Here is a 57,671-nt window from a genome sequence, read left to right as displayed (position 1 = left end):
CGTGGCCTAGAAGGGTGGCATTCCGTCATCGCCGGGCAGGGAAGTAGAACCGAACAACGGAACCGACTCACTGGAGTTGTTTCCGGCGCTGGCGCTAGGTGTCCCTTCCGCAGTGTCTCCTGCTTCGGACGCGCCATCCTCTTCCGGATTCAGCCCGAGTGCGGTGAAGAGCTCCTTCTCAGTCCAAATCTGGATTTCCTGGCCTTCGGCCTGCAGCTGTCGAGCCCTCTTCTCCTTCGACGTCACCGAATCCCACGGACCGGCGACCAAAATGGTCGTTTTCTTCGTGACACCCTTATTGATATTCGCACCTGCAAAGGCGATCTTATCCCACAGAAAGCCCTTGTCATACGGGGCAAAATCGCCGGTCAGCGTCACCCGCTGCTGGTACAGCAGGCCGCTTGGATCCGCGTCCGGATTCGGGTCTGGAATGGTGTCCGGTGTCTTGGCCGCATCCCACTTCGCATTGCGACGCGGCCGACGTGACGGCGCGGAACTGCCGGACTGCGCACCAGCACCAGTACCAGTTCCCGCGTTGGTCCCGGCGCCAGTGCTGGCGACACCAGCCGGGTCATAGCGCACCATCCGCACTCGTCCACTGCCAATCTGGCCCAAGCTCAGCGAGACCTTCTGGCTCAAATCAGCCACCGATGTTGCGCGCTGCTGCTCCATCAACCACAGCGCTACCTCAGCACATGCGACCGCATCTGCCGTCGCATCATGATGATTCTCCAGCGACGCCCCCGCGGCCTCCGCCAATGTCGGCAGCTTCAAATTGGGCAGCCCCAACTGCATCTGCCGAGCCCACATATAAGTACACGCAAAATTCAACTTCGGTGCTGGAATGCCTTCCGTCCGGCACGCCCGCGACAGGGCTGTGAAATCAAACCGCGCATTGTGAGCAACTACGTCCAAATCCCCAACGACGTCAACAAACTTCGCCAGCTGCTCCGGAAATGACGGCTCACCGGCCACATCCGCCGCCGTGATGCCATGAATCGCGACATTGGCTTCATCAAAATACTCCAGCCCCTTTGGCGGACGGCACATCCAGGAATAACGCTCCGTCACCTTCCCGCCACGCACGACCGCAACGCCAAGCTGAATAATCGAGCCGGTGTCTTCGTTCGCTGTCTCTACATCGAACGCCGCAAACGGTGCGATGTCCGACGCCGCAACCTCATCCCCCGTAGGAAGCGGTGCAAAAGGCACAGACTGCTTTACGACGTCGCCCGCGCCCTCAACCACACTCACGCCTTCGGTGACCGCCGCACGCTGTGCCACCCACGGCATCAACGTGGAAGTAAAAGCATCTGCTGAGTTGTAGAACTCCGGATTCTTGGCCATCTCCGCCACGAGGTCTGCCAGCAACTGCGCTGCTGCCTGACGATGAGGCATCACACGGGCCTTTGGCAAAGCTACTCCGAGGTCCACCGTGCCGGGGAAAAAGCGGTTGGCCGGAGTGTAGACACCGTTTTTACTTGCCGATGCGACCTCCGCAACGTCGGCAAGCGGGAGGGGCTTCGCGGGGTCGGTGCTAGCCGTGTTGATGGTGTGGGTAAGGCGGAGCCCATCTGCGGTAATAGTCACCGTGTCGCCTGTGAGCTCGAAGACGACGGCGGGCTCGGAGGATGGCGTGGTCGTAGTCATGCACTAGATGGTAGCGCCGATGGCGGATTGAGCCCCATAGAGGCTGCGGTACCTGCGGTTCTCGCCGAGTACACATGGCTTCCGACAATGTGGAAATGCCCACAAAAATAGGAATATTTATGGAGCGTTCGGACAGTGGGGGTGTCTGTACCCCTGAAAACCACATGTTTTGGGGGGTTAAATGTCCGGATGCATTTTGAGCGGGCGCTCCTTATACTTTTCGACGAACGGCGGTAACTGGTCGTTCGAGCTTTCGAGCTCAAGCGTAGGGCAAAGCGGAAACAACGTATGCCAGTGAAGCGATGAAATAAGGAGTAAACATTTTGAGCACGCATCCTGTGCACCCTGGTTCTATCTTGAACGATAATTTCCTCGAGCCGCGACACCTCTCTATCTACCGACTGGCTCTTGCCATCGGCGTGCCAAGCTCAACTCTGGAGCGCTTTCGCACCGGCCGCACTGCGGTCACTACTGACCTCGCAAATCGACTGTCCGACTACTTTGACACCGAGCCGGAGTACTGGTTGAACTCTCAGGCGGAGTTCAATATGCGCGCATCTGCGTAAGAAGACTTCACGCCAGCTCGGCTCCCGCAGTGCTGTGTTGACCCAAACCCTGTTTTGAGTTGAACTCAGAGCCGAAAAATCCCCTGTCAGTGGAAGAAAAGTCTTCCGCCGACAGGGGATTTTTGTGTAGGAACAAACCCAGGCCCAGGCCCCTACACCCAACGCGGACGCGGCTAGTGCCGCTCGATCAGCACGATGGTAGAACGGGCTGGCACGCGGAGCTCGCCTTCTGGCTCAACGATGCGCTCGCGGGTCGGGCGACCCGTGATCTCTGTGGTGTCGATGATGACTTCCCAGCTGTGTGCGTATTCGGTGCCCGGAATTTGGAACATGATGTCCTCGTGGTGAGCGTTGAAGCACAACAGGAAAGAGTCATCTTCAATCCTGTGACCTCGGCGGTCAGGCTCAGTGATGGCATCGCCGTTGAGCCAGACCATCAACGACTTGCCGAAGTCGAAGTTCCAGTCATCGGTCGTCATGACACGACCCTCATAGGTCAGCCAGGCAATGTCACGATCGTCGGTTTCCGCACCGAGCGGGCCACCGCGCAGGAAGCGGCGGCGTCGGAAGACTGGGTGTTCCGCACGCAGCTCAGTCAGGAACTGGGTGTATTCGACCAGTTCAGAGTTGGTACGAGTCTGATTCCAGTCGACCCAGGCCAAACGGTTGTCCTGGCAGTAGACGTTGTTGTTGCCCTTCTGGCCACGTCCCATTTCGTCACCGTGGCTAATCATCGGAGTGCCCTGGGACAGCAGGAGAGTGGTCAGGAAGTTACGATGCTGGCGAGCGCGCAGCGAAATGATGCGCTCGTCGTCGGTCGGGCCTTCCACACCGCAGTTCCACGAACGGTTGTGGGACTCGCCATCGCGGTTGTCCTCGCCGTTGGCCATATTGTGCTTCTCGTTGTAGCTGACCAAGTCATTGAGAGTAAAACCGTCATGCGCGGTCACGAAGTTAATCGACGCAGTTGGGCGGCGGTCATTGTTTGCATACAGGTCCGAGGAACCGGTGATACGTGAAGCGAACTCGCCGAGCGTGGATGGCTCACCGCGCCAGAAGTCGCGGATAGTGTCGCGGTACTTACCGTTCCATTCAGTCCACTGCGGTGGGAAGTTACCGACCTGGTAGCCACCTTCGCCGACATCCCACGGTTCTGCGATGAGCTTGACCTGGCTGACAATCGGATCCTGCTGCACCAAGTCAAAGAAGGCAGAGAGGCGATCCACATCGTGGAATTCTCGAGCCAGGGTGGATGCCAAATCGAAGCGGAAGCCGTCGACATGCATCTCGGAGACCCAGTAGCGCAGCGAATCCATGATGAGCTGCAGCGAGTGCGGGTGGCGCACATTCAGGGAGTTACCGGTGCCGGTGTAGTCCATGTAGTGCTGGCGATCGCCTTCGACCAGGCGGTAGTAGGCCTCGTTGTCGATGCCTCGGAAGCAGATGGTTGGGCCCATGTGGTTGCCCTCGGCGGTGTGGTTGTAGACCACGTCGAGGATAACCTCAATGCCGGCATCGTGAAATGCGCGCACCATGCCCTTGAACTCGCTGACTGCTCCGCCTGGCTTTTGGGAAGCCGAGTAGTCCTGATGTGGTGCTAGGAAACCGAAGGTGTTGTAGCCCCAGTAGTTGCGTAGCCCCTTTTCGCGCAGGTGGTCGTCCTGGAGGAACTGGTGGACCGGCATCAGTTCGATAGCCGTGACACCAAGGTCCTTGAGGTAGTCAATAATCGCCGGATGCGCGAGACCGGCATAGGTACCACGTAGCTCCTCCGGAATATCCGGGTGAGTCATGGTCATGCCCTTGACGTGGGCCTCGTAAATCACGGTCTCGTTGTACGGCGTGCGAGGTGCGCGGTCAGCGCCCCAGTCGAAGAATGGGTTGATGACCACGGAGGTCATGGTGTGTCCCAGGCTGTCCTCGGTGTTGCGCTTCGAGTGGTCATGAATGTCATAGTTGAACAGTGATGGGTGACCGTCGAATTCGCCGTCGAAAGCCTTGGCGTATGGGTCGACCAGCAGCTTGTTGGGGTCGCAACGCTTACCGTTGGCCGGATCGAATGGGCCGTGTACGCGGTAGGCGTAGCGCTGGCCCGGCATGATGGACGGGATGTAGCAGTGCCAGATATGCGCATCGACTTCTTCCAACTCAATGCGTGTTTCTTCGCCTTCGGCGCTAATCAGACAAAGCTCAACCTTTTCCGCAACGTCGGAAAAGAGTGCAAAGTTGGTGCCAGCGCCGTCGTAGGTAGATCCGAGCGGGTAAGGCTCACCCGGCCATACTTGATAATCGCCGACTGTATTTGCTTGGTTCATGTGACTACCTTAACCGTTTTGTAAAAAACATGAGCCTTTTTCGGTCCCGTGTGGGCGCGCCATCCGTCCCATCTGTCGAGCGCAATTCGCAAAAACGACCCCCAGGGAAAAATTCGAGTCGAACGATTAAGAGCATAAACTTCGCGTGAAAATAAGTATTTAACCCTGCAAGTGGGCAATTTGACACTCTAAACGCACCTTGGCGGGCGCCGAATCCCCAGTATTCGCGGTCACCAACGCGCGAAGATCCCCAAAGGCCTTTACTTTTGGAGTTATGAGTCCACGAACCATTGGTGTAACGGAAGTAGCGTTCCGAGACGCTCATCAGAGCCTCATGGCAACGCGAATGGCTATGGAAGACATGGTCGATGTCTGTGAAGAAATGGACAAGGCCGGTTTTTGGAGTGTGGAGTGCTGGGGCGGCGCAACCTTTGACGCCTGCATCCGCTTCCTTAATGAAGATCCCTGGGAGCGCCTGCGGACATTCCGCAAGCTGATGCCGAACAGTCGCCTGCAGATGCTGCTGCGCGGCCAGAATCTTCTCGGTTACCGCCACTACGAGGACATGGTGGTTGACAAGTTCGTCGAGAAGTCCGCTGAAAACGGTATGGACGTATTCCGTGTTTTCGACGCGCTCAACGACCCACGCAATCTCGAGCACGCCATGCGCGCGGTCAAGAACGTCGACAAGCATGCGCAGGGCACGATCTGCTATACGACGTCTCCGCTTCACGACGTCGACGGGTACGTTAAGCTCGCTGGTCGTCTACTGGATATGGGGGCGGACTCCATTGCGTTGAAGGACATGGCAGCGCTGCTGAAACCTCAGCCGGCTTACGACATCATCCGCGGCATCAAGGAAACTTACGGCGAGGACACCCAGATTAACGTCCACTGTCACTCGACCACCGGTGTCACGATGGTGACTTTGATGAAAGCCATCGAAGCTGGTGCGGATGTCGTGGACACGGCAATTTCGTCGATGTCGCTGGGCCCGGGGCACAACCCGACCGAGTCGCTGGTGGAAATGTTGGAGGGAACCGACTACACCACCGACCTGAACATGGATAACCTGATCACCATTCGTGACCACTTCCGCAAGGTGCGTCCGAAGTACGCAGAGTTCGAGTCGAAAACCCTGGTCAATACCGACATTTTCATGTCGCAGATTCCTGGTGGCATGTTGTCGAACATGGAAAACCAGCTCAAGGCCCAAGGCGCGGGTGACCGCGTCGAAGAGGTTATGCGTGAGGTACCGATTGTCCGAAAGGACGCCGGTTACCCGCCGCTGGTGACTCCGAGCTCGCAGATCGTCGGCACGCAAGCTGTGTTTAACGTGCTGATGGGACGCTACAAGGTTATGACGGCTGAGTTCGCTGACCTCATGCTCGGCTATTACGGGCAGTGCCCGGGTGAGCGCAACCCAGAGCTGATTAAGCAGGCAGCGGAACAGACTAAGAAGGAAGAAATCACTGTTCGTCCGGCTGATCTCCTCGAGCCAGAGTGGGACGACCTGGTCGAGCAGGCCAAGGAGCTCGACGGTTACAACGGCACCGCCGAGGACGTCCTGACCAACGCACTGTTCCCATCCGTCGCACCGGGATTCTTCACCACGCGCGGCGAAGGGCCGAAGAACGTCGGTAAGACTGCCGAACAGCTCAAGCGCGAGGCGGAGCAGGCCTCAGGTGCTGCCAATGCCATTCGCGAGCCAATTCGCTACAAGGTCACCGTTGGCGGTCGTTCGCAGACCGTCCAGGTGGAACCCGCCTAGGAACATCGGGAGAAGAGATAGCAATGTCGCAAAGTTCAGCAAACCAGCCGAATTCGGCGGATGCCGTCGCGCCGGGCGTCGATGCCTCGATGGCGGAGCGCCTGGATTATTTGGATGCTCAGCGTCGCCGTGTTGAGTCCGGTGGCGGTGAAGCCCGCCAGGCCAAGCAGCACGAACGTGGGAAGATGACTGCCCGCGAGCGTATCGACAACTTCGTCGACGAGGGCACTTTCCGTGAAACCGGGATGTTCATGACTCACCGCACCACCGACTTCGGCATGGATACTGCCGACGCGCCTGCCGACGGCGTGGTCACCGGCACTGCCGCGGTTCTCGGCCGGGCAGTACACGTGGCCTCCCAGGACTTCACGGTCATGGGTGGCTCCGCTGGTGAAACGCAGTCCCGCAAGGTTGCGGCCACCATGCGCTCTGCTGCCGACAACGGCACTCCGTTCGTTTTCATCAACGACTCCGGTGGCGCTCGCATTCAAGAGGGAATTGACTCTCTGTCGGGCTATGGCCAGGTCTTCTACAACAATGTCTGGCTATCCGGTCTGGTGCCGCAGATTTCCATCATTGCAGGTCCATGTGCTGGAGGCGCTGCCTACTCGCCAGCTCTGACCGACTTCATCATTCAGACGCGCAAGGCGCAGATGTTCATCACTGGTCCGGGTGTTATTAAGTCTGTGACCGGCGAAGAGGTCACCTCCGAGCAGCTCGGTGGCGCTGATGCGCACATGGCCAAGGCCGGCAATATCGACTTCGTTGCCGACGATGACGAGCAGGCCATCCTGATTGCGCAGAAGCTCCTAAGCTTCCTGCCACAGAACAACACGGAAGAGCCACCAATCGTGGATCCGGTATTCGACGCCGAGCCGGATCCAGAGCTACGCGACATCGTCCCCGTCGATGGCAAGAAGGGCTACGACGTCCGCGAGGTCATCATCCGTATTGCGGACAATGGCGATTTCCTCGAGTGCCAGGCGGGTTTTGCCACCAACCTGGTTGTCGGCTTTGGTCGAGTTTTGGGCCGTACCGTGGGCTTTGTCGCCAACCAACCGAACGTGATGTCCGGTGTGCTGGACATCAATTCCTCGGACAAGGGCGCAAAGTTCATCCGCTTCTGCAATGCCTTTAACATCCCGCTGGTCACCCTGGTTGACGTTCCTGGCTTCATGCCGGGCGTCACCCAGGAGCATGGCGGCATCATCCGCCACGGCGCAAAGATGCTCTACGCATACTCCGCAGCGTCTGTGCCCAAGGTGACCGTCGTCATGCGTAAGGCCTACGGCGGTGCGTACCTGGCGATGTGCTCGAAGGACCTCGGTGCGGACTACGTATTCGCATGGCCGACCGCGGAAATTGCGGTGATGGGCGCAGAGGGTGCGGTCAACGTGGTCTTCCGAAAGGAAATTGCCGCCGCGGGCGACGAGGAAGAGCAGGCGCGCGTGCGCGACGAGCGTATCGCCGAATACAAGACACGCTTCTCGACGCCGTATGTCGCCGCCTCGCGCGGACTGGTCGACGACGTGATTGACCCGGCGGAAACCCGCCTGCGTGTGGCTGACGCACTGTCGGTTCTGCGTAACAAGCGCGAGGTTCGCCCGGCCAAGAAGCACGGATTGGGGCCACAGTAGTGTCTGACGGCATCGGTGAGATTAAGGAGCTGCGAGCGCTCGTCGCTGAACTGACCGACCGGTTGGATGCGACCTCGACAAGCTTGCAGAAGGCCACGGCACGCCTGAATCAGGCAGAAAGCGAGTTGGCTGAACTGCGCAAACGCGTGGACGCAGATATCCCCGAGGATACTGTCATCGCCATTTCGGCAGCGGTGTCTGCGTACCTGGGCAATCGCGGCAAGGTGAAGGCAATTCGATACAACCGCCATAAGACGTGGGCTGCGCAGGGACGCCAGATCCAGCAGCAGCGCAACCTGCGTTAGTTGGAAATTTTCGATACCCGACTTAATTGAGTCTGACTCATTGACTTTTGCTACGTGAGGATTGTTGAGCCATGAAATTGAAAGTGACTGTCGGCGGCATTGCCTACGATGTCGACGTTGAAGTAGTTGAGGAGCCCAAGCGTCTTTCGCCCATCGTGTTGGGTGGATCGTCGAGCGCTTCCGTTGAGCCGGCCACCGCTAGTGTCTCGGGTGTCTCCGCCAATTCGGTGGTGGCGCCACTGGCAGGTTCGGTCAGCAAGATTTTGGTCGAGGAAGGCCAGAAGATTGAGGCTGGGGAGGTGCTGCTCATTCTCGAGGCAATGAAGATGGAAACCGAGATTACGGCCCCGGCTGCAGGCACCGTCGGCTCTATTCATGTCGAAGTCGGCGACGCAGTGCAGGGCGGCCAGGGACTCGTCTCGATTGATTAGCCGCATTAGCCGGGGTGTAAAGATTTTGGGGTGAAGTCTTTCTAGCCCCGGTTGCTGGAAATACTTAAGGTTGCCTTAATATTTTCCTTATGAATGCCGTTCTTCTCGCCGTTTTGGTGATGCTAATCCTGGCGGTCTGCCGGGTACACGTTGTGCTAGCGCTGTTTATTGGCGCCTTAGTCGGTGGTCTTTCCGCCGGTATGGGGCTCGATGCCACAATGGTTGCCTTCCAGGAAGGCCTCTCTGGTGGTGCGAAGATTGCCCTGAGCTATGCCATGCTGGGTGCCTTTGCCATGGCAGTGGCATCCTCTGGGTTGCCCAAATTGCTGGCCGATTGGCTGATTGCCAAGATCGGTACGGAGGATGAAGGCGCTAAATCTAAGGCAGAGGCATGGACCAAGTGGGGTATGGTCGCCGGCATTTTGGCCATGGCGATTATGTCGCAGAACCTCATCCCAGTTCACATTGCGTTTATCCCGCTGATTATTCCGCCGCTGTTGCCGGTATTTAACCGCCTCAACATCGACCGTCGAATGATTACCAGTGTGATGACCTTCGGTTTGGTCACCACCTACATGTGGGTTCCGGTCGGATTCGGTTCTATCTTCCTGAACGACATCCTGCTGGGGAACATCGAGAATGCTGGCCTTGATGTTTCCAATATCAACATCATGATGACGATGGGCATCCCGGCTCTCGGCATGCTGGCCGGTCTGGCCATTGCCGTATTTTTCTCCTACCGGAAGCCACGGCATTACGAAGATCGGCCGATTGCCCAGTCCTCACACGCAGAAACCCAGTCTGACGAACCGGTGTCGAAGTACCGAGTTATCGTCGCTCTCGTTGCAATCGTGGTGACTTTCGTCGTCCAGATTGTGATGAATTCTATGGAGACCGATGCCGATCCGTTGCTGATTGGTGCACTCACTGGTCTGGCAATCTTCATGTTCACCGGCGCCGTGCGCTGGCGTGAGGCGGACGACGTGTTCACCGCCGGTATGAAGATGATGGCCCTGATTGGTTTCATCATGATTTCTGCACAGGGCTTCGCCTCGGTGATGTCGGAGTCCGGCCAGATCGAGCCGCTGGTGACCGCTACTGCAGAGCTGTTTGCGGGCAACAAGCCTGCCGCTGCATTCGCCATGCTGGTCGTTGGTCTGGTGGTCACGATGGGTATTGGTTCGTCCTTCTCGACGTTGCCGATTATCGCCATCATCTATGTGCCGTTGTGTCTGTCGCTGGGCTTCTCGCCGATGGCTACCGTCGCCATCATTGGTACTGCAGGTGCTCTAGGTGATGCTGGTTCGCCGGCATCGGACTCGACGCTCGGCCCGACGATGGGTCTCAATGCCGACGGGCAGCACGACCACATTCGCGATTCGGTTATTCCGACCTTCCTGCACTTCAACCTGCCGCTGCTGGCAGCTGGTTGGGTAGCAGCTCTGGTGCTCTAGCGCCGGGGCTTGACCGTGAGCGTGATTGTTTCAGCGGGGCTTACTGACCTGCAATCCCCTTAGTCTCCGCAACCCCCGCAATTCCGGCGATAAAGAGCTCGGTTCCCAGTGCAATGCGCTGGCGGCCGAGCTCTTTTGTCTGTGTAGCCGTATCTTCAGAGGAAATCTCGACCTCAGCGTCCTTACCGGCGGTGTTCTCGCCACTGGCATCACCATTGTCGGAAACGCCCTTGGCGCCATTTAGATTAAGCGCGATGGCTGTCTGCTGGTCGACTGTCGCACCGAGAATGAAGTACACGAGGACAGACGCGGTATCAGCCGCTGATGGGGTGCTGATGGAGGTTTCGGATGCGTTCTCCAGGACGTCGGCAAGCAGTTGTTCGGGGCGAATCGTGGCGGTGCCCGTAGCGAGCGCGGCCGAGACGACCTCGGCGCCATCCCGATGAGCGGTGAGGCAGGAGTAGAGCAGCTCGGCGACGGCTTCGATGTCGGCACGCCAATCGCCTGTGGCGGAAAACTCTGTGCAGGGAGCCAAGATGCGGTCAGCGACGGCGCCCAGCAGTGCCTGCTTGGAAGGGTAGTGCCAGTACATTGCGCCAGCGGCGGTACCCAAGTGGCGAGTCAGGCGGCGGATCGTGAGATCGCCGAGTCCGTACTCGTTGAGAATGGTGAGAGCTGCGTCGACAATGATGTCCTTGGTCAATTGCACACTGCCTACCGTAGACGAAAGAAGAATCATCTGGAAGATGTCTCAAGGCTGAAATGGGGAGCGTAAATCCGCGACACGACGGGAATTGAACCCTGTTCGACATTCTGTAGCTGCGGTATTAAGTTTGATAACTGTACAACTTCTGAAACGGTGTTCAAGTTTTATCCCCAGCCTCAAGGAGCGTCACCCCCCATGACTCAACAGCAGCAGGACATTTTGGAACTCGCCCGCGAAAAGGTGCTCGCCCGCGGAGAGGGGCTGAACTACGAGGAGACCCTGGCGGTTCTGAACCTCGATGACGACAGCATCGAGAAACTGCTGGCGCTGGCTCATGAGGTGCGCTTGAAGTGGTGCGGCGAAGAGGTCGAGGTTGAAGGCATTATCTCGTTGAAGACTGGCGGCTGCCCAGAGGATTGCCACTTCTGTTCGCAGTCGGGTCTGTTCGAGTCTCCGGTACGTTCGGCATGGCTGGATATCCCGGCTCTGGTGGACGCCGCCAAGCAGACTGCAAAGTCTGGTGCGACTGAGTTCTGCATCGTTGCTGCAGTAAAGGGGCCGGATGAGCGACTGCTCAGCCAGATGGAACAGGCCGTCGCCGCCATTCAGGCAGAGGTTGACATTAATGTGGCCGCATCGATGGGCATTCTGACGCAGGAACAGGTGGATCGCCTGGCCAAGGCTGGTATTCACCGCTACAACCACAACCTTGAGACCGCCAAGAGCTACTTCCCGCAGGTCGTGACCACCCACACTTGGGAAGAGCGCCATGACACCCTGCGCATGGTCGGCGAAGCTGGCATGGAAGTCTGCTGTGGCGGCATCCTGGGTATGGGCGAGACCCTTGAGCAGCGTGCTGAGTTTGCTCAGGACCTGGCGGCGCTCAACCCGACCGAGGTGCCGATGAACTTCCTCGACCCGCGCCCGGGCACTCCGTTCGCCGGTCGCGAGCCGATGCCAGCTAAGGATGCACTGCGTGCCATCGGTGCCTTCCGTTTGGCACTGCCGAAGACTATCTTGCGTTTTGCTGGTGGTCGTGAGCTCACCCTGGGAGACCTGGGCGCAGAAAAGGGGCTGCTCGGCGGTATCAACGCTGTCATTGTCGGTAATTACCTGACCACTCTGGGCCGTCCGGCGGAGCAGGATCTAGACATGCTTGGCAAGGTACGACTCCCAATTAAGGCTCTCAATGCAACTGTCTAAGCCTCGGACATCTAGCCCGCGCTCGCCGCGGAGTAAGAAAGTCGACTCCACAGAGCTGCTCCAGGCCATGGTGCTGGGAGATGAGCCCAAGTTCGATCCTTTTACCGGCGCCGACCTCGAAGCTGGTGAAGTGCGCGAACGCTCCTATGGTGCAAAAGCTGGACTGGAGGCGCCTCGGTTCTGCCAGCTCTGTGGGCGCCGGATGGTGGTGCAGGTGCGTCCGGACGGCTGGACTGCAAAGTGCTCGCGCCACGGCGAAGTGGACTCCGTTATGTTGGAGCAGCGATAAAAGGCGCTGGTTGTGCTAGTGCGCCATTCGGGCACGCTAGTACTGGATGTGCGCCGTGAGGTAAGTTAGTCAACTATGACTATGAAAAATACCCGAGTCCCACACGTTGAAAAGCAGAGCGTGGCAATGGCCTCGGGTATTGTTCTCTTTTCCGTTGTAACGGGAACGATAGCCGGAGTGGCCTGGGCATTCTTACGCCCCAAGCAGCAAGTGCAAATGCTCCCGGATAACCAACTAGCGATTATTCAGGAAACCGTTGACGCTGGTTTTATTGGGCTGCTCTGGTTTGTTGCTGTCACTGCCATCAGCGGCCTGGTGCTGGGAATTACTACCTTCCGAAACCGTGCCATCACGACGCCTGTGCAGATGCTCACAGCAATTGGCTGGGCAGGTTTCTCCGCGTTGATGAGCGCAGCAGTGACGTACCTCGTCGGTCAGTCGGTTGCGGCATTGCTCCAGCCGGATCTGGCGGGCATGCAGCCGGGCGATAAGTTCTCGGTGATTCCAGACTTCAAAACCTATGTAGCACTGCTCGTCGCGCCACTGGTTGCCATGCTCGCACTGTGGTCCCGGGTGTTGTTCCAAACGGACTTCACGGAAGGTAACGAGAGCGCTGCGGACAATGTTGCGGACGCAGATTCGGTCACTAAGTGAGGCAGTGAGGTTCTGCGCGGGGGCCGTCGTAAAGCACTGTTTCCTACTGAACAGGGGTAGTTATTGGGAAATAGGCTTATACAAGCCTTACAATTTTGGGAAATAGGTTCGTCTTCGATGTCAGTATTCGCCCCGATTTAGGGGCTTTTTCGATATTGTGTGGCGAGCTTAGGTCTCTTGCACTTGCCCGTTTGAGTCCGCTGCGAATGCCTCCGGGGACCGTTGCCGGTAACGGTGACGGCGTTTTTCCGGTCGTAGCCACAGCCCATTGAAGTAAGGACGTAGTTTTCCGTGAATACCAGCCTTGCGGCCAATGCTTCCAGCCTGCCGCGCCTTGAATCGGATCTGTACGAATCGGTAGTCGATAAAGATGGCCGCTACGGTGGCGTAATTGCAGATGAGCGCTGGGCCCAGGAGATTAGGCGCCTCGCCCGCGAACGCAATGCCGTAATTCTTGCGCACAACTACCAGCTGCCGGAGATTCAGGATATTGCCGATTACACCGGCGACTCCCTCGGACTTTCCCGCATCGCTGCGGAAACCGATGCTGACGTCATCGTCTTCTGTGGTGTCCACTTCATGGCGGAAACCGCCAAAATTCTGAGCCCTGAGAAGACCGTCCTTATTCCGGACGAGCGCGCCGGCTGCTCCCTGGCGGACTCCATCACTGCAGATGAACTGGCCGAGTGGAAGGCAGAGAATCCCGGCGCACTGGTGGTCAGCTACGTCAACACCACGGCAGACGTAAAGGCTCTGACCGACATCTGCTGTACTTCCTCCAACGCCGTCGACGTGGTCAAGTCCATCCCGGAAGACCAGGAGATCCTGTTCAACCCGGATCAGTTCCTCGGCGCACACGTCCGCCGTGAGACCGGCCGCGACAACATCAAGGTATGGGCTGGTGAGTGCCACGTCCACGCCAACATCAACGGTGAGGAACTCGCGCACCGCGCGGAGGAGAACGCCGATTCGCAGCTGTTCATTCACCCGGAGTGCGGTTGCGCGAACTCTGCGATTTACCTCGCAGGTGAAGGCACCATCGAGCCCGAGCGCGTGCAGATGCTCTCCACTGGCGAGATGCTGACCGAGGCGCAGAAGCTGAAGGAGAACAAGCCCAACGGCAAGGTGCTCGTGGCCACTGAGGTGGGCATGCTCCACCAGCTGCGCAAGGCCGCACCGGATGTCGACTTTGAGCCGGTCAACGACCGCGCTTCCTGCTCGTACATGAAGCTCATCACTCCGGCGGCTCTGCTGCGCTGCCTCGTTGAGGGCACTGATGAAGTCGATGTCGAGCCGGATGTCGCCGACAAGGCGCGCGCTTCGGTCGAGCGCATGATCGCCATCGGTAACCCAGGCGGAGGCGAGTAACACGTTTGGTCTGCGCCCATCATTCGACAGTTGGACACTGACGTGTGACTTCCTCGTCATCGGCGGGGGAGTCGCAGGGCTCAGTGCTGCGCGTCGGGCTCTTGAGCTCGGCCTCGACGTGCTGGTTATCGACAGCGTCGAGTGGCGCGTCGGTGCCCGCAAACAGCTGCGTTTCGCCGATGCTGCCACGAATCTCGCCCAGGGCGGGCTCGCGGTCGTCGGGCTTGACGACGACCCCAGCGGCCATGTGGCCAACGGGTTCGACGACACCACTGATTCCCATATCGCGGATACTCTCGATGCCGGTGCCGGACACGGCGATGAAGAGGCTGTGGCTTCCATCATCCGCGCCGGCGCTGCGGCGACCGAGTGGCTAATCGGGCTAGGCGCTACATTCGACCCGGCACCGGATAACCCGGCCGTTTATTCCCGCACTAAAGAGGGCGGACACCACGCGCGGCGCATCATTCATGCCGGCGGTGACGCCACTGGTGCTGAAATCGAGCGCGCCCTAGAAGCCTCAGTTACCGGCGTGCGAGTACTGCAAAACGCCACAGCGCGCCAGCTCATCGTTGGCAAAGACGGCCGCGTGCTGGGGGCGCTGGTAGCGGATCCCCGTGGCGGTGGCGCTATTCGCGCAGGCGCCACTCTGCTGGCTACCGGTGGCGTGGGCCATATTTACCGTGCGACCACGGCCCCCTCGGGCGCCCGCGGCGAGGCTATCGGCATGGCCTCCGATGCTGGCGCGGAGATTCGGGACATGGAGTTTATCCAGTTCCACCCGACGGTGCTCTATGACGAGCGCTCGGCATCAGATGGCACCGGCCGACGCCATCTCATCAGCGAGGCGGTCCGTGGTGAAGGAGCCATTCTCGTCGACTCCCGGGGCAACAGTGTGACCGCCGGCGTTGACCCTCGCGGGGACCTGGCTCCGCGCGATATCGTCTCGCGCGCCATCGCGACTCGCATGCGCGAGCTCGGCGAGGACCACGTCTTCCTCGACGCACGTCACATCGACAACTTCGCCGCCCGCTTTCCGACGATCACAGCGGGCCTGACCGCAGCGGAGATTGATCCGACCAAGGACCTCATTCCCGTGGCCCCGGCGGTCCACTACACCTGTGGTGGTATTGCCGTCGACCCATTCGGTGCAACTAGTGTGCCGGGCCTCTATGCGGCCGGCGAATGCTCCGCAACAGGGCTCCACGGTGCCAACAGGTTGGCCTCCAATTCGTTGCTGGAGGGCCTGGTCGTCGGCAAGCGGGTGGCCGAAAGAGTCGCTGAAACACACGCTGTGCCGGTCGGGGACGAGGAATTCGCAGCGGCCGTTGAAAGCCTGCCTCAGCCACGGCCAGAACTGGAACCACGGCAGCTTTTCCGGTTGCAGACGGCGATGCAGGAAGGCGCTGGTGTAACGCGTAATGAGCAGAGCTTGCGGCAGGCGTTGGCGGTTATCGATCGGCTCCCGCAATCGGTTCAGGTCGTGGCCGCAAGGAAAGTCGTCGAAGCAGCATTGGCACGACCATATACTTTGGGGTGCCACACTTGGTTTGAAAAGGATGGGGATTAGCTAACCATGACTCTTGAGAAGGACACGCTGCGCGGGGTGCTGAACGAAAACATCACCCGCGGACTCATTCGGACGGCACTGCAGGAAGATATGAGCTTCGGGCCGGATGTGACCTCGCTGTCGACAGTCTCGGCAGCTGCGCAGGCACGCGCCCGGCTGGTGGCCCGGCAAGAGGGCGTTATCGCGGCTATCGATGCGGTGGAGTGGACGCTGCAGGAGGTCATCTCGGGTGAGTTCACCGTCGAAAAGCACGTTGAAGATGGCACCCTGGTGCGTCCTGGCACAGTGCTGGCAACGATTTCTGCGCCGACTCGGGGGTTGCTGACTGCTGAGCGGACAATGCTGAATATCCTCACGCACGCCAGTGGTGTAGCTACTGCGACGCGCCAGTGGGCTGACGCGATTGTCGGCACCGGTGCGCGGGTGCGCGATTCCCGAAAGACGCTGCCGGGGCTGCGCAACCTGGAAAAGTATGCTGTGACCTGCGGCGGCGGAATTAACCACCGCTACGCTTTGGGCGATGAAGCACTGATTAAGGACAATCACGTGGTGGCTGTCGGTTCCGTGTCCGGTGCGTTGAAGAGGGTGCGGGATCAGTACCCGGAGCTGCCGTGTGAGGTGGAAGTCGATACCCTCGCACAGCTCGATGAGATCCTGCCGATGAAGCCGGATATTGTCATGCTGGACAACTTTGAGGTCTGGGAGACCCAGATTGCGGTGCAGCGCCGCTCGCAGATTTCTCCGGCCACGCAGCTTGAGTCCTCTGGTGGACTGACCATCGATGTGGCTCGTGAGTACGCGTCCTGTGGTGTCGATTACCTGGCTGTGGGCGCGCTAACCCATTCGGCCAAGGTGTTCGATGTCGGACTCGACTTCGACGAGCAGTAGCTGAATCAGCCCCCGGTATCGCTTCGCAGCTTCGCCTACAGGCGACGGGCGATTTCTGCGCCAATCTCGCTTAGTGCCGACCCCCAGCGCTCCCGCGATTGCTCATCACAGGTTTCCTGTGCGCGGTAAAGCGCCTTCTCCGCAGCAGCGACATCGCCCAAATGCAGGTGGCACTGTGCAATTTGTGCAAGCAGAGGCACGGCCTGGATATTGAGCTTGTCGGACTGGAAAAGTCCCGCCGCCAACTCCAGGTGATCAATGGCGCGCCCCTGATGTCCTCGACGAATCTCTGCCTGGCCGTTCAAGGTGTGCCACATCGCCCAGCGCAAGTGGCGCGGAGGGGTGTCCGCGGTCGGCTCGAAGCCGTCTTTCTCCAGGTTATCCAGCAGATCCAACCAATCCGCGGCCTTGTCCATCAGCTTTGGTGCAGAGCCACGGATGGGGCGCCCCAGACTGTCGGTCTGCGGGGCATCAGCCTTGTCGCCGAGTTCCTCGAACCCCTGCATCAGAGTTAGGGCTGCTTCCCAGAGGTTGTTTTCCTCAGCCAATGCCGTGGCGGCGTCGAAAAGCTGCTGCGGGCTAGAAGTCGCGGAATCACCAGAAGTAGTCATGACCTAACACTCTACTTTGTGTCACCGCCAGTACCGAAGTGGGCGGGGCGCTAGTATTCGTCGTCAAGCGACTGAATGATGATGACGTCAAGGGCATCGAGAACAGGATGGCCTTCCCACACGTCGCGGGGCAGAAGCTCTTCGACGCGCCGAGCATAGGCGGCGGCTCCGTCGGAATCACCCGCGTCGAGACGGTAGCGAACCCCCGCCAGCAGCGCGCGGGCGGCTTCCTCGCCATCGCCGGACTGCAGGTAGCCCTTCGCGGCGGCTTCCACATGGTTGATAGCCAACGTGTCGCGGCCAGCGGAGTAGAAGACGTAGGCGGCATCGTCGTGCCAGTCGGCGAGTGACCAGTCGTCGGAGATGAGCTTCTGAGAACGCAGCAGAAGGTCCTCAGCCTCGTTGAGCGTGTGGTCAATGGCGGCGGAAGCGTCCTCAGAGACGATCTCGGCGGTGAATTCGGAGCCCTCTTCGGAAATGACCAGGTCAATGACATGAATGATGGAACGCGCAGCCTGGCGGTAGGCCTTGGCCGCGCCCTTGGTATCGCCGTTGCGTTCAAGGTGCTCGCCGTGTTCGATGAGCAGCTTTGCCGCCTGGCGGGGATTATTGCCGAGACCCGCGGCTGTGGAGGCAATAGAAAATGCCGCGTCGGTGCGTTCTTCATCGGCGGTAAATGCTGACCAGTGCGCAACTGGTTCGGCAAAGCGCAGCGCCTCGTCAACCTCATCGGCATCGAGGAGACTGCGGGCCAAAACGAGCTGGATATCCATGGTGATGGGGTTGACCGGCATGCCCTCGGCGCTGGCGAGCGCGTGGCGGGCAATGTCGGCGGATTCCGCGAAATCGCCGTGGGCGTTGAGAAGCGCACAGAGCAGACGCACGCTGCGAAGCACCGCGACCGTGAGTCCCGCATCGAGACCAGCCTGCACGATTGGGCGTAGCTGGCGGATTGCCTCCGCTTCCTCACCAGCTTCCAGAGAGAGGAAAGCCAGGAATTGGCGTGCTTCAATCGTCGTGGTGACGGGTTCCGACTGAGGGGCTGCCGCGACGCTGGCTGCGATGCGGGCGGCCCTGCGCAGCTCACCACGGCTGTGTGCGAGCTGCGCCTCCAACAGCTTGCGGTCGTCGAAACTGCTTCGCTTTGGTGCCCAGCGTGCGGACCATTCAGAGAGTTGACCGGCGATTTCCGCCCGGCGCGCCAGCGATGCTGCGGCACCAGCAACAGCCGCGCTGACCAGGTAGTAATAGGCCTCCCCGGGCTGTGGAGTGGTGGCGACGATGTCCTTAGTAAGCCTGATCAGCTCGGGGATTTCGGAGTCCTCGGGGCGCCGGCCGGTGATGGCATCACCTGGGTTGGCGTCGATGAAGGCCTCTGCCTCGGCGAATGCTCCGTAGGAGCGTGCGTGCAAGATCGCGGGGCGGATGTTGGCCTCAGTTGCCCAGCGCAGCCACTCGGCGCGTGCAGCAGCGGCTTCTTCTACTAATTCCAGTTGGTCGGCGACTGCGTGCCTGAGTGCGTGGAATTCGCCAACGACATCGGGGGAGTTGGTAGGCGCGTCGGCTAACCAGTGCGTGTGGGCGAACTTGGTGACAGCGCGCCAACTGGTGACGTGGTCGAGCGTGGCACCGGCCCTGCGGGAAATAACCAGCAGCTCCGGAAGTGAGTCCGGTAATGCCTTTAGCGGATTGGGCAGGGGAGGAAAGTCCAGGGGTTCGGACGAGTTCTCCGTTGCTGATGCGTTTTCTGAATTCCCTGACGCGTAGTCGGCCGCGATGCCGGTATCCCAATCGCCAACTTGAATTCCAGACTCAGAGTTTTCTTCTTCCCACCAGACCATTGGACTATCTTCGCCCGTGGCATCGGGAAGATGCAAAAACTGCTTTGTTTTTCAGACCTGTGCAGTCGGGTGCGCTGTTAAGCCGGGTTTGAAAAGCTACGCATTAGTCCACGAACTTCATCGCGCACCGGGTGATCCGGGCCGACTAGGTCGCCGATGCGAACCGCGAACCGGCGGGCGCGTTCCTCATTGTTATCACTAGCAGCAGCACGCACCGCGATGGTCAGTGTGCGGGCGGCGTCGGCAGGGGCGTGGGCTTCTAAGAAAAGCTCGGCAGCTTCGTCGGCGTACTTGTACACGCCGTCGTTGTCCCACACAGACCAGCACAACAGCGCCTGTGCTTCATGCCACTTGGCCGATTCCCAGGACCCAACCACGTAGCCACGTGAGCGTTCCATCAGGTGGTCAGTCAGTTCACTTGTAGCGCCCACGTTACTGAGTGATAGTGCGGCATCCATCAGAGTTTCCGCAGGCGAAATCGGGGACGAGTATCCGGCACGAATATCGGCCAGTGCGTCGAAGAGTACTGCGGCATGCTCAGTATTGCCCTCTTGGACTGCCGATTCCGCCGCAATGGCACAGGAAAAATCAGTACGTGCGGAATCCTGGGTAGGCTCAGACCACTTTGCAACCGACTCCGCTTCCTGGCCGGCATGGTGGAAATCTCCGAGCTCGTACAGTGCCGTTGCCTTCAGCAGCGCGATTTCCATGGTGACTTCACAGTTGGGGTAGTCTGCCGACACATCCTGGGCGCGCTGAGTTAGCTTCAGCATCTCCCCGGCATCGGGCTTGTTGTGTGCCACCTCGAAGTTGATGTCTGCCATCTCACGAACCGCGAGAATATAGTCAGTGTCCAGTCTGTGCTGGTCCGCGACTGCCACGTTGTTTGACAGCATTCGGAACGCGGTATCGCTATTACCTGTCTCTATCGAGTACCGTGCCAAATTCTGCCTCAGCTCAAGGCCCGCGATTACGGAGCGGTTACCGATTGCATTGAGCTGTGAGGCGCAAAGTCGCGCTGCGTCGACGACTTTCCCGGCTCGGTGCAGCAGTGATGCCTCCGTCAGAGTCTTCGCCAGCGCAATCGACTCAAACTTATCCTCATTTGGCAGTGCACGAATCATCTCGTGCAGCTCCCGTGCCAAGTCCTCGCGGTTGACCTTTCGCAGGGCGCTTGCAATCCGAATCAGCGCGTCAGTCAGTGCCGCCCGCTTCTTCCACTGGCGTGGGCTAAACGGCTCCTCCGCTTCTTCGCTTGCCGACGATTCCTGCGGCCGCGGCCCATCCGCATCCGTGGTCACCGCGCTGTGACTGCTGGTTGGGGCATCCAGATCGTCGGCAAGCACGAGTGCCCGGTACGAGGTGATTTCCCTGCTCATGCGTGCGATGAGTGGGATTTCGGTCTCTGCGGCAGCAGAGGTGGGGCCATCGGCGATAAAGGTGGTGTAGCGGCGGGCTTCGTCCGCGGCCAGCCGTGCCCGGGCGCGCCAGTACTCCGGGACATTGTCGTTATCGGATGCCCATACCATCCAGTTCAGGGCGGCATCGTGCGCAGCCGTCATCATGCCGAGAGATTCGGTGACCTCGCGGACTATGCGGTAAAACGCGCCGACGTGTTCGGTAACGCCGTGGGCCTCCGGATCGGAAAAGAGTTGTGGGTTGTAGAAATGATGCGCGAAAACTGATTCCAGTTGGCGCGTGGCCAGGGAATTATCGGCTGCGGTCGCTTCTGCGTAGTCTGCGACGAGCTTCCGCAAATCCGGGCTGTTTCCGTCCTGGTTCAACAGCTGGCCTTTCTACGACTGGTTACTACTTTCCCTAACACTGTAATGGGTCACTGTGGCGGAACTAACTTGCGCCACAGTATGAGGGGTTAAATGGGGCAATCGGTATGAACCGGGCGTGAGAAAGATATGCTTAGTTCATACTCAAGGGTGCCTTTAAGGGCGAATAGTAGCGAAAACCGTGGATAAAGTCTTTGGCTTGACCCAGATTTTCAATACTTTGTTGTCATTTCTTTGTCACTCTGAAGTGCTCACGTATGAATCCATCGTGCGAATAGGCGGTTACTAATTAATTATGTTGTCCACTATTGATCTTCGCGGTCAGACTCCCACCACCGCCACTCTGCGTCGAGTGTTGCCGCGCGGTGCGGCAGACGTTGATTCCATGATTCCCACGGTCAAACCCGTTGTCGATGACGTGGCAGCCCGTGGTGTGGAAGCGGCGATGGAGTACTCCGAGAAGTTCGACCGTATTCGTCCGGCATCCATGCGCGTTCCAGCGGAGGTTATCGATGCCGCGGAAGCCGCGCTGGAAGACGACGTCCGCTCTGCTCTGCAGGAGTCCATTGGGCGCGTGCGCGCGTTCCACGCTGCTCAGAAGCCGAATGACAAGACTGTTGAAATTCTTCCCGGCGGCATTGTCCGTGAGAAGTGGATTCCGATTTCGCGCGTCGGTCTTTACGTCCCCGGGGGCAACGCCGTCTACCCGTCGTCTGTATTGATGAACGTCATCCCAGCTCAGGAAGCTGGTGTGGAGTCCCTCGTCGTCGCCTCTCCGCCGCAGGCCGACAACGACGGCTGGCCGCACCCGACCATCCTGGCTGCCTGCAAGCTGCTTGGCGTGACCGAGGTGTGGGCCGTCGGCGGTGCACAGGCCGTCGCACTGCTCGCATACGGCGATGAAAATGAGAGCCTCGAGCCGGTCGACATGGTCACCGGTCCGGGCAACATCTTCGTTACCGCCGCTAAACGCCTGTGCCGCTCGGTCGTCGGTATCGACGCCGAAGCTGGTCCGACCGAAATCGCCATTCTTGCAGATAACGCCGCTGATCCTGTCTCCGTCGCCTACGACCTGATTTCCCAGGCAGAGCACGACATCATGGCCGCCAGCGTACTTATTACCGACGACGCCGATTTCGCCGCCGCTGTCGACCGCGAGGTCGAAAACCGCTACGAGGTCACCATGAACGCCGACCGCGTTCGTGAGGCGCTCACCGGCAAGCAGTCTGGCATCGTGCTTGTCGACGACATGAATATCGGCATCCAGGTTGCAGATGCCTACGCCGCTGAGCACCTGGAGATCCACACCGAAAACGCACAGGCCGTTGCCGAACGCATTACCAACGCTGGCGCAATCTTCATCGGTCGCTTTTCGCCGGTGCCGCTGGGCGATTACTCGGCTGGCTCCAACCACGTGTTGCCGACCTCCGGTACCGCCCGCCACGCCTCGGGGCTGTCAACGCACACCTTCCTCAAGTCGGTCCACATGATTGACTACAACGAGGCCGCGTTGAAGGAAGTTGCCGACAGCGTAGTAGTCCTGGCCAACGAAGAACGACTGCCAGCGCACGGCGAGGCCATCCGCGCCCGCTTTGAGACGCTTCTCGGCTCTGAGAGCAATGGCGCAGAAAAGGGGAACGACAACTAATGAGCAACCAGCCTGAGAACCAGTCACAGCAGTCGGTAGCCAAGTTGGTGCTGGCAGATTTGCCACTGCGCGACGAACTGCGCGGCGAGGAAGCCTACGGTGCTCCGCAGCTCGACGTCGATGTTCGCCTGAACACCAACGAAAACCCGTACCCGCCATCCGATGACCTCATCGCCGACCTGGTGGCGCAAGTGGAGAAGGTCGCCTCTGACCTCAACCGCTACCCGGACCGTGACGCAGTAGTACTGCGCAGCGCACTCGCCGACTATGTCACCCGCCAGACCGGCGTGGACATCACCGTTGACCAGGTATGGGCTGCCAACGGCTCCAACGAGATTCTCCAGCAGCTGCTGCAGGCATTCGGCGGGCCAGGGCGCAGCGCAATGGGGTTTGTGCCCAGTTACTCAATGCACCCAATCCTCTCGTCCGGCACGCAGACGGAGTTTATCGGCATCGACCGCGACCCGGAGACCTTCGACATCGACATGGATAGTGCGCTCGCGGCAATTGCCGAGCACCGTCCTGACGTCATCTTCATCACGACGCCGAACAACCCGACTGGCAACCTGACTACGCTCGCTGACTTGCGCCGCATTATTGAAGCCGCGCCGGGCATCGTCATTGTCGATGAGGCCTACGCCGAGTTCACTGAGGAGCCGTCGGCGACAACGCTGCTGGTTGAGTTCCCGTCGAAGCTGGTTGTCTCCCGCACGATGAGCAAGGCTTTCGACTTCGCAGGAGGCCGCCTCGGCTACTTCGTTGCTAACCCGGCATTTATTGATGCTGTGATGCTCGTACGTCTGCCATACCACCTGTCGACGTTGACACAGGCCGCAGCCACAGTTGCACTTCGCCACTCGGATGCGACGCTGTCGACCGTCGCAAAGCTTGCCGACGAGCGTGACCGCGTCGTAGCCGCCCTGAACAGCTATGGCTACGACGTGATTGACTCGTACTCGAACTTTGTCTTCTTCGGTCGTTTCGCCGATGCCTCGACGGCATGGCAGAGCTTCTTGGACGAGGGAGTACTCATCCGCGATGTTGGCGTGCCCGGTCGTTTGCGTGCCACTATTGGTCTGCCCAGTGAAAATGATGCACTGCTGGCGGCGGCCAAGAAATTGGCAGCGACCGCGCTGGCTTAAGCGAAATGCTGCTGGTACATCCCACTATAAGGAGAAATCTGACTTATGCACGCCAGTGATAAGGACCATCTGAAGGCAGAGCGCACTGAGCGCGTTGGCCGTATCGAGCGCGCCACCCGCGAATCGAGCATCGTCTGCTCGGTGAATCTCGATGGCACCGGCAAGGCCGATATTTCGACCGGTCTGCCGTTCTTCGACCACATGTTGACCGCTTTCGGCTCCCACGGCAGCTTCGACCTGACTGTGCACGCCAACGGCGACACCGAGGTCGATGCGCACCACACGGTGGAGGACACCGGCATTGTGATGGGGCAGGCCTTCGCCCAGGCGTTGGGGGACAAGTCTGGTATTCGTCGCTTTGGTGACTGCTATATCCCGATGGATGAAACGCTGGCACACGCAGTGGTTGATGTGTCTGGTCGCCCGTACTTCGTTGGCACTGGCGAACCAGAGCAGATGTTGACTGCCGTCATTGGTGGTCACTACGCAACGGTTATCAATGAGCATTTCTTTGAGTCCTTCGCCCTAAATGCCCGTATTGCGCTGCATGTTCGCTGTCTCTACGGGCGCGATCCGCACCACATCACCGAGGCTGAGTACAAGGCTGTGGCCCGTGCCCTGCGTGCTGCCGTCGAGGACGACCCGCGCGTCCACGGTGTGCCGTCGACCAAGGGCACTCTGTAGGTCGCAGCTGAAGTAGACGGCCGCTGTAGGAAACCGGAAAATCCGCCTTAGCTGGCATTTTAGGGGAATCGATGGTAACAACGTCTGTAGACGTGCTTTTAGCGCAGGTGTCTACCGCATCGACGCTGAGCACTTATTTTTTGTTCATTGTCGCTGGTCTGCTGGTGGGCGGAACATGGTCACTCTATAAATCCGGATCGAGGGTCGGAACAATTGTCCTTGGTCTCTTATCTGTGATCGCGCTCGCCGGCGCAATTTTGTGGTTGATAGGAGTGATGGAGTAAATGGCGTCCCGGGTGATGGACCGCAGGCAGTTGGACGAACTGGACAGCATGTGGAAAGCGCCCGGACTAGTACCTACGCTAGTCGCCGTGATGGCCGCCTTCGGTGGCTGGTCACTCCTCATGCCTGTCATTCCGCAGGCAATTCTTGACGATGGCGGTGGAACCTCGCTCGCCGGTGCCTACACCGGTGTTTTTATGGCCGCTACCGTTCTCACACAGACGCAGACTCCACGTATGTGTCGCCGTCTTGGCTACGGCATGACCATGCTGATTTCAGGTCTGTTTCTGGGCTTGCCGACGATTCTGCACATCTTTGGCACCGATGCTGCTTTGGTGCTCATCATTGCGGTTCTCCGCGGTATGGGCTTCGGTGCGTTGACTGTCGCCGAGTCCGCATTGATTGCCGAGCTAGTGCCAATGAAATTTCTGGGTAAGGCCTCTGGCGTTCTCGGTGTGGCAGTTGGTTTATCTGAGCTCATTTTCTTGCCACTAGGACTAATCATTGCGGACAAGACGGGTTCTTACACCCCTGTTTATGTCCTGGGCGCCGTCATCTCGCTTGTCGGTTCGTTGATGGCACTCTTTATCCCGAAGATTAAGCCAGCGCCGAAGGAGGGCAAGGGCGGCAAGGAAGACGTCGGCGATCCTGTGCCCGGATCTGCAGCAACTCAGCCGAGCCCCGTTGAGCACGTTGCCACATGGAAGCTGGTGGCCATTCCCGCGCTCGCAATTTGCACGATTGCGATGGGCTTTGGTGGTATTTCCGCATTCCTTGCCCCGGCAGCTCGCGAAATTGATCTGGTCTCCGGTGCGGTTGTGGCTGGCCTGTCGCTGTCTGTTCTCGGTGGCGCGCAGATGGTGTTCCGTTATTTCGCAGGAATCTACGCCGACCGGAAGTCGGAGGCTGGAATTCTGCTGATTCCGGCATTGATCAGTGGTTTTGTTGGCCTGCTGATGATGTCCGGCGTGGTTCTCTTTGATCTGTCGGCCTGGCTGCTGCTGGTTGCGGCCATTTTCTACGGCGCGGGCTTCGGCATAGTGCAAAATGAGGCTCTGCTGCTGATGTTTGCCCGCCTGCCGCGTGACCGTACTGCTGAGGCCAGTGCCTTCTGGAACATGTCCTTTGACTCGGGCACTGGTATCGGCTCGTTCGTTCTGGGAGCCGTAGCCGCGGCTGCACTCCGTCCGTACCCGGCTGTCTTTGCCTTTGCGGCAGCTCTGCTGGCAGTTGGCCTCATTGGTGCGGTGCTCGACCGAATCATCGGAAAGCACCGCGTGGCGGAATACCAGAACACCCGCGCTACGCTGCGTCGTCTGGGAGATGCCGTGAAGCGTCGTACGCCGGAGGCCGCTGTGCGTGTTGCCCGCCCGGCAAAGAATGCAGTGACGCGTTTGACGGTTCGGGACCGCAAGAAGAAGTAACTACACACAAAGAGACATTTGAAAAAGAGTGGCTGCGCAAGTTCTTGCGCAGCCACTCTTTTTGGTTATTAGATTCAACCCCCGGCGTGGGGCAGCCGTGCCTGTTTACGCGACGGCGACGTCCATCTCGGTGAAGAGAGCCCGCAGGCGGGTTTCGATATCGTCGATAAGCGACTGGAGCTCATCGTCTGCGAGATTGTCCGGATCTGCGACATCCCATTCCACGTAGCGGTCGCCGGGGACTGCTGGTGTCTCGTCGATGCCCATGAGTACGACAACGTCGGCGCGGTGGGAAACGCGGGGAGTAATCACCTTTTGGGTGAGGCGTGAGGTGTCCACGCCACGGTCGTGAAGAGCCGCGACGACGCGAGGGTTCAGGCCATCCTCTGGATTGAGGCCGATAGTGCGGATAAAGACTTCGTCGCCAACCAGGTGGTAGGCCAGGGCAGTGGCAATCTGACTGCGGCCGGAACCGCGGCTATCGGCAAAGAGAATCTCTTGGCGCGGGGCGCAGTCCTTGCATCCGCTCGCGGCCTTGATGCGTTCGGTGGCCTCGCGTTCGGCGAGGACGGGGAGGAAGTTAGTCACCTTCGCAGAGTTGGACAGCTCTGCAATGACATCGTCGAGGATGGAATCGATGGTCGCAGCATCGCAGGCTGCACCGTAGAGCCGGTGAAGGTCCTCGCGGACAATGGCAAATGATTTACTAAGAACGGATGCGGTAGTCATGGCGTCGGAGCCTCTCTGTGAAAAGTAATCAGGGGTATTAGGGATAAATCAATAACTTAGTTAACCTGTTGTTAACCTTGAGTTTACCAAAGTATTCGGTAGTTGTATACCAGTGCTTTTGCCTATCCAGGCAGTTTTCTTGGGGTAAGTGGCAAACATCGATTCCCAGCGCCTTAAAATGTCCAACTATGGAACAAGTCTCACCTTCGACGAAGACCCCGACCGTTGCCATCCTTGATTACGGCTCCGGTAATTTGCGTTCAGCTGAGCGCGCTGTGGCCACCACGGGTGCCGAGGTTATTGTGACCGCCGATCCGAAGACCGTGATGGAGGCCGATGGTCTGCTCGTTCCCGGCGTCGGCGCCTATGCCGCATGCATGGAGGGTTTGCATCGAGTACAAGGGCCGCGCCTAATCGGCTCACGACTCGCAGGTGGTCGACCAGTGATGGGAATCTGCGTCGGTATGCAGGTGCTCTTTGACCGCGGCGTCGAGTACGCCGACGGCATCCACGCAGCGGAGACCGACGCATCCGCAGCTGTCACCGGCACCCCGGGTTGTGGTGAATGGCCCGGTACTGTCGAGCGTCTCGAGGCGTCGATTCTGCCGCACATGGGCTGGAACACGGTTGAAGTACCGGAAGGCTCAAAGATGTTTAAGGGACTGGAAGATCAGCGTTTTTACTTCGTCCACTCCTACGGTGTGCGCAAGTGGGACCTTAATACGGATTCTCGCATCGCTCCGCCGCTGGTGACGTGGTCTGCCCACGAATCCGATCGGTTTATCGCAGCCGTGGAAAACGGTCCGCTGTGGGCCACGCAGTTCCACCCTGAGAAGTCTGGTGAAGCAGGGTTGAAGCTGCTGCAGAACTGGGTGGACACGCTGTAGTTGCCCAATCGGTAGTATCTGCCCTAACCGCACTACCTGGTAGGTGACGGAGTTTCGCCACCTAGACCACCTATACTGAGATAACTAGCAACAAGCATCGTTGTGACAATCGCCACAACGCCCAAAAGTCGAAGAGAGTAGAGCCCCCATGAGTTTGACCCTGCTGCCCGCTGTAGACGTAGCCGATGGCCAGGCTGTGCGCCTTGTTCAGGGTGCTGCTGGAACCGAGACTTCCTATGGTGCACCGCTGGAAGCTGCCATGAATTGGCAGAACGCAGGCGCTGAGTGGATCCACCTGGTCGACCTCGATGCCGCGTTCGGTCGCGGTTCGAACTACGACCTGCTTGCCGACGTGGTGGGCAAGCTCGACGTGAAGGTGGAGCTCTCCGGCGGTATCCGTGACAACGCTTCGCTCGAGGCTGCGCTGGCCACCGGCTGTGCCCGCGTCAATATTGGCACCGCCGCACTGGAGAATCCGGAGTGGTGCCGCGAGGTTATCGCCAACTACGGCGACCGTGTAGCCATTGGTCTGGATGTTCTTAACGAAGAGGGGCAGTGGCGCCTGCGCGGCCGCGGCTGGGTCTCCGACGGCGGTGACCTCTGGGAGGTGCTGGAGCGCCTGGATGCTCAGGGTGCATCCCGTTTCGTGGTGACTGACGTCTCCAAGGACGGCACCCTGCAGGGGCCGAATGTGGAACTGCTGCGCGAGGTCGCCGCTGCTACCGATGCTCCAATCGTCGCTTCTGGCGGTGTCAGCAGCCTGGACGACATTGCAGCTATTGCCACACTGGTCGATGAGGGCGTTGACTCCGCAATTGTGGGTAAGGCGCTCTACGCAGGGCGTTTCACCCTGGAAGAGGCCCTGGTAGTAGCTCGCGGCTAAAGAGAACACTTTCGTGGCCGGGCCGGGGAGACGTCGTCAAGCGAAAGCGTTAACGAGCAAACGGCACCCCGGCTGAGACGGCGGATGAAGGATTTAGAAAGTATGGATGCCCTGGAACCGCGGGCGATGCTCGCTATTGCTGAAGCGGCGCTCGATGAGGTCGAAGGCCTGTTCACGCAGCAGGTGGGCGCGGACCCGGTTGTCATGAAGCCGCGCGGAGATTTCGCGACGGAGACTGACCTGGAAATTGAGCGTCGTCTGCGCAAGCTCCTCACGCAGTATTCTGGGCTGCCCGTCTACGGCGAGGAATTCGGTGGCAAAGTCCCCGAGGAACATACCGCCTGGGTCATCGATCCGATTGACGGCACCACGAACTATTCCAACGGTTTTCCGCTGTGTGCCATGCTGCTCACACTCATGCATGAGGGGGAGCCGGTGGTTGGTATTACCTCCATGCCTCTGCTACGCCGGCGTATTACCGCAGCTAAAGGTAGCGGCACGTTCGTCAACGGCCGTCGCGTCAACATCGACGCCGAGGCCGGCCGCCCGGTTTCGATTGCCTTCGGGTCCGTCATCGCGAGTACCGACGGCACACTCCCGCGCAAGTGGCGTCAACTGCTGCTGTCAAAGGTGGGCGAACGCTATCCGACGATCCGAATTACTGGCTCTGTCGGAGTGGACTTGGGTTCCACCGCGATGGGGGCATTCGGCGGCACCGTGACTTTCTCACCGCATGTGTGGGATAACGCAGCTGGTGTACTTCAGATTTCCGAAGCCGGTGGCGTGGTCACAGACTTGGCGGGCAATCCTTGGCGGCATGATTCCGTAGGCGTGCTGGCGGGAACTCGCGATGTTCATGCCACGCTGCGGTCGATTATTGACCAACTGGGTCGTCCGGAGACTTTCCGGAGCTAAACCGTGGGCGACGTCCCGAGCTGGGTGGTTGCGCAAACCGTCGATCCACAACTTTGAGCTAACACGAGGAGAACTTAAAAACTATGTCTCTGGCAGTACGCGTGATTCCTTGCCTGGATGTCAACAATGGGCGGGTCGTCAAGGGGGTTAACTTTGAGAATCTCCGTGATGCCGGCGATCCGGTGGAGCTGGCTCGCCGCTATGGCGAGGAGGGCGCTGATGAGCTGACCTTCCTGGATGTCACGGCTTCCAAGGATGGCCGTGGCACCATGCTCGACGTGGTGCGTCGCACCGCAAGTGAGGTCTTCATTCCGCTGACGGTCGGCGGTGGCGTGCGCAGCGTCGAGGATGTCGATCAGCTGCTCCGCGCCGGAGCTGACAAGGTCAGTGTCAATACCGCTGCGATCGCACGTCCAGAACTGCTCAGCGAGCTGTCGCGCCGCTTCGGTGCGCAGTGTGTCGTCCTGTCGGTGGATGCCCGCCGCGTTCCCGAGGGAGGCACGCCGCAGCCGTCGGGCTTCGAGGTGACGACGCACGGTGGTTCACGCTCGGCCGGGATTGACGCCGTCGAGTGGGCACGCCGTGGCGAGGAGCTCGGGGTCGGCGAGATTCTGCTGAACTCCATGGATGGCGACGGCACCAAGGATGGCTTCGACCTGGAGCTGCTGGAGAGAGTCCGCGCTGCCGTCGACGTCCCGGTGATCGCCTCTGGCGGTGCGGGCAAGGCAGAGCACTTCCCCCCGGCAGTGCGCGCCGGTGCCAACGCGGTTTTGGCCGCATCCATTTTCCACTTCGGCGAGGTCAGCATTGCTGAGGTTAAGGAAGAGATGGCCCGCGAGGGGATCGAGGTGCGCCAGTGACTGGTCTAGCCCCGGGCGCTGCAGCTCACGGCGCCGGAGACGATCCGCGTGAGTACACGCTCCCAGCAGATATCGCGAACATCGCCAAGTTCAACGCTGACGGCTTGATTCCGGCCATTGTGCAGGAAGAATCCACTGGTCGCGTGCTCATGATGGCATGGATGGATTCCCACGCGCTGGCGTACACCATCGCTACCAAGCGCGGCACTTACTGGTCGCGCTCCCGGTCCGAGTACTGGATTAAGGGGCTTACTAGTGGCCATTTCCAGACCGTGACATCGCTGGCGTTGGACTGTGATGGCGATACCGTGCTGATGCAGGTAGTGCAGGACGGCGCGGCATGCCACACTGGCTCGCATAGCTGCTTTGACGTGCATCCCGTGTTCGAGGGCTAATCAGTCGATCCGGGTTGCCGAGGTGGGGATTTCGTCGTCAAGCGCGCCCACCTCCGGTGAAGTCCGGGGTTAAGTGATGTGCAATCCGGGGTGCGTGGCACAATAGCGGCTATGACTCGTATCACCATGACCACGCGTGAGCGCTTTCGTGAACTGGCTGCACACCATCGGGTCGTGCCCGTGGTTCGCAAGGTTTTGGCGGACGGCGAAACGGCGCTGTCGGCCTACCGCAAGCTCGCGGCCGATCGTCCCGGCACTTTCTTGCTGGAGTCCTCCGATGTGGGGCAGTCGTGGTCGCGCTGGTCATTTATCGGTTGCGGCAGTCGTGCTGCGCTGACGGTGGATGATGCGGGGGAGGCAACCTGGATTGGTAATGCGCCGTCGGGTGCGCCAGAGGGCGGAAATCCGTTGGATGCTCTGCGTCGCACGCTGGAGCTGCTGCACACGGAGCTTCCGCTTGCCGACGATGCCTCGGTACCCAAGCTCACCTCTGGTCTCGTTGGCTACTTCGGGCATGACATTGTCCGCTACATCGAGCCACAGCTGCCGGATACCACTGACAATGATTTGCAGATTCCGGAGCTCATGCAGCTGCTGGTGGAGGATCTGGCTGCTTTTGACCACCACGAGGGCGTGCTGTGGCTGATTTCCAATGCTGTCAACTGGGACGGCTCGGATGAGCGGATTGACCAGGCGTATGACACCGCCTGTGACCGTGTCAATGCGATGGTGGAGCGGTTGTCAGAGCCTTCTGATCTGCGTCCGGCGGAAATTAGCTTCCCAGAGCCGGTGATTCGTCGCCAGCGCGCCGCCGACGACCACATGGATCGTATTGAGCGTTGTAAGGACCACATCCGAGCTGGTGATGCGTTCCAGATTGTGCTCTCGCAGCGGTTCGAGATGGACACGCAGGCGTCAGCTTTTGATATCTACCGCATCCTGCGGGTTTCCAATCCGTCGCCCTACATGTTCCTGGTCAACGTTCCAACCAAGGACTTCTCCGCTACCGCTTTTCAAATTGTCGGTTCCTCCCCGGAATCACTCGTGGCAGTTCAGGGCAGTGAGGTCATCACCAATCCCATCGCGGGCACACGTCCGCGCGGTGCCACGGTGGAGCAGGACAATGCGCTGGAAGCTGATTTGCTGGCAGACGAGAAGGAAAATAGTGAGCATCTGATGCTCGTTGATCTTGGCCGCAATGACCTCGGACGTGTCTGCCGCCCGGGCAGTGTAGTTGTGCACGACTTCCGTCATATTGAGCGCTACAGTCACGTTATGCATCTGGTCTCTACGGTCACCGGCGAGCTTTCCAGCGACGCCACTGCCGTCGACGCGTTCGCGGCCACCTTCCCAGCGGGAACGCTGTCGGGTGCGCCGAAGCCTTCCGCGCTGAGCATTATCGACAAGTTCGAAGACACGCGTCGGGGTGTTTACGGCGGCACTGTTGGATACTTTGACTTCCGGGGCAATACCGATCAGGCAATTGCCATCCGCACAGGTGTGAAGAAGGGCGATACGGTCTATGTTCAGGCTGGCGGCGGAATTGTCAGTGACTCTGACCCGGTGGCAGAGGATGAGGAGACCCGCAACAAGGCCGCGGCCGTGCTGCGAGCTGTCGCGGCAGCTGAGACACTAGTCCCAGCGGAAAGGAGCTAGGTTTTCGATGAAGTCGACAACGATGCTCTCCGGTGGCCTCATTGGTGTGGCCGCAGCGGGAATGTGGTTGTGCAGCCGTAGTGCGTGGCTGACGGTCGATACTGTTGATGACAAGTCCGGTCCAGCGACCACAGATTTGGTGGGCGCAGTCTGGGCTCCAGAGTTGACGTCGATTGCGCTGGCAATGGTGGCTGCACTGTTTGCCACCACCATTTTGGGCTCACTGGGGCGCCGTATTGTCGGTGGCCTCGCGGCGCTGCTCGCAGTTGCGGCGTCGTGGACTCCGATGACTCTGCTTGCCAGCGGAGAAGACGGGGTGGATTCCCAGCGGGCACTGGATTTGTTGACGTCGGGAAGCGCCTCACAGCGCGCCAGTGATGCGGTGACTGTGGCAGACTGGGCGCAGATCTCAGCGATTGAAGTGCATGCGATGGGGCCATCCCTGGCCTTGCTGTGCTGCGCATTGGCGCTGGTCGGGGCGGTATTGTTGGTGCGTCGACCGGGTACTGTGAAGAAGCAGAAGTCCAGCGCGTATGAGACCCCGGAGGTACGCCGTCAGCGTATCGCCGAGGACCTGGAGGAAGACCCACAGTCGGGTCGAGTTCTGTGGGATGCTTTGGATGCCGGTGTAGATCCTACGGATCTGGATAAGGAGTAAGGCCGTGGCTAACGTTCTGGACAAGATTATTGAGGGCGTGCGGGAAGATCTCGCTGCTCGGGAAGCCAAGATTTCCTACGGTGAAATCAAGGAGCTCTCGCTGAAGGCGCCGTCGCCAATTGATGCCGTGGCGGCACTGGCTAAGCCCGGGGTGCAGGTGATTGCAGAGGTCAAGCGTGCCTCTCCGTCGAAGGGAGAGCTGGCTGACATCCCTTCGCCGGAAGTTTTGGCCGCAGAGTACGAGCAGGGTGGCGCGGCTGTCATTTCCTGTCTGACTGAGGAGCGACGCTTCCGCGGTTCGCTCGCCGACCTCGATGCCGTGCGCCGCGCGGTGAACATTCCGGTGCTCCGCAAGGACTTCATCGTCACTCCGTACCAGGTCCATGAGGCCCGCGCACACGGTGCCGACCTGGTGCTGCTGATGTGCTCCGCTTTGGATCAGCCGACGCTGGAGTCCCTGCTGGATCGCACCGAGTCGCTTGGCATGAACGCTCTGGTTGAGGCGCACACCGCAGAAGAGGTCGAGCGTGCCGAGGCCGCTGGTGCCAAGATCCTCGGCATCAACGCTCGCAATCTAAAGACGCTCGACGTGGACCTCTCCGTGTACGAACGTCTTGCGCCGATGCTGCCGGATCATGTTGTGAAGGTGGCGGAGTCCGGTGTTAAGGGGCCGGAGGAACTGCGCTACTACGCCTCTCACGGTGCCGACGCGGTGCTGGTGGGCGAGGGCCTGGTTACTGCGGGCAAGCCGGGTGAGGCTTGCCGACGTCTCGTTGCCGCCGGTGTCCACCCGACTCTCCGCAGCGAGTAGTGGTGGTCCGCGGTTGCGATAAGCAGCTGCATCGCACCGCGAACTCCGCCTCTTTGGTTGCCAGCCACACCTGTTGTGTTGGCACGCCACAGTTTCTTAGGCCTTATGTCCCCGCAACGGGTGGGGATAGTCCACAATAGATAACTGTGAGTGACCAAGATTTCAAGAATCATGATGCCCGCGGTGACCGCCTGCCCACGATGGGTGAGGTAATCGCGGAGACAACGAACCACGAGTCAGATGCCATTGGGCACTGGGGTAAGTGGGGCGGCCAGTTTGTGCCGGAGGCGCTGATGGCCGTTATCGGTGAGGTCACCGATGGCTACGCGAAGGCCCGCGTTGATCAGGATTTTCTCGATGAGCTTGACCGGCTGCAGCGTACTTATGTCGGACGTCCCTCGCCGCTGTACTATGCGGAGAAGTTCTCCGCTGATATCGGCGCTGACGTCTGGCTTAAGCGCGAGGATTTGAACCACACCGGTAGCCACAAGATTAATAACGTCTTGGGTCAGGTTCTGCTTGCTAAGCGCATGGGTAAGAAGAACATTATTGCCGAGACCGGTGCCGGCCAGCACGGTGTCGCAACCGCGACTGCCTGTGCGCTGCTCGGCCTTAACTGCCGTATCTACATGGGCAAGGTCGACGCAATCCGCCAGCGCCTTAATATCGCTCGCATGCGTTTGCTTGGTGCCGAGGTTATCGAGGTCGAGATTGGCTCGAAGACTCTCAAAGACGCAATCAATGAGGCCATGCGTTTTTGGGTTTCACACGCCGATGACACCTACTACTGCTTCGGCACTGCAGCCGGTCCGCACCCGTTCCCAACAATGGTGCGCGACTTCCAGCGCATCATCAGCGCCGAGGCACGCCAGCAGATCCTCGCGGAAACCGGCTCGCTTCCCGACGCTGTCGTGGCCTGTGTCGGCGGCGGTTCTAATGCAATCGGCGCGTTCCACCACTTCATCGATGATGAATCGGTTCGCCTGATTGGCGCTGAAGCTGGCGGTGACGGTGTTGAGACCGGTCGCCATGCAGCACCGATTTCGGCCGCCGGTAATCCGGGTGTGTTCCAGGGCTCCTTCGCCGCCCTGATGCAGAACGAGGATGGCCAGATTACGGAGTCCCACTCGATTTCCGCCGGTCTGGATTACCCGGGCGTGGGGCCAGAGCACTCGTACCTGGCTGATATTGATCGCGCGTCCTACCTGCCGGTGACCGATACCCAGGCGATGCAGGCATTCCAGGATCTGACTCGGATGGAGGGCATCCTGCCCGCTATCGAGTCCGCACACGCGGTGGCTGCCGCCCGACTCATCAGCGGTGATCTAAATGAAGAGCTGGGCCGTAAGCCGCTGATTATCGTCAATGTTTCCGGTCGCGGTGACAAGGATGTCGACACCGCTGCTAAGTGGTTTGATCTGATGGAGGAGTCCTAAATGAGTCTGAGTGACGTCTTTGACAAGGTCCGTGAGGACAACCGCGCAGCATTTATCGGCTATTACCCAGCGGGTTTCCCGACCACCGATAAGTCGATTGAGAACATCAAGGCGATTGTCGACGCTGGCGCCGACATCATCGAGGTTGGCCTGCCTTTCTCCGACCCGATGATGGATGGCCCAACCATTCAGGATGCCGCCAACGTGGCTCTGGATGCGGGCTTCCGCACCCGTGAGATTATGCGCGTGGTCCGCGAAGTCACCGAGCACGGCGGTACCTGTGTGGTTATGAGCTACTGGAACCCGATTCTCCAGTATGGTCCGGAGCGTTTCGCCGAGGACTTGGCCGCCGCTGGTGGTCGTGGCACCATTATCCCGGATCTCATCCCGGAGGAGGCCGGCCAATGGCAGCGTGCAGCTGAGGCCAATGGTCTGTCCAACATCATGTTGGTGGCCCCGTCATCGACCAACGAGCGTCTGCAGCTAACTGCCACTGCGTCGACCGGCTTCGTCTACGCCACCAGCCACATGGGTGTCACAGGTGCCCAGGCCAGCGTCGACTCGGCCGCAGGCAAGTTGGTTGCCCGCACGCGCGAGGTCACCGATACACCGGTGTGCGTCGGTTTGGGGGTCTCCAATGGAGAACAGGCCGCGGAGATTGCCGAGTTTGCAGATGGCGTAATCGTTGGCTCGGCACTGATCAAGGCCGCGATGAAGAGCACCGATGACCTGGTAACGCTCGCCCGTGAACTCGCCGCGGGCGTACGAGGAGAGAGCTAGCGCATTTATGAGTTCCACCCTTGTTCTCGCCGAGACTGCAACCACGTATCTGGCCAACATTCCCTCTCCGCCGCAGGGGGTGTGGCAGTTAGGGCCGCTACCACTGCGCGGTTACGCGATTTCCATCTTGATTGGCGTACTCGTCGGCATTTACTGGATGCAGCGCCGCTACGCGGCCAGGGGTGGAGACCCGGAGTTGGTCCTCGACATTGCCATTGCGGTCATTCCTGCGGGCATTATCGGCGGCCGTCTCTACCACGTCGCCACCGACTGGGAGAAGTACTTCGGCCCCGGCGCCAATCCCGCCGATGCACTGAAAATCACCAATGGTGGCCTCGGCATCTGGGGAGCGGTGGCGCTGGGGGTGCTGGCCGCGTGGGCGGTCGCCAAGTGGCGGAAGGTACCGTTTGTGCCAGTTCTTGACGCGGCCGCACCCGCAATCATCCTTGGACAGGCGATTGGGCGTCTGGGCAATTGGTTCAACCAGGAACTCTACGGTGGCCCAACGTCACTTCCGTGGGGCCTGGAAATCTACCAACGAGTTGATGAGTTTGGACGGGTTGCCCCTGTCACCGGAACGTCGACAGGCGAAGTGCTGGCCGTGGTGCATCCAACGTTTCTCTACGAGATGGTGTGGAACGTCCTCGCCTGTCTGGTCATTGTGTGGGCGGACCGAAAGTTCAAGATGGGCGGAGGACGCGTCTTTGCGCTCTATGTCGCGGCCTACACTTTGGGGCGTTTCTTCATTGAACTCATGCGCGTCGATGACGCAACGCTGATATTCGGTGTGCGTATTAATAACATCACGTCGCTCGTGGTCTTTTTCTGCGCTGTCATTGCTTTGTGGATTCTGCGGTCCAAGAGCCGCGAAACCGCAGCTGAAGTCAGGGGAGAGCGCGAGGCTGCTGAAGCTCACAGTGCTTCCAACTGACGCATAGCCCGTTAAGGGACTAGGCTGGAGGCCGTGCTTAGACGAACGAAGATTGTATGTACCCTCGGTCCAGCAGTTGCTTCGCTGGAGGGGATTACCGGGCTGGTCAACGCCGGCATGGATGTTGCCCGCCTGAATTTCTCTCACGGTGAGCATGAGGACCACGCTCAGAACTACCACTGGGTGCGTGAAGCATCCGACGCTACGGGACATGCCGTCGGTATTCTCGCCGACTTGCAGGGACCAAAGATTCGCCTCGGTCGTTTTAAGGAAGGCTCGACGTATTGGGCTGACGGCGAGATTGTCCGCATCACCGTCGACGATGTCGAAGGCACGCACGACCGCGTCTCCACCACGTACAAGAATCTCGCTGACGATGCCCGTCCGGGCGATCGCCTGCTTGTCGACGATGGCAAGGTGGGCCTGGAGTGCATCGAGGTAGATGGCAACGATGTGGTGTGCCGTGTCATCGAGGGCGGTCCGGTCTCGAACAACAAGGGTGTTTCCCTGCCGGGGATGAACATCTCGGTGCCGGCTCTGTCAGAGAAGGATATCGCCGACCTGCGCTTCGCTCTGAAGCTGGGAGTCGACTTCATCGCGCTGTCCTTCGTCCGTTCGCCTTCCGACGTCGAACTGGTCCATGCGGTCATGGATGAGGTTGGCCGTCGTGTCCCGATTATCGCCAAGCTGGAGAAGCCAGAGGCAGTCGAGTCTCTCGAGGCCATCATCCTGGCTTTCGATGCCGTGATGGTCGCCCGTGGTGACCTTGGTGTTGAGGTGCCGTTGGAAGATGTTCCGCTGGTTCAGAAGCGCGCTATTCAGATTGCCCGCGAGAACGCCAAGCCGGTCATCGTCGCCACCCAGATGCTCGACTCCATGATTTCGAACTCGCGCCCGACTCGTGCGGAGGCCTCCGACGTGGCCAACGCTGTGCTCGATGGCGCAGATGCCGTGATGCTCTCGGGTGAGACCTCGGTTGGTAAGTACCCGCAGTCCACGGTTAAGACCATGGCTCGCATCGTCACCGCCGCTGAGCGCGAGGGGGAAGTTCCTGCGCTGACCCACATGCCTCGCACGAAGCGTGGTGTGATTTCCTACGCAGCTCGCGATATCGGTGAGCGCTTGAATGCCCGCGCTATGGTTGCTTTCACCACCTCGGGTGATACCGCTCGCCGTGTGGCACGCTTGCACTCTCGCCTGCCGCTGCTGGTATTCACTCCGAATCAGCAGGTTCGTTCGCAGCTTGCGCTGACGTGGGGTGCGGAGACCTTCTTGGTGCGCGAGGTTAACAGCACGGATGAGATCATGCAGGTCATCGATGAGCAGCTCTTGACCATGGAAAACTACAACGCTGGCGACACGCTGGTCGTTGTTGCTGGTACCCCTCCAGGAAATGAGGGCAATACCAACATGATTCACGTCCACGTTATTGGCGAGGACGCTCGCTAGCTCTCTGGCGCGTTAGGAAAAGCCGGTAAGCCCTTTTGGGGCTTACCGGCTTTTTGCTTGGAGCCTTTCGACCTGGGCTGTCGGGCTGTTCGGAGGGATCATTGCGCTGTGCGCGGTGGCAAGCGGCCGGCACGCAGCCCTTACTTTGCCAAGTAGGACAGTACGGCGGCAGCGGCGGCAGAAGTCGCGGAGGTAGCCGTCGGCTCGAAGTCCGGCAGGAATGTCGGCATGTGATTCGACGGTACGTCTTCGACCACGCGGTCGGCAGCAACGGCGGCTTCCCACGTATCCCGAGGTGTGGCGCCAACAGTCCAGTAGACATATGGGCAGTTCAGCCCACGCGGCAGGTCTGAGAAGTCCTCCGACGCGGTCCACGGCACAGCATCGGTGGAATCGTCGCCGAGCACAGCGTCCATGACCGGGCGAATCGTGGCAAACGCCTCCGGATCATTGTCAGTGACTTCGCCGTGATCGGAGTACTCAATCACAGGCTCAACCTCAGTGCCGGAAGCCAGGCACTCGCCACGAACAACGCGCTCAATGCCCGCAACGAGCTTCGCGCGCACATCGTTGGAGTAGTAGCGAATATTCAGCACAATCTTGGCCTGGCCGGGGATTGTGTTATTCGAATTGCCGGACTGCAGCGTGCCGACGGACAAAACACCAAACTCGTGGGGAGGAATCTCGCGCCCCACAATTCCTTGCAAGCGCAGAACGATTGCGGCAGCCAAGTACGTCGGGTCAATGGCGTTGTGCGGCATAGATCCATGTGCGGAGCGACCTGTCAGCGTGATGCTAATGGTGTCACAGCCAGCAAGTGCCGGGCCGGGCATGGTCATTACCTGACCTGCGGGGCCGGGAACAATGTGCTGGCCGAAGCACACATCTGGGGTGGGGATGAGGTCTGCCAGGCCGTCGTCAATCATAGCCTGTGCACCACAGGCTAGTTCCTCGGCGGGCTGGAACAGGGCAATGAAAGTACCCGACCACTCAGACTTAGTTGCTGCCATCAGGCTAGCCAGACCAAGACCGGCCGTCATGTGCATGTCATGGCCACAGGCGTGCATGACGGCGGTGGCAGAACCATCGCGGGCGGTACCGGTGGCAGAGGAAGCGAAATCCACACCTGTTTCCTCGAACACCGGAAGCGCATCGATATCAGCGCGGAACAGCACGGTAGGGCCGGGGCCATTTTCCATGACACCAACGAGGCCGTGACCACCGATTCCCTCATACACCGTGTAAGTGCCCATGTCGCGAAGAGCACCGGCCAGATACGCGGCAGTTTTCTCCTCCGCCTGAGATAGCTCCGGGTGCTGGTGCAGGTAACGGTAGATTTCCCACTGCCTGTCCAATGGCACTCGATGAGTGGCGATGAGGTCGCGAATGCGGCTCAGTCGTGCTTCATTGTTGCTCACCTGGATTAAGACTCCTAACTTCTCTCTACTCTGTGCCAGAGAACTACAGTCGCGACCCGTCTTCGACGAGCGGGTTGTACTTCAGCGAGTTTGGCTGGCACTGGCACTCGGTCGCAATGTGAATGCTGTCCGAAATCTTTCCGGTCTCCCGTAAACGGTACATCTCCGGGACAACGCGGTCGCGCAGATCCCATGGGGAGATGGTGTTCAGATAAATCTTGGTGCCACCTTCAAAACCGGCCAAATTTGAGGTGCGCCACTTAATCATTACGCGCCACGGCATGCGGGCATCCAAATCGACAGGGCGGTGGTGCCATTCCTCGTTACACGGAATGGTGGGCCCGGCAGCGGCATGACATGCGTGAATCAGATCCGACATTGCGTCTATCTCAGCCCGGGTTTGCAGCCACGGTTCGCAGACATCCGACTTCGAGAAGATCTCCAGCGTCGGGTAGCGGTGTCCGAATCCTGCGAAAGCCACCGCGTGCTCGTTTTCCGCAATAACCAGGTTGTGGCGGGCCGCATAGTCCACTGCGTATTCGTTGTAGATATTCGGGTTCTTGCGCACCGCCTGCACTTCGCGCTTGAGCTGCTCGCCGTGCTCATCGATGGCCACAAGCTGCTTGTGCAAGTGATCGAAGCTTGCGCCTGCCGGTTTCAGCCAGTTTTGGAAAGCGGCCACATAACGCACGTAGCGGTTCCGTCGGTACAGGTCAGCAATCGACTCGACGGTAAACGCAATGAGTGCGCGGTGCTCGGCAACGCTCAATGTGCCAGAAGAAGCCAGCTGGTTATCGTGGGTAGCGGCGTCGACAAAGTGGCGACGGGCAACAATCACATCGTGGCCGCCGGCGAAATAGCTTGGGGCGCGGCGCAGCAATTCCTCGTCGGAAAGCGCGTTGATTTCCTCTTCACTGCGTCCAGCGGCGCGGTATCGCGTGCGAATGATGTTGAGCACGTGCTCGCGGCCCTTCGGGTCATCGAGGTAGGCCTCCATACGTTGCTGAGTTTCGCGGTCGGGCTCGAAGCCATAGTTTTCCGACCAATAGTCATAGGAGACGATCTCGAACAGGTTGGGCACGCGGCGGAACTCCGCAGTGGTGTCGAAAAGCTGGTCGGGCAGCACTCCCGTCACCGTGCTGTAGCCGCCGAATACCGATTCGTCGAGGACAACGCGGGCCTTCTCCGGCGGGGTTTGCAGCAGGTTGTTCCAGCCAAAGGAGTCGCGGGATCCAAAATCCTCCTCGCTCAATGGCTGCGGATCCGTGTGCTTAATTCCCAACGGCCGATTGCCACGACCTGGGACTGTCCACACCTGGGTACCGGAAAAAGGATTGACTTGCTTCACCGTGCCGTCGGCAAGCGTGATGAGGGGATTGCTGAAAGCCTGCATAAGTCCAACACTACGTCTTTGCTGCCGGTCGGCGCGCCAACGTAGGGGGACAGGGCTTGACGACGGTTAGCTATTGTCTGGCCGTCTCGCGTGGCTTAGCCTGTGAAGTTATGTCGAAGATTGTTTTTCACTGCCTGGTGAAGCCGACCGAATCGGAGGCGCTGGCCGAGGCATTTCGTACCAAGTTGAGTGAGTTTGACCGCGCCGGGCGAATTAGTGACGTGGATGTTTCGGTGGCGTCGGCGGACACGGACGCGCAGTTGGTGGAGCAGTGGGAGCGTGAGAACCCGAAGGAGCCGTTGGGGGATAGGAAGGTATTCCGTTATCTCTTGAGCTTCGATCAGCACGGCGGTTCTCTCAATGAACTCGCTATGGACCTCTCTGAGCTACTGACTCCGCGTGCAGAATTGCCCCCGGACCCAGTGCTGCGTGAGTTCGACGAAATGCTCGAATCTGTTGCGACGTATCCCTGGAATGTTGCCGTATTTAGGTAATATCCTACCTAATTCGTGAAAAGTGTAAGCCTCCACAGAGTCAGTGATTGGCTTGGCCAACGGGTGTAGCGCGAATCGCTACGAGTTTTCCCAGCAATATGCCGTTGTATAATTATGTCCGCTTCAATATCTACAGTTGCCCAGTCCTTGTGCACACAACCTGTGCCACCGAGTTACGGCAACCGGAAAGTGGTTTACAACCGCTGACGGTTTGTTCTTCGTGGGCGCCATAATGGTTTCGCAGAGAGGTTTATTTTGAATATCGAGCAGAAGGTTTCGGGACTCTATGACCAGATTCTCACCCGAAACGCCGGTGAGCCGGAGTTCCACCAGGCAGTGGCAGAAGTTCTGGAGTCGCTGAAGGTCGTCCTGGAAAAGGACCCACACTACGGTGACTACGGCTTGGTTCAGCGTCTGTGTGAGCCGGAGCGTCAGATCATTTTCCGCGTGCCGTGGGTCGATGACCAGGGGAAGGTCCAGGTCAACCGTGGCTTCCGTGTTCAATTCAACTCTGTGCTGGGCCCGTACAAGGGTGGTCTGCGCTTCCACCCGAGCGTGAACCTCGGCATCATTAAGTTCCTGGGCTTCGAGCAGATCTTCAAGAACTCCCTGACCGGCCTGCCGATCGGTGGCGGCAAGGGTGGCTCCGACTTTGATCCGAAGGGCAAGTCCGAGCTAGAAATCATGCGCTTCTGCCAGTCGTTCATGACTGAGCTGCACCGCCACATCGGTGAGTACCGTGACGTCCCGGCCGGTGACATCGGCGTCGGCGGCCGCGAGATTGGCTACCTGTTCGGTCAGTACCGCCGTATGGCCAACCAGCACGAGTCCGGCGTTCTCACCGGTAAGGGCCTGACCTGGGGCGGTTCCCTGGTTCGTACCGAGGCCACCGGTTACGGCTGTGTCTACTTCACTGAAGAGATGATGAAGGCCAACGGTGCTGACATCAACGGTGCCAAGGTCATCGTTTCCGGTTCCGGTAACGTCGCCATCTACGCCATTAAGAAGGCTCAGGAGCTCGGCGCTACCGTCGTCGGTTTCTCTGACTCTTCCGGTTACGTCTCCACCCCGAACGGTGTCGACGTCGAGCTGCTGAAGGAAATCAAGGAAGTTCGTCGTGCTCGCGTCTCCGAGTACGTCGCTGAGGCTGAGGGCGCTGAGTTCCACGAGGGTGGCAACATCTGGGAGCTCAAGGCTGATGTCGCACTGCCGTGTGCAACTCAGAATGAGCTCAATGGCGAGTCCGCCAAGCTGCTGGTCGACAACGGCTGCCGCTTCGTTGCTGAGGGCGCAAACATGCCGTCCACCCCGGAGGCTATCGAGGTCTTCAAGGCCAACGGTGTCCACTTTGCGCCGGGCAAGGCTGCCAATGCCGGTGGTGTTGCTACCTCCGCTCTGGAGATGCAGCAGAACGCTACCCGCGATTCCTGGTCCTTCTCCTACACCGATGAGCGCCTGAAGCGCATCATGACCAACATCTTCAAGAACTGCGAAACCACCGCCGCTGAGTACGATCACGAGGGTAACTACGTGCTCGGTGCCAACATCGCAGGCTTCAAGAAGGTCGCTAACGCAATGCTGGCTCAGGGCGTCATCTAGTCTGCTAACGTTTCCGCTTTACGACGGATCCTCGGCGACCCCGCCCGTCGAAAAGCCAAAAAGCCCACGCTGTAAACTCCCTCCTATGGAGTTATCAGTGTGGGCTTTTGTCTTTATCGTGGCAACGATTTTCATCGGGGCTCTGATGCAGCGAATAGCCGGTATGGGACTCGGACTGTTGGGAGGTCCGGTCCTCTCACTGGTTGCAGGTCCCGTAGCAGGAATTTTGATTATTAACGTGCTCGCATCGGTCAATGCGATCATGCAGACCATCTCGGTGCGAGAGAACGTCGATTGGAAGAAGTTCTGGCTGATTGGCCCGGTGATGGCCTTAGGTGCGCTGCCAGGCGCCTGGGTGGTTCACAACACGCCCAGCGGGCCACTCCAGGTTCTGGTCGGCGGGCTCGTGCTACTCGCGCTGCTAGTGACATCCTTTATGCCTCAGCGCATGCGTGTCGACGGCCCACAATACGCCGTTGCCTCAGGCGTGGCCGGCGGTTTTATGAATACCCTGGCCGGCATTGCGGGCCCAGCCATTACCGTTTACGCACAGGCTTCCCGTTGGCCAGCGCAGACATTTGCAGCCACCCTGCAACCGCTCTTCTTTGTTTCCGGCGCGTTGTCCTTGCTGTTCAAGGAAATCAGCGGTGACGTATCTGTCTTCGCCACCACACCGGTTATCCTCTGGCCGCTGTGTTTGGTTGCCATGATTGTGGGTATATTTTTGGGCACTCGCGTTTCCCGACGAGTGCCCATTGTGCAAGCCCGAAAGCTCGCGGTCATTCTGGCGACTACCGGCGCGGCAGTCACTATGTTTCGCGGAATCTCCGCAACTTTTGGCGCTTAGGCTTGCTGTTACTTCAACAGCGAAGACAGGAAGTTGCGGGTGCGCTCGTGCTGCGGATTACCCAGCACCTCATCCGGGGTGCCTTTCTCCACGACCACGCCGTCAGCCATAAACACGACCTGGTCGGCGACTTCGCGGGCAAAGCCCATCTCGTGCGTCACGACGACCATGGTCATGCCCTTATCGGCCAGACCACGCATGACGTTGAGAACCTCACCGACGAGCTCGGGGTCAAGAGCGGAAGTCGGCTCATCGAAGAGCATTAGCTTCGGCTCCATGGCCAGGGCTCGAGCAATGGCAACACGCTGCTGCTGACCGCCCGAGAGCTGAACAGGGTAGGCATCGGCCTTGTGAGCCAGACCAACAGTCTCCAGCAGCTCCATGGCACGCTTTTCAGCCTGCTCCTGAGAGACGCCCTTTACCAGCACTGGTGCCTCGGTGATATTTCCCAGCACCGTGCGGTGCGGGAACAGGTTGAAGTTCTGGAACACCATGCCGATATCGCGACGCTGACGGGCAGCTTCTGCGGCGGAAATTTCGTAGAGGCTGCCGTTCTTTTCGCGGTAGCCAATCAGGGAACCGTCGACGTAGAGACGGCCGGCATTGACCTTCTCCAGGTGGTTGATGCAGCGCAGCAGTGTGGACTTACCGGAGCCCGAAGGCCCAATGAGGCAGGTAACCGTACCGCGTGGAACTTCCAGGTCGATGCCCTTGAGGACCTCGAGACGGCCGAAGTTCTTCCGAACCTTTTGCGCCTCAACCATCAAATCTTTGGTAGTCATTTACTGCGGATCCTCTCGGTAGAAGTGCTCTTCGTCCTTATCGACAACGCGAGCATTTGCAAGCGGCACACCTTCGGCGTCGGCAAGCGCGGCCAGCTGGCGGGCGGTGAGCTGACGGGTAGCGCCGCGGGCGAAGTAGCGCTCAAGGTAGAACTGTCCGACCATCAGAATTGATGTGATGACCAAGTACCAGGTGGCGGCGACAAGCAGCATCGGCACCGGCAGGAACAGCGCATTGGCGATGTCCGTGGAGCGGCCGTAGAGTTCCAGCGAGAACGGCACTGCGATGACCAGCGAAGTGGTCTTCAGCAGGGAGATGAACTCGTTGCCCGTCGGCGGGATGATGATGCGCATAGCCTGTGGCAAGATGGTGCGGCGGACAGTCTGCCACCAGCTCATACCCAGTGCCTTCGATGCTTCGGTCTGGCCCTCCGGGACAGCCTGGATGCCGGCACGGACAATTTCAGCCATGTATGCGGACTCATTCAAGCCGAGACCGACGAACGCTAACACAAAGGTATTGGACAGGACAGTGCTGAGATCAACCTCGGCAACGCCCAGGTCAATCGTCGAGTAGATAGTGCCGAGGAGGCCCCAAAAGACCAGCTGCACGTAGACCGGAGTTCCTCGGAAAACCCACAGGTAGAACCAAGCAACAGTGGACAGCACGGGGTTGTCCGACATTCGGAGTACGGCGACGATGGCACCGCCGACGATACCGATGAGCATGGCCAGGACCGTTAGTGCAATGGTCCAGCCAGCGGCAGCGGCGATTCGTGTGTCGAACAGGTACTGGAAGTAAACATCCCAGTGGTAGGCCTCGTTGCGGGCGGCACCGATGATGAACCACAGGAAGAGCACAAGCAGCACTGCTGCGGTGATCCAGCGACCCGGGTGCGGCAGCGGTTTGGCCTTAATTTCTTCGTTGAGTTCCGCCTGTGTGGCCTCGTAGCGGGCGCCAGACGCAGATGAGTCGCTCACTTAAAGTTCCTCTCCGTTAATAGTGGCGCGTTCCAAAGCACCGTCTTCCAAACCCCATGTGGTCAGGATTTGCTTGTACTGGCCGTTGTCGATGAGGTACTGCAGCGCCTGCTGGAGTACTGGGCCGAGTTCTGAATCCTTCGGAATAGCGAAGCCGAACGGGGCACCATCGTAGATATCTCCGGCAAGTTCGAGTTTGCCCTCAGAACGATTGACCGCGTAGGCACTGACTGGTGAGTCAGCTGCCAGCGCGTCAGCACGCCCCAGCACCACGGTGGTAGCTGCGGTACCAGCATCCTGGTAGGCCAATTTGTTAATTGGTGGCAAACCGCGATCCAGACAATCCTGATTCTTTACCGGCAGGTCCTCCATGTCAGCGACGGTATTGCGCTGAACAGCGACAGTTTTGCCACAGTAGTTGTCGGAGCTGGCGTCGCTGCCCGGGCGACGTGCCCACTGCAGGCCGGTATCCAGGTAGTCGACGAAGTCGTAGGTCTTGCGGCGCTCCTCGTTTGAGGTGAAGCCGGAGGCACCAACATCAACTGCGCCGGCCGACAGGGCCGGCAGAATCAGTGCGAAATCCTGTTCTTGGATTTCCAGCCGCAGATCCAGGACGCTGGCCATGGCCCGCATGAGGTCAATGTCGAATCCGATGATGGAACCGGCGGAATCCTTAAACTCTGCCGGGGCGAATGTTGGGTTGGTGCCGATGCGCAATACTTCGCGCTTACGAAGATCTGCTGGGACCTGTTTCGCCAGTTCGGGGACCGCTGCCGGTTTGATCTCTGACCAGCCCTCGGGGTTACCGCTTTCGTCATTGGTGACGCAGCCTGTAAGCCCTAAGAACAAGGTCGCAGTCAGCGTGGCAGCCGCCAATGCGATGGGTCTTTTCATATCTGAATATGTTACCTAGGCACAGGAATACCTTAAATTCGGTACCCCTATTCAGCTGCGTCTTAGGCTGGTGCAGGAAAACCGCACACTTTTCAGACTTCCCGGGGAATAGTCAGCGCCGGTTTTCTAGTTCGCTTCAGCTGCAGCAAAGCCATTGCCAGTGACGTCGAGCGGGCCGACCGCGCCGGAGGCCGGGTCGCTCAGCGCAGCATCGCGGACAGCCTTCGCCACGGCCGGCATGACGCGCGAATCCAGCGCCGACGGGATAATGCGGTCGGCACTCAGGTCTTCTACGCCAACATTTGCAATGGCCTGAGTAGCAGCCAGCTTCATGGCCTCGGTGATCCGTTTGGCACCCGCCTCCAGTGCGCCACGGAACAGACCCGGGAAGGCCAGCACATTATTAATCTGGTTCGGATGATCCGAGCGGCCAGTGGCCACGACGGCTCCGTACTTGCGGGCGACTTCCATCGGAATCTCCGGAATCGGGTTGGCCAGCGAGAACAGAATCGGGTCAGCGGCCATTTGGCTAATCGCATCCTCGCCGATACGGCCGGCAGAGACGCCGATGAACACGTTAGCGTCGACAAGCGCATCGTTGATCGAGCCGGTGATACCGCGTGGGTTAGTCATGCCGGCGACCCACTGCTTGATGTCGCTCAGTGGCTCGCGGTCCGGGTGGATGATGCCGCGCGAATCGACGACGACGATGTCGGACACGCCAGCGGACAGCAGCATCTTCGTCGCAGCGACACCAGCGGCACCAGCGCCGGAGATGACCACGCGGAGATCCTGGAAGCTGCGACCTGTCAGCTTGCAGGCGTTGATCAGGCCGGCGGCGATGACGATGGCGGTGCCGTGCTGGTCGTCGTGGAAGATGGGGATGTCGAGCTCTTGGTCGAGACGCTGCTCGATCTCGAAGCAGCGAGGCGCGGAGATGTCTTCGAGGTTCACTCCGCCAAACGACGGCGCCAGCGCCTTGACCGTCTGGATGATTTCCTCTGTATTGAGGGTATCCAGGACGATTGGCACAGCGGAGATGCCGGCGAACTGCTCGAAGAGCTGGGCTTTTCCTTCCATCACCGGTAGCGCGGCCTTGGGCCCGATGTCGCCAAGGCCAAGCACGGCGGTGCCGTCGGAAACCACTGCGACGTTCTGGCCGGTCCAGGTGTAGGTGCGGGCCAGAGCCGGATCTTCGTGGATGGCCTCACAGACGCGAGCGACACCTGGGGTGTAGCCGATGGAGAGGTCGCGAATTGTCTCGAGCTTCATGGTGGAGTGGGAGCGGAGCTTGCCGCCTCGGTGTGCCTCAAAGATTTCCGCATCGGTGATGGTCGACGGATCTGTGGGGGCGGTGTCCTCCGGTACTGCGTGAAGTGGCGTCTTAGCGGAGTTCGCGTTCGCAGTGTGGGCGGAGGAGCTAGAGGGGGAATTCGCAGCAGGCATGATGACAGTCCAAAACGTGTTGAGTACTGAGTACTTTGTACTTTGAGAAAACTCGACCGCGGCGTGAGCTGCTGGTGGGCAGTGCGTAAAGCCGGGAGCAAAGCTTGGCAGGTGATACGTAGTGGTGTGCGTAAAAACTAAACCAGTCTTGCTATACGGGATTGGTATCTCATTATATGGACAGTGGGGTGGAGAATAAAATCTTTGCGGTTGGGGGAGCGGGGATTTGGGAAGTGTCGTGGGGCTGGCGGCCGCGGGCGTGATGCCGGAACCCCGGCTTTTGCCGAGTTCGACGAGTCCTGCCATGGCATCGTTTGTGTTAAGGGCTACTCAGCTGCGTCGTTTGTGATGAAGGTGTGCACCGGGGCTTGCTCGGAAGCATCTTTGTTAGGAAGTGCCTTCGGTGGGGTGTCTATGTGCTGTCGGGTTCCATATGGGCGGCTGTCGTTGGAGGGGGCTCCACCCCTTGGCCGCTTTTGGCCTTCTATTGGTTTGGAAAATGTTGGCGATATTATTTGCCGATATTGAGCAAGCGCTGGCCAGGGTTGAAGGTTAGTTTTAAAGAGATTAACCAGTTCCAAGCCCTGTTCTATGGGGTAGAGGCCTGGTTTTTTCTTACCTTCAGTGGTGCCTTATGGTTCGCGAATCGAAAATATTTGTGTAGTGAGGAAAGTTGAATCCGGGGTTCCTGGGATAGTTCCAACTGACGACAGAGAGCTGTTCGTTTATTGCAACTTCTACGCAGGAGGCTTTTTACGATGTCCGATTCCACTTTCCCCCAGAACCCGCAGAGCCCACAGAACCCGTATGGCTCCCAGAATCCGTATATATCCCAGGATCCGCAGGCTTCGCTGGGGCGGCAGTACTACCAGCACAACCCGCAGGATCCGCTCGGCCAGCAGTCCTACCCGCAGGGTCCGTCGGCAGCGGGGCAGGTGCCTCCGGCTCCGAAAGAAAAGAAGAAGGGTGGCTGCTTCAAATGGGGTGGTATCGCCGCGGGCGCTGTCGTGGTCCTAGCTGTGGCGGCCAGCTTGACTGGTGGCGGTGACACTGACGCGGGTTCCGATTCTGAAGCTGCGTCTCTCTTTGGCTCGGAGACTGCCGTTGTGGCTGATTCTGGGACTGTTGAGAATGCCGATTTCGCTGAGGCACCCGAGGCAGGTGCAGATGAGCAGCAGGGTCAGACGGGGGAGCAGCAAAAGCAGGATGAGAAGGTCTCGACTGAATACAAGAATGCTCTCCGCAAGGCAGAGATTTACGCGAATCGCATGCACATGTCGAAGGCCGGTATTTATGATCAGCTGACCTCGGAGTATGGCGAGAAATTCTCATCGGAGGCAGCCCAGTATGCAATGGATAACCTTGAAGCGGACTGGAATAAGAACGCACTGGAAAAGGCGAGAATCTACCAGGATTCGATGGCAATGTCCCCGGATGCGGTTTACGAGCAGCTGACGTCGGAATACGGTGAGCAGTTTACTCCGGAGGAAGCTCAGTACGCGGTGGATAACCTGTAGCAGCGGGCTTCGTTTGTTGATGACGCCAATTGGCCAGAGTCCAGTTGGATGCATGCTGCAGAAGGACGGCTTCCGCTTCACCAGAATGCATTTGCTGCACACTGAACGGCTGCTGGTGAAGCGGAAACCGTCTTGGCAGTTTTAATGCGTGACCGGGCAGTTGAGCGAGTGTCTGCAGCACAACTTCGGCGCGGTACAATTCGTGCCGTTTAACAACCGCGCCCGCATCGGCGACCGCGGCGGCAAATCAGAAGTAACTGCGCCACTGCGCCGCTACCCAGACGCAGCCACCTATCTTGCAGAAGACATCGCTGAGTTTCGAGTCTCCATCACAGAAGAGCAGCGGCAAGCTTTGTTGAGCGGGATTTCCGAGTACTCCGATGGCGATGAAGAAGTTTTCAGAGCGTATGCTCGCCTGTTGAAATCATCGGACTCAAAAGCCATGGAGTAGCCACATTCGCGGGGTGCGAGTCCCCGCCATGGCACTGCCCCGTTCACTCAATCGGTAGTGGCGGGGTTTTCTTATGCCCAAAAACAGATTCACCCAGGAGTTAACGCAGGATTCAGCAGGCAATACGTGGCTCTTTTTTGGCTCATTTTTGGTGCAAAATACCCGTGAAAGTACGTGAAAGTGCGTGAAAAAGAGTGAAAGATAATGAATACGCGGGCAACCAAAAACCCGCCCCCACCAGGCTAAAAGTCAGGTGAAGGCGGGTTTTAAAATCGTGCCCCCGGTGAGACTCGAACTCACACTGGACGGGTTTTGAATCCGTTGCCTCTGCCAATTGGGCTACAGGGGCGCAAAGCCGTCGATAAGCGAAAATGCTCTATCGAAGCGACTTTGACTAGTTTAGTCCATCGACCCCGAATTAGAAAAACGGCGCTGCGCATAAGCGACGACGCTGACGATTGCGGCGCCGAGAATGAACAGTCCGAGGGCGAGTCCCCAGTCGGAGCCGATGCCCTGGAGCTCGTTGTTTTCGGTCTGCCACGGCCAGAGAGCGCGCAGTGAACCGAGCATGAGGCCGGACATGGCGACCAACGTGAGCGCCTGGTGCGTACTCAGCAGCCATTCGAGGAGGCGGATGAACAGGACGATGCCAATCAGCGCGCCGACGAAGAACGTGCCGATGTAGGCGAAGTCACGGTCGTGAATTGCGCCCATGGTCGGTGCGTAGAGTCCGATGACCAGCAGGAAGAAAGAGCCCGAAACGCCCGGCAGAACCAGTGCGCACACGGCAATCGAGGCGGCGATGAGTACGAGCCAGAGAGGCGGCTGCGTCGGTGCGGCCTGGGGGAGGGAGGTCAGCGCGAACAGGGCGATGCTGAAGAACAGGAAGACTGCGATGGCCTTGCCGCGCATGCCCGGCTGACGCAGAGCGCCTGGCTGTAGCTCGTTCAGCGGCATGGTGATCGAGGCGGTGATCATGCCCATGAACAGTGCTCGGGAAGCGACTGGTTGGTTGGTGACGAAGTTCTCCATGATGCCTGCCATGGAGAAGACCACGGCAACCATGCCGATAGCCACCGGGATGAGCAGCCACCAGTCGATTCTGCGAAGGTCCTCCTTGAAGGTGCCCTTCGAAGTTGCCCGCGGCAGGTCGGTGATGCGCTTTGCCGATTCAATCAGGCGTCCGTAGATGCCCGTGATCAGCGCAAGGGTGCCGCCGGAGACCCCCGGAATCGTCTCGGCGAGACCAATGAGGCCACCGCGAACTGCGTTGGCGATGACACCCAGCGGGGTCGGCTTCGGGATTTCAGAGTAGGGGCTCGTGGTCGGCAGCGTGGTCGACTCTGCGCCAGGAGCGCTCGTATTTTCAGTAGACATCGCAGGCCATTGTATGTCTTCCACCTGAGAAGAAGCGTATTTCCGTGTGTGTATTAGTAGCTTCGGGGTGCGATTAAAGACACAAAACAAAAAAGCAGCGCCTGGGGTGGCGCTGCTGATTCAGTGAGTTACGCAGGAGTAGTCGGTGGCAGTGGGGGGGGGCAGTAGGCGGTGGGCAGTGGAGCTGCTTTCTTAGCCGTGCTCGGTTCTTAGCCGTGTTCGATGATTTGCTGCAGGCAGCTGCCCAGGGCCTCAACCGAAATCCTCGGCGCGTTGGCCTCATCGATTAGGCCGGTGTCGGAAAGAACTAGGTATCCGACGCAGAGGGAAATAGCCATCTGGCTGCGGTGCACAGCAGTGTCGTAGCTAACGTCTTCCGGTCCGTCCGCTTCGACGCGGCGAATTAGGTCATCTGCAACAGCTTCATTGAACCGCTCGGCAATGACTTTTGCGGTTTCCTCGGAGTCGAGGGATCCGACAATCAGTGGAATCATGGACTGTCCGGCCATTCCTTGACCAGTCAAAATAGCGCTGGCCATCCGCTGGCCAAGTTCATTGAAGGGAGCTCGGCTGAGTGTGCCTTTGAACTGGCTGAAGTCAATCAGTTCGGCCATGAGACCTTCTTTGGAGCCGAAGTACTTGATGATGAGCGGCGCGCTAACGCCCGCATCGCTGGCAATTTCCTTCAGCGGCACGCTTCGCAAAGGCTTGCGCGCGAAGTGCCGAGCTGCAGCCGCGATGATGCGCTCGCGGGTGGACTGGGCGCTCCGTTGGAAATCGGTCGAATCGAACTCACTCATGCTGAAGAGTCTAAAGCCATGAAAGCGTAACTACGCCAATTGATTTCAGAGGCATGCGCAGGACGTGGTGATATGTTTTCGCGGCCACCTCAAAGAGGGGGTAATTTCTAGGTGCCTCATTTGGGGCAGGTTCCGCGCATGTTGTTGAACGATCGCTGGAAAATATGGAAAAACTCCAGGAAAATAAGGCGAATATTAAAGTTGGATTACAGTATTTCGGAAACTGAAACCAAGTGCCAAACGACGCTCGGGAGGCTCACTCTTGCGAATCACTGTTCAGGTGGGCTAAGGGCTGTTGAACCCGTTTCAAAATGCAGCCTGATTACCGTAATTATTGTTCACTGAAGCTGACCGGCCAACAGCTCATCCTCCGCAGCTCGCGATTCCTCAACGCGCATCTCAGTTTTCCTACGCTGTTCAATATTTTCCTACACTGGGATGTCATGAAGAAGACCCTCATGCTTATCGACGGTCATTCCATGGCCTTCCGCGCGTTCTTTGCCCTTCCGGTGGATAATTTCTCAACCACCGGTGGTCAGACAACGAACGCGGTGTACGGCTTCCTTTCTATGCTGTCCAATATCCTCAGCGAGGAAAAGCCCACGCACGTGGCGGTCGCCTTCGATGTCGCCCGCGAGACCTTCCGCAACGAGATCTTCCCGGAGTATAAGGCTCAGCGTGAGAAGACTCCTGAGGAATTCCGTGGTCAGGTGCCGCTTATTCAGCAGGTGCTGAAAGAGATGGGCATCGTCACGCTGGAAAAGGACAACTATGAGGCCGACGACATTATCGCGACTTTGGCTACCCAAGCCAAGCCTGAGGGCTTCGAAACGCTCATCGTCACCGGTGACCGTGACTCGTTCCAGTTGGTCAACGACACCACCACGGTGCTTTATCCAATGCGCGGCGTCACCACGCTGCATCGCTTCACGCCTGCTGCTATCGAGAAGAAGTACGGTCTGACGCCGACTCAGTACCCGGACTTCGCTGCTCTCCGCGGCGACCCCTCCGACAACCTCCCGGGCATTCCGGGGGTCGGCGAGAAGACCGCGACGAAGTGGATCGTTCAGTACGGCACGCTGGCAAACCTCATCGACCACGCTGACGAAATCCGCGGCAAAGTCGGCGATAACTTCCGCGAGCGCGTCGCAAACGTCCAGCTGAACCGCGACATCACCGAAATGGTCAAGGACCTGCCCTTGCCATACGGTCCGAACGAGCTCGAGCTCCGTCCCGCCGACGCCCAGGGAATCATCGACTTCTTCGACCGCCTCGAATTCGGCGACAACCTTCGCGAGCGCGTGTTCCGCACCCTTTCCATCGAAGGCGCGGGCGTCACCGCCTCCACCAGCGACAGTGCGACAAAGCTCGAGGCTGTTTCGCTTGACGACGGCGCCCTGGCTGCCTGGCTCGATAATCTGCACGAGCCGGCCGCGTTGCAGGTCGGGGAGCACACCCTGATGATTGGCTCCGCAGATGAGAAGGGCAAGACCTCCGGCCAGGCTGTTTCTCTCGACTTGGGTGATCTTTCCGCCGAAGATGCCGACGCACTGCGCGAGTGGCTCGCTGGCGACCATCCGAAGCTGGTGCATGACTCTAAAACGGCCATGCATGCACTCTGGAACTACGACTTCGAGCTGGCCGGGGTCATCCACGACACCTTCCTGGCTGCGTATCTGCTGCGCCCAAGCCAGCGCAGCTACAGCTTGGACAACGTCGTCCAGCGTCACCTGGGCCAGACTCTTTCGCAGGCCGATGGCCAAATGACCCTGCTCGATGGCCCGGCCGAAGACGCTTCCTATGTCGCCGCCGTCATCGACCTGGCTGAGCGATTGGCTGTCGAACTCGACGAGGCCGGGCTCTACAGCGTGTACGCCGACCTGGAAGTCCCGCTCGCCCCAGTGCTGGGTCGGATGGAGCGTGCCGGTATCGCTGTCGATGTTGATGCGCTCGAGGAGCTCCGAAAGCAGGCGCAGGCGGCTACCGATGAAGCGGAGAGTGAGGCTCGCAACCTCGTCGATAAGCCTGAGTTGAATCTCGGATCGCCGAAGCAGTTGCAAGAGGTCCTGTTTGACCAGCTGGGGATGCCCAGGACAAAGAAGACGAAGACTGGCTATTCCACGGCGGCGAAGGAGATTGAGGGGCTGGCGAAGGTCAACCCGCATCCGTTCCTGGATTACCTGCTGAAGTTTCGCGAGTCGCAGAAGATGAAGTCGACCGTGGAGGGGCTGATTAAGGCTGTCGCTGATGATGGCCGTATTCATACGACTTTTAATCAGACGGTCGCGGCGACGGGGCGTCTGTCGTCGACGGAGCCGAATCTGCAGAACATCCCGGTGCGCACGGAGTTCGGGCGACGGATTCGTGAGGCGTTCGTGGTCGGCGATGGCTATGAGCAGCTGATCACCGCGGACTACTCGCAGATTGAGATGCGCGTGATGGCGCACCTGTCGCAGGATCCGGGGCTGATTGAGGCCTACCGACAGGGCGAGGACCTGCACAACTACGTTGGTTCGAAGGTTTTCGGTGTCGGCATCGATGAGGTTACGCCCGAGCTGCGTCGTCGTGTGAAGGCGATGAGTTACGGTCTGGCTTATGGTCTGAGTGCTTTTGGTCTGGCGCAGCAGCTCGACATTCCGCAGCGCGAGGCGAAGAAGCTCATGGAGGACTACTTCGAGCGCTTCGGCGGCGTGCGCGATTACCTGCACAAGGTTGTTGAGCGGGCGCGCAAGGACGGCTTTACGGCCACGATGTTCGATCGTCGTCGCTACCTGCCGGAACTCAACGCCGACAACCGCATCGCTCGCGATAACGCGGAACGTGCGGCATTGAACTCGCCGATTCAGGGGTCGGCGGCAGACATTATTAAGATTGCGATGCTCCGGGTCGACGATGCTTTACGACGGGGCGGGTTGCGCTCACGTGTCCTCCTGCAGGTTCATGACGAACTGGTTGTTGAAGTTGCAGATGGGGAAGAGGGAGCCATCAAGGAGCTGTTGCATCGCGAGATGGACTCGGCGGCTGAATTGCTGGTGCCGTTGGATGTTTCCATCGGTGCTGGTGTGAACTGGGATACTGCTGCGCATTAGTGGTGCGAAGGTCGGGCCGTAGTGCTGGTCGGCGGACTTGATGCGGGCTTGCCGCGGATGTGTTGCGGACTTGAATGTCGCAGCTCAAATCGGTATTGTTCGCTAGGTATGCATTAGCGTGCCGACTTTGCAGCCTCGAGCTTCATGGACATCGGGTTAACTAATTGCCAATGGTGAGATTCGCCGAAAGCGGATTTGGCCCGGTTGTCCAGGGGTTTCTTTGAGGGGCAAGGCCGAAATTGTCCGTTTTTCGATTTCTATCCGCTTCGGAGCACATCTTATATGTCCACTTCTAACGTCCCTCAGGTTGCCATCAACGACATTGGCACCGCTGAGGATTTCCTGGCCGCTGTCGACTCGACGATGAAGTACTTCAACGATGGTGACATCGTTGAAGGCACCGTCGTTAAGGTTGACCGCGACGAGGTTCTTCTCGACATCGGCTACAAGACTGAAGGTGTCATTCCTTCCCGCGAACTGTCCATCAAGCACGATGTCGACCCTGACGAAGTGGTCGAAGTTGGCGATGAGATCGACGCGCTGGTCCTGACCAAGGAAGACAAGGAAGGCCGCCTCATCCTGTCCAAGAAGCGCGCTCAGTACGAGCGTGCTTGGGGCACCATCGAGCAGCTCAAGGAGAACGACGAACCGGTTACCGGTACCGTCATCGAGGTCGTCAAGGGCGGCCTGATCCTCGACATCGGCCTGCGCGGCTTCCTGCCGGCTTCCCTCGTCGAGATGCGTCGTGTCCGCGACCTCCAGCCGTACATCGGCCAGGAGATCGAGGCCAAGATCATCGAGCTCGACAAGAACCGCAACAACGTCGTTCTGTCCCGCCGTGCATGGCTCGAGCAGACCCAGTCTGAGGTCCGCTCTGAGTTCCTGCACCAGCTGCAGAAGGGCCAGGTCCGCAAGGGTGTCGTTTCCTCCATCGTCAACTTCGGCGCATTCGTCGATCTCGGCGGTGTTGACGGCCTGGTTCACGTTTCCGAGCTGTCCTGGAAGCACATCGACCACCCGTCCGAGGTTGTCCAGGTTGGCGACGAGGTCACCGTCGAGGTTCTCGAGGTCGACCTGAACCGCGAGCGCGTTTCCCTGTCCCTGAAGGCTACTCAGGAAGATCCGTGGCGCGTCTTCGCCCGCACTCACGCAATCGGCCAGATTGTTCCGGGCAAGGTCACCAAGCTGGTTCCGTTCGGTGCGTTCGTCCGCGTCGAGGAGGGCATCGAGGGCCTGGTTCACATCTCCGAGCTGGCTTCCCGCCACATCGACGTTCCGGACCAGATTGTCTCCGTCGACGAGCAGGTCATGGTCAAGGTCATCGACATCGACCTCGAGCGTCGTCGTATCTCCCTGTCCCTCAAGCAGGCTGACGAGGACTTCACCGAAGAGTTCGACCCGACCAAGTACGGCATGGGCGACTCCTACGACGAGCAGGGCAACTACATCTTCCCGGAGGGCTTCGACCCGGAGACCAACGAGTGGATGGAGGGCTTCGAGACCCAGCGCGCAGAGTGGGAGGCTCGCTACGCAGAGGCAGAGCGTCACCACCAGCTGCACGCTGCCCAGATCGAGCGTCACCGCGCTGCAGCTGCCGAGGCTGCAGAGACCGCTTCGAACTACTCCTCCGAGTCCGGCGAGGCAGCTCCGGCTGCTCCGGCCGCACCGGCTGCAGACAATGCAGGCGGCACCCTGGCTTCCGACGAGCAGCTCGCTGCTCTGCGCGAGAAGCTGGCTGGCAACTAAGCTAGACCGCTAAGGGCTTACACGTCCCTTTGAGAAATCGCCCCGGCGAGGTTTTCCTCGCTGGGGCTTTTTCGTGCCTTCTTTGCTTTACGACGGGCACCTGCTCGGCCTTGTTCTTTGGGAGCTTGCTGCATTTTTGGTCCTGGTGTTGGGGCTTTGGGCCATAAAGGTGGCGCCGCTGTTGTCTAGGGCGGGTTAAGTAAAGAAAAGTGTGTCTTTTCCGG

Annotated in this window: 50 protein-coding genes and 1 tRNA gene; 35 read left to right on the top strand and 16 right to left on the bottom strand. The window is 59.2% G+C overall.

What is annotated here, in order from left to right; translation table 11 throughout:
• Window positions 1-6: 6 nt before the first annotated feature.
• Window positions 7-1,650, bottom strand: coding sequence for an exonuclease domain-containing protein (locus HMPREF2681_RS00260; protein WP_070545600.1), 1,644 nt, complete (start codon window positions 1,648-1,650; stop codon window positions 7-9).
• Between the two features lie 323 nt (window positions 1,651-1,973).
• Between HMPREF2681_RS00260 and HMPREF2681_RS00255 the strand changes: the two genes are divergently transcribed.
• Entirely contained in the window at window positions 1,974-2,216 is a 243-nt protein-coding gene (locus HMPREF2681_RS00255; protein WP_005510305.1) for a HigA family addiction module antitoxin, read from the top strand.
• A gap of 173 nt (window positions 2,217-2,389) precedes the next feature.
• On the opposite strand, the gene glgX is transcribed toward HMPREF2681_RS00255, so the two are convergent.
• Window positions 2,390-4,531 carry a glycogen debranching protein GlgX gene (glgX, locus tag HMPREF2681_RS00250; protein WP_048734718.1) on the bottom strand — a complete coding sequence of 714 codons (2,142 nt, stop codon included), beginning with the start codon at window positions 4,529-4,531 and terminating at the stop codon, window positions 2,390-2,392.
• A gap of 274 nt (window positions 4,532-4,805) precedes the next feature.
• Here glgX and HMPREF2681_RS00245 point away from each other — a divergent pair, with 274 nt between their 5' ends.
• From HMPREF2681_RS00245 to HMPREF2681_RS00225, 5 genes are all read left to right on the top strand, one after another.
• A complete protein-coding gene (locus tag HMPREF2681_RS00245; RefSeq protein ID WP_042388769.1) occupies window positions 4,806-6,302 on the top strand; it encodes a methylmalonyl-CoA carboxytransferase subunit 5S in 1,497 nt (498 codons plus the stop codon).
• A 23-nt stretch (window positions 6,303-6,325) separates the two neighbouring features.
• The gene (locus tag HMPREF2681_RS00240) at window positions 6,326-7,939 is read left to right on the top strand and encodes an acyl-CoA carboxylase subunit beta (protein ID WP_070545597.1); all 1,614 of its coding nucleotides are present in this window, start codon (window positions 6,326-6,328) and stop codon (window positions 7,937-7,939) included.
• Window positions 7,940-7,989: 50 nt separating this feature from the next.
• Window positions 7,990-8,244, top strand: coding sequence for a hypothetical protein (locus tag HMPREF2681_RS00235; RefSeq protein ID WP_070545630.1), 255 nt, complete (start codon window positions 7,990-7,992; stop codon window positions 8,242-8,244).
• Between the two features lie 71 nt (window positions 8,245-8,315).
• Window positions 8,316-8,675 (top strand): biotin/lipoyl-containing protein, encoded by a 360-nt coding sequence (locus HMPREF2681_RS00230; RefSeq protein ID WP_016422964.1) that lies wholly within the window; start codon window positions 8,316-8,318, stop codon window positions 8,673-8,675.
• Between the two features lie 89 nt (window positions 8,676-8,764).
• Window positions 8,765-10,129 carry a Na+/H+ antiporter family protein gene (locus HMPREF2681_RS00225; RefSeq protein WP_049193985.1) on the top strand — a complete coding sequence of 455 codons (1,365 nt, stop codon included), beginning with the start codon at window positions 8,765-8,767 and terminating at the stop codon, window positions 10,127-10,129.
• Between the two features lie 40 nt (window positions 10,130-10,169).
• On the opposite strand, the gene HMPREF2681_RS00220 is transcribed toward HMPREF2681_RS00225, so the two are convergent.
• The gene (locus HMPREF2681_RS00220) at window positions 10,170-10,838 is read right to left on the bottom strand and encodes a TetR family transcriptional regulator (RefSeq protein ID WP_224783712.1); all 669 of its coding nucleotides are present in this window, start codon (window positions 10,836-10,838) and stop codon (window positions 10,170-10,172) included.
• A 192-nt stretch (window positions 10,839-11,030) separates the two neighbouring features.
• Between HMPREF2681_RS00220 and bioB the strand changes: the two genes are divergently transcribed.
• The 6 genes from bioB to nadC all read left to right on the top strand — a co-directional run bounded on the left by bioB (window position 11,031) and on the right by nadC (window position 16,807).
• Complete coding sequence (gene bioB, locus HMPREF2681_RS00215) at window positions 11,031-12,038, top strand: biotin synthase BioB (protein WP_049193982.1); 1,008 nt, start codon at window positions 11,031-11,033, stop codon at window positions 12,036-12,038.
• Entirely contained in the window at window positions 12,025-12,327 is a 303-nt protein-coding gene (locus HMPREF2681_RS00210) for a biotin synthase auxiliary protein BsaP (RefSeq protein ID WP_016422960.1), read from the top strand. Before bioB ends, HMPREF2681_RS00210 begins: the two co-directional genes overlap by 14 nt.
• A 75-nt stretch (window positions 12,328-12,402) precedes the next feature.
• Window positions 12,403-12,981, top strand: a complete 579-nt coding sequence (locus tag HMPREF2681_RS00205) for a hypothetical protein (protein WP_049193981.1) — start codon at window positions 12,403-12,405, stop codon at window positions 12,979-12,981.
• A gap of 291 nt (window positions 12,982-13,272) precedes the next feature.
• Window positions 13,273-14,349 (top strand): quinolinate synthase NadA, encoded by a 1,077-nt coding sequence (nadA, locus tag HMPREF2681_RS00200; RefSeq protein WP_049193980.1) that lies wholly within the window; start codon window positions 13,273-13,275, stop codon window positions 14,347-14,349.
• A 10-nt stretch (window positions 14,350-14,359) separates the two neighbouring features.
• Window positions 14,360-15,919, top strand: coding sequence for an L-aspartate oxidase (gene nadB / locus HMPREF2681_RS00195; protein WP_083301567.1), 1,560 nt, complete (start codon window positions 14,360-14,362; stop codon window positions 15,917-15,919).
• 6 nt (window positions 15,920-15,925) lie between these two features.
• Window positions 15,926-16,807, top strand: coding sequence for a carboxylating nicotinate-nucleotide diphosphorylase (gene nadC, locus HMPREF2681_RS00190; protein ID WP_070545592.1), 882 nt, complete (start codon window positions 15,926-15,928; stop codon window positions 16,805-16,807).
• A gap of 35 nt (window positions 16,808-16,842) precedes the next feature.
• Here nadC and HMPREF2681_RS00185 read toward each other — a convergent pair whose 3' ends face one another.
• From HMPREF2681_RS00185 to HMPREF2681_RS00175, 3 genes are all read right to left on the bottom strand, one after another.
• Window positions 16,843-17,418 carry a hypothetical protein gene (locus HMPREF2681_RS00185; RefSeq protein ID WP_049170302.1) on the bottom strand — a complete coding sequence of 192 codons (576 nt, stop codon included), beginning with the start codon at window positions 17,416-17,418 and terminating at the stop codon, window positions 16,843-16,845.
• Window positions 17,419-17,468: 50 nt separating this feature from the next.
• The gene (locus HMPREF2681_RS00180; protein WP_070545590.1) at window positions 17,469-19,259 is read right to left on the bottom strand and encodes a hypothetical protein; all 1,791 of its coding nucleotides are present in this window, start codon (window positions 19,257-19,259) and stop codon (window positions 17,469-17,471) included.
• Window positions 19,260-19,336: 77 nt separating this feature from the next.
• The gene (locus HMPREF2681_RS00175; protein WP_070545586.1) at window positions 19,337-21,043 is read right to left on the bottom strand and encodes a hypothetical protein; all 1,707 of its coding nucleotides are present in this window, start codon (window positions 21,041-21,043) and stop codon (window positions 19,337-19,339) included.
• Window positions 21,044-21,338: 295 nt separating this feature from the next.
• Here HMPREF2681_RS00175 and hisD point away from each other — a divergent pair, with 295 nt between their 5' ends.
• From hisD to HMPREF2681_RS00150, 4 genes are all read left to right on the top strand, one after another.
• Window positions 21,339-22,691, top strand: coding sequence for a histidinol dehydrogenase (gene hisD / locus HMPREF2681_RS00170; protein WP_070438960.1), 1,353 nt, complete (start codon window positions 21,339-21,341; stop codon window positions 22,689-22,691).
• A complete protein-coding gene (locus HMPREF2681_RS00165) occupies window positions 22,691-23,833 on the top strand; it encodes a histidinol-phosphate transaminase (RefSeq protein WP_070545583.1) in 1,143 nt (380 codons plus the stop codon). The genes hisD and HMPREF2681_RS00165 overlap by 1 nt, the downstream gene beginning before the upstream one ends.
• 45 nt (window positions 23,834-23,878) lie before the next feature.
• Window positions 23,879-24,517 (top strand): imidazoleglycerol-phosphate dehydratase HisB, encoded by a 639-nt coding sequence (hisB, locus tag HMPREF2681_RS00160; protein WP_070438967.1) that lies wholly within the window; start codon window positions 23,879-23,881, stop codon window positions 24,515-24,517.
• Window positions 24,518-24,801: 284 nt separating this feature from the next.
• Window positions 24,802-26,223 (top strand): MFS transporter, encoded by a 1,422-nt coding sequence (locus tag HMPREF2681_RS00150; protein WP_048734650.1) that lies wholly within the window; start codon window positions 24,802-24,804, stop codon window positions 26,221-26,223.
• A 105-nt stretch (window positions 26,224-26,328) separates the two neighbouring features.
• Here HMPREF2681_RS00150 and HMPREF2681_RS00145 read toward each other — a convergent pair whose 3' ends face one another.
• A complete protein-coding gene (locus HMPREF2681_RS00145) occupies window positions 26,329-26,952 on the bottom strand; it encodes an arsenate-mycothiol transferase ArsC (RefSeq protein ID WP_070545580.1) in 624 nt (207 codons plus the stop codon).
• 188 nt (window positions 26,953-27,140) lie between these two features.
• On the opposite strand from HMPREF2681_RS00145, the gene hisH reads away from it, so the two are divergent.
• The 12 genes from hisH to pyk all read left to right on the top strand — a co-directional run bounded on the left by hisH (window position 27,141) and on the right by pyk (window position 38,613).
• The gene (gene hisH, locus HMPREF2681_RS00140; RefSeq protein ID WP_016422947.1) at window positions 27,141-27,839 is read left to right on the top strand and encodes an imidazole glycerol phosphate synthase subunit HisH; all 699 of its coding nucleotides are present in this window, start codon (window positions 27,141-27,143) and stop codon (window positions 27,837-27,839) included.
• A 148-nt stretch (window positions 27,840-27,987) separates the two neighbouring features.
• Complete coding sequence (gene priA / locus HMPREF2681_RS00135; protein WP_070545578.1) at window positions 27,988-28,722, top strand: bifunctional 1-(5-phosphoribosyl)-5-((5-phosphoribosylamino)methylideneamino)imidazole-4-carboxamide isomerase/phosphoribosylanthranilate isomerase PriA; 735 nt, start codon at window positions 27,988-27,990, stop codon at window positions 28,720-28,722.
• Between the two features lie 102 nt (window positions 28,723-28,824).
• Window positions 28,825-29,637 (top strand): inositol monophosphatase family protein, encoded by an 813-nt coding sequence (locus tag HMPREF2681_RS00130; protein WP_049170313.1) that lies wholly within the window; start codon window positions 28,825-28,827, stop codon window positions 29,635-29,637.
• Between the two features lie 83 nt (window positions 29,638-29,720).
• Window positions 29,721-30,497 carry an imidazole glycerol phosphate synthase subunit HisF gene (gene hisF, locus HMPREF2681_RS00125; RefSeq protein ID WP_070429588.1) on the top strand — a complete coding sequence of 259 codons (777 nt, stop codon included), beginning with the start codon at window positions 29,721-29,723 and terminating at the stop codon, window positions 30,495-30,497.
• Window positions 30,494-30,892, top strand: a complete 399-nt coding sequence (gene hisI, locus HMPREF2681_RS00120) for a phosphoribosyl-AMP cyclohydrolase (protein ID WP_048734633.1) — start codon at window positions 30,494-30,496, stop codon at window positions 30,890-30,892. The genes hisF and hisI overlap by 4 nt, the downstream gene beginning before the upstream one ends.
• 111 nt (window positions 30,893-31,003) lie before the next feature.
• Window positions 31,004-32,548 carry an anthranilate synthase component I gene (locus HMPREF2681_RS00115; RefSeq protein WP_049193970.1) on the top strand — a complete coding sequence of 515 codons (1,545 nt, stop codon included), beginning with the start codon at window positions 31,004-31,006 and terminating at the stop codon, window positions 32,546-32,548.
• Window positions 32,549-32,555: 7 nt separating this feature from the next.
• Window positions 32,556-33,206 carry a TIGR02234 family membrane protein gene (locus HMPREF2681_RS00110; RefSeq protein WP_049182100.1) on the top strand — a complete coding sequence of 217 codons (651 nt, stop codon included), beginning with the start codon at window positions 32,556-32,558 and terminating at the stop codon, window positions 33,204-33,206.
• 4 nt (window positions 33,207-33,210) lie between these two features.
• Window positions 33,211-34,017, top strand: a complete 807-nt coding sequence (trpC, locus tag HMPREF2681_RS00105; RefSeq protein ID WP_049170320.1) for an indole-3-glycerol phosphate synthase TrpC — start codon at window positions 33,211-33,213, stop codon at window positions 34,015-34,017.
• 146 nt (window positions 34,018-34,163) lie between these two features.
• Window positions 34,164-35,453 (top strand): tryptophan synthase subunit beta, encoded by a 1,290-nt coding sequence (gene trpB, locus HMPREF2681_RS00100; RefSeq protein WP_005510336.1) that lies wholly within the window; start codon window positions 34,164-34,166, stop codon window positions 35,451-35,453.
• Complete coding sequence (gene trpA, locus HMPREF2681_RS00095; protein ID WP_005510360.1) at window positions 35,454-36,233, top strand: tryptophan synthase subunit alpha; 780 nt, start codon at window positions 35,454-35,456, stop codon at window positions 36,231-36,233.
• Between the two features lie 7 nt (window positions 36,234-36,240).
• The gene (gene lgt, locus HMPREF2681_RS00090; protein ID WP_070545576.1) at window positions 36,241-37,164 is read left to right on the top strand and encodes a prolipoprotein diacylglyceryl transferase; all 924 of its coding nucleotides are present in this window, start codon (window positions 36,241-36,243) and stop codon (window positions 37,162-37,164) included.
• A 33-nt stretch (window positions 37,165-37,197) separates the two neighbouring features.
• Entirely contained in the window at window positions 37,198-38,613 is a 1,416-nt protein-coding gene (pyk, locus tag HMPREF2681_RS00085) for a pyruvate kinase (protein WP_016422938.1), read from the top strand.
• Between the two features lie 140 nt (window positions 38,614-38,753).
• On the opposite strand, the gene HMPREF2681_RS00080 is transcribed toward pyk, so the two are convergent.
• Both HMPREF2681_RS00080 and HMPREF2681_RS00075 read right to left on the bottom strand, forming a co-directional pair.
• Window positions 38,754-40,031, bottom strand: a complete 1,278-nt coding sequence (locus HMPREF2681_RS00080; protein ID WP_070545573.1) for an amidohydrolase — start codon at window positions 40,029-40,031, stop codon at window positions 38,754-38,756.
• Window positions 40,032-40,074: 43 nt separating this feature from the next.
• Window positions 40,075-41,424, bottom strand: a complete 1,350-nt coding sequence (locus tag HMPREF2681_RS00075) for a DUF4921 family protein (RefSeq protein WP_070429591.1) — start codon at window positions 41,422-41,424, stop codon at window positions 40,075-40,077.
• A gap of 110 nt (window positions 41,425-41,534) precedes the next feature.
• On the opposite strand from HMPREF2681_RS00075, the gene HMPREF2681_RS00070 reads away from it, so the two are divergent.
• The 3 genes from HMPREF2681_RS00070 (at window position 41,535) to HMPREF2681_RS00060 (ending at window position 44,364) form a co-directional block, all read left to right on the top strand.
• Window positions 41,535-41,918 (top strand): hypothetical protein, encoded by a 384-nt coding sequence (locus HMPREF2681_RS00070; protein WP_042388759.1) that lies wholly within the window; start codon window positions 41,535-41,537, stop codon window positions 41,916-41,918.
• 255 nt (window positions 41,919-42,173) lie between these two features.
• On the top strand, window positions 42,174-43,517 hold the full coding sequence (gdhA, locus tag HMPREF2681_RS00065) for an NADP-specific glutamate dehydrogenase (RefSeq protein ID WP_016422934.1): 1,344 nt from the start codon (window positions 42,174-42,176) through the stop codon (window positions 43,515-43,517).
• A gap of 85 nt (window positions 43,518-43,602) precedes the next feature.
• Window positions 43,603-44,364, top strand: a complete 762-nt coding sequence (locus tag HMPREF2681_RS00060) for a sulfite exporter TauE/SafE family protein (protein WP_042388756.1) — start codon at window positions 43,603-43,605, stop codon at window positions 44,362-44,364.
• An 8-nt stretch (window positions 44,365-44,372) separates the two neighbouring features.
• Here HMPREF2681_RS00060 and ehuA read toward each other — a convergent pair whose 3' ends face one another.
• The 4 genes from ehuA to HMPREF2681_RS00040 form a co-directional block, all read right to left on the bottom strand.
• Complete coding sequence (gene ehuA, locus HMPREF2681_RS00055) at window positions 44,373-45,146, bottom strand: ectoine/hydroxyectoine ABC transporter ATP-binding protein EhuA (protein WP_016422932.1); 774 nt, start codon at window positions 45,144-45,146, stop codon at window positions 44,373-44,375.
• Window positions 45,147-46,064, bottom strand: coding sequence for an amino acid ABC transporter permease (locus HMPREF2681_RS00050; RefSeq protein ID WP_369707174.1), 918 nt, complete (start codon window positions 46,062-46,064; stop codon window positions 45,147-45,149).
• Between the two features lie 63 nt (window positions 46,065-46,127).
• A complete protein-coding gene (locus HMPREF2681_RS00045; protein WP_016422930.1) occupies window positions 46,128-47,021 on the bottom strand; it encodes an ABC transporter substrate-binding protein in 894 nt (297 codons plus the stop codon).
• Window positions 47,022-47,147: 126 nt separating this feature from the next.
• On the bottom strand, window positions 47,148-48,467 hold the full coding sequence (locus tag HMPREF2681_RS00040; RefSeq protein WP_016422929.1) for an NAD(P)-dependent malic enzyme: 1,320 nt from the start codon (window positions 48,465-48,467) through the stop codon (window positions 47,148-47,150).
• Window positions 48,468-49,225: 758 nt separating this feature from the next.
• Here HMPREF2681_RS00040 and HMPREF2681_RS00035 point away from each other — a divergent pair.
• Complete coding sequence (locus HMPREF2681_RS00035) at window positions 49,226-49,984, top strand: Ltp family lipoprotein (protein ID WP_083301566.1); 759 nt, start codon at window positions 49,226-49,228, stop codon at window positions 49,982-49,984.
• 148 nt (window positions 49,985-50,132) lie between these two features.
• Window positions 50,133-50,435: a hypothetical protein gene (locus HMPREF2681_RS00030; protein WP_070438995.1), complete on the top strand. Its 303-nt coding sequence runs from the start codon at window positions 50,133-50,135 to the stop codon at window positions 50,433-50,435.
• Window positions 50,436-50,710: 275 nt separating this feature from the next.
• Here the strand turns inward: HMPREF2681_RS00030 and HMPREF2681_RS00025 are convergent.
• The 3 genes from HMPREF2681_RS00025 to HMPREF2681_RS00015 form a co-directional block, all read right to left on the bottom strand.
• A tRNA-Leu gene (locus HMPREF2681_RS00025) sits at window positions 50,711-50,784 on the bottom strand.
• Between the two features lie 50 nt (window positions 50,785-50,834).
• Entirely contained in the window at window positions 50,835-51,812 is a 978-nt protein-coding gene (locus HMPREF2681_RS00020) for a DUF368 domain-containing protein (protein WP_070545570.1), read from the bottom strand.
• A 209-nt stretch (window positions 51,813-52,021) separates the two neighbouring features.
• Window positions 52,022-52,612 carry a TetR/AcrR family transcriptional regulator gene (locus HMPREF2681_RS00015; RefSeq protein ID WP_049190009.1) on the bottom strand — a complete coding sequence of 197 codons (591 nt, stop codon included), beginning with the start codon at window positions 52,610-52,612 and terminating at the stop codon, window positions 52,022-52,024.
• 458 nt (window positions 52,613-53,070) lie between these two features.
• Here HMPREF2681_RS00015 and polA point away from each other — a divergent pair, with 458 nt between their 5' ends.
• Window positions 53,071-55,701 (top strand): DNA polymerase I, encoded by a 2,631-nt coding sequence (gene polA, locus HMPREF2681_RS00010; RefSeq protein ID WP_069359791.1) that lies wholly within the window; start codon window positions 53,071-53,073, stop codon window positions 55,699-55,701.
• 282 nt (window positions 55,702-55,983) lie between these two features.
• Window positions 55,984-57,447, top strand: coding sequence for a 30S ribosomal protein S1 (rpsA, locus tag HMPREF2681_RS00005; protein ID WP_005510285.1), 1,464 nt, complete (start codon window positions 55,984-55,986; stop codon window positions 57,445-57,447).
• Window positions 57,448-57,671 lie beyond the last annotated feature (224 nt).

Origin of the sequence: Corynebacterium sp. HMSC064H12, assembly GCF_001809925.1 — a bacterium.
Taxonomy (GTDB): Bacteria; Actinomycetota; Actinomycetes; order Mycobacteriales; family Mycobacteriaceae; genus Corynebacterium; species Corynebacterium jeikeium_D.
This window is presented reverse-complemented; position numbering and strand designations above follow the sequence as displayed.

What these genes read in the sequence shown, in the direction of transcription:
- HMPREF2681_RS00015 (WP_049190009.1), bottom strand. Translation starts at nt 52,612, where the DNA reads ATGAGTGAGTTCGATTCGACCGATTTCCAACGGAGCGCCCAGTCCACC.
- hisD (WP_070438960.1), top strand. Translation starts at nt 21,339, where the DNA reads ATGTTGTCCACTATTGATCTTCGCGGTCAGACTCCCACCACCGCCACT.
- HMPREF2681_RS00245 (WP_042388769.1), top strand. Translation starts at nt 4,806, where the DNA reads ATGAGTCCACGAACCATTGGTGTAACGGAAGTAGCGTTCCGAGACGCT.
- HMPREF2681_RS00225 (WP_049193985.1), top strand. Translation starts at nt 8,765, where the DNA reads ATGAATGCCGTTCTTCTCGCCGTTTTGGTGATGCTAATCCTGGCGGTC.
- HMPREF2681_RS00040 (WP_016422929.1), bottom strand. Translation starts at nt 48,467, where the DNA reads ATGCCTGCTGCGAATTCCCCCTCTAGCTCCTCCGCCCACACTGCGAAC.
- HMPREF2681_RS00045 (WP_016422930.1), bottom strand. Translation starts at nt 47,021, where the DNA reads ATGAAAAGACCCATCGCATTGGCGGCTGCCACGCTGACTGCGACCTTG.
- glgX (WP_048734718.1), bottom strand. Translation starts at nt 4,531, where the DNA reads ATGAACCAAGCAAATACAGTCGGCGATTATCAAGTATGGCCGGGTGAG.
- hisH (WP_016422947.1), top strand. Translation starts at nt 27,141, where the DNA reads ATGGAACAAGTCTCACCTTCGACGAAGACCCCGACCGTTGCCATCCTT.
- HMPREF2681_RS00180 (WP_070545590.1), bottom strand. Translation starts at nt 19,259, where the DNA reads ATGGTCTGGTGGGAAGAAGAAAACTCTGAGTCTGGAATTCAAGTTGGC.
- HMPREF2681_RS00115 (WP_049193970.1), top strand. Translation starts at nt 31,004, where the DNA reads ATGACTCGTATCACCATGACCACGCGTGAGCGCTTTCGTGAACTGGCT.
- trpA (WP_005510360.1), top strand. Translation starts at nt 35,454, where the DNA reads ATGAGTCTGAGTGACGTCTTTGACAAGGTCCGTGAGGACAACCGCGCA.
- HMPREF2681_RS00185 (WP_049170302.1), bottom strand. Translation starts at nt 17,418, where the DNA reads ATGACTACTTCTGGTGATTCCGCGACTTCTAGCCCGCAGCAGCTTTTC.
- HMPREF2681_RS00075 (WP_070429591.1), bottom strand. Translation starts at nt 41,424, where the DNA reads ATGCAGGCTTTCAGCAATCCCCTCATCACGCTTGCCGACGGCACGGTG.
- HMPREF2681_RS00110 (WP_049182100.1), top strand. Translation starts at nt 32,556, where the DNA reads ATGAAGTCGACAACGATGCTCTCCGGTGGCCTCATTGGTGTGGCCGCA.
- HMPREF2681_RS00165 (WP_070545583.1), top strand. Translation starts at nt 22,691, where the DNA reads ATGAGCAACCAGCCTGAGAACCAGTCACAGCAGTCGGTAGCCAAGTTG.
- ehuA (WP_016422932.1), bottom strand. Translation starts at nt 45,146, where the DNA reads ATGACTACCAAAGATTTGATGGTTGAGGCGCAAAAGGTTCGGAAGAAC.
- hisF (WP_070429588.1), top strand. Translation starts at nt 29,721, where the DNA reads ATGTCTCTGGCAGTACGCGTGATTCCTTGCCTGGATGTCAACAATGGG.
- HMPREF2681_RS00260 (WP_070545600.1), bottom strand. Translation starts at nt 1,650, where the DNA reads ATGACTACGACCACGCCATCCTCCGAGCCCGCCGTCGTCTTCGAGCTC.
- priA (WP_070545578.1), top strand. Translation starts at nt 27,988, where the DNA reads ATGAGTTTGACCCTGCTGCCCGCTGTAGACGTAGCCGATGGCCAGGCT.
- rpsA (WP_005510285.1), top strand. Translation starts at nt 55,984, where the DNA reads ATGTCCACTTCTAACGTCCCTCAGGTTGCCATCAACGACATTGGCACC.
- HMPREF2681_RS00210 (WP_016422960.1), top strand. Translation starts at nt 12,025, where the DNA reads ATGCAACTGTCTAAGCCTCGGACATCTAGCCCGCGCTCGCCGCGGAGT.
- HMPREF2681_RS00035 (WP_083301566.1), top strand. Translation starts at nt 49,226, where the DNA reads ATGTCCGATTCCACTTTCCCCCAGAACCCGCAGAGCCCACAGAACCCG.
- HMPREF2681_RS00070 (WP_042388759.1), top strand. Translation starts at nt 41,535, where the DNA reads ATGTCGAAGATTGTTTTTCACTGCCTGGTGAAGCCGACCGAATCGGAG.
- HMPREF2681_RS00130 (WP_049170313.1), top strand. Translation starts at nt 28,825, where the DNA reads ATGGATGCCCTGGAACCGCGGGCGATGCTCGCTATTGCTGAAGCGGCG.
- HMPREF2681_RS00060 (WP_042388756.1), top strand. Translation starts at nt 43,603, where the DNA reads ATGGAGTTATCAGTGTGGGCTTTTGTCTTTATCGTGGCAACGATTTTC.
- nadC (WP_070545592.1), top strand. Translation starts at nt 15,926, where the DNA reads ATGACTCTTGAGAAGGACACGCTGCGCGGGGTGCTGAACGAAAACATC.
- HMPREF2681_RS00230 (WP_016422964.1), top strand. Translation starts at nt 8,316, where the DNA reads ATGAAATTGAAAGTGACTGTCGGCGGCATTGCCTACGATGTCGACGTT.
- lgt (WP_070545576.1), top strand. Translation starts at nt 36,241, where the DNA reads ATGAGTTCCACCCTTGTTCTCGCCGAGACTGCAACCACGTATCTGGCC.
- hisB (WP_070438967.1), top strand. Translation starts at nt 23,879, where the DNA reads ATGCACGCCAGTGATAAGGACCATCTGAAGGCAGAGCGCACTGAGCGC.
- HMPREF2681_RS00150 (WP_048734650.1), top strand. Translation starts at nt 24,802, where the DNA reads ATGGCGTCCCGGGTGATGGACCGCAGGCAGTTGGACGAACTGGACAGC.
- bioB (WP_049193982.1), top strand. Translation starts at nt 11,031, where the DNA reads ATGACTCAACAGCAGCAGGACATTTTGGAACTCGCCCGCGAAAAGGTG.
- HMPREF2681_RS00020 (WP_070545570.1), bottom strand. Translation starts at nt 51,812, where the DNA reads ATGTCTACTGAAAATACGAGCGCTCCTGGCGCAGAGTCGACCACGCTG.
- HMPREF2681_RS00205 (WP_049193981.1), top strand. Translation starts at nt 12,403, where the DNA reads ATGACTATGAAAAATACCCGAGTCCCACACGTTGAAAAGCAGAGCGTG.
- HMPREF2681_RS00145 (WP_070545580.1), bottom strand. Translation starts at nt 26,952, where the DNA reads ATGACTACCGCATCCGTTCTTAGTAAATCATTTGCCATTGTCCGCGAG.
- polA (WP_069359791.1), top strand. Translation starts at nt 53,071, where the DNA reads ATGCTTATCGACGGTCATTCCATGGCCTTCCGCGCGTTCTTTGCCCTT.
- HMPREF2681_RS00240 (WP_070545597.1), top strand. Translation starts at nt 6,326, where the DNA reads ATGTCGCAAAGTTCAGCAAACCAGCCGAATTCGGCGGATGCCGTCGCG.